We start from the raw sequence: 55,737 nt of genomic DNA on the forward strand, positions 1-55,737 counted from the left end.
CGCTCGGGCGGAGGAGGAAGGTCGTCTCGGACAGGTTCGTCCAGCGCGCGAACTCCGCCATCGCGGCGTCGCCCACGCCGTCGCCGTCGACGACGACCGCCACCGGGTTGCCCCGGAACGGCGCGGCGCCGAAGACGTCGACCTGAGCGAACCGCCGCGTGCTCACTGCTCGGTGATGTCGATCTCCTGCATGAGGTCGGCGTCGATCGCGACGCGGACCTTCTCGAGCAGGCCGTCGGGGGCGGGGGAGTCGATGGTGATCACCGAGAGCGCCTTGCCGCCCGCCTCGGTGCGCGCGATCTGCATGCCCGCGATGTTGACCGCGGCGTCGCCGAACTCGCGGCCGTAGACCGCGACGATCCCGGGGCGGTCGACGTAGCTCATGACGACGAGGTGCTTCGCGAGGGGGACCTCGACGTCGTAGCCGTTGATCGCGACGATCTTCTCGACCTGCTTGGTGCCGGTCAGCGTGCCCGAGACCGAGATCTGCGAGCCGTCCGAGAGCGCGCCGCGCAGCGTGATCACGTTGCGGTACTCGTCCGAGACCGGCTCGGTGATCAGGCGCACCTCGATACCGCGCTGCTCCGCGAGCACCGGCGCGTTGACGTAGGACACCGTCTCCGAGACCACGTTGGTGAACACGCCCTTGAGAGCCGCCAGCTTGAGGACCTTCACGTCGTAGCCGGCCAGCTCGCCGCGCACCTCGACGTCGATGGAGGTGACCGGCGAGTCCGCGAGGCCCGAGAAGACCTGGCCGAGCTTCTCGACCAGCGGGATGCCGGGGCGCACGTACTCGTCGATCACGCCGCCGGCGACGTTCACGGCGTCCGGCACGAGCTCGCCCGAGAGCGCGAGGCGCACCGAGCGGGCGACCGAGACGCCGGCCTTCTCCTGCGCCTCGTCGGTCGAGGCCCCGAGGTGCGGAGTGACGACCACGTTCTCGAGGGCGAGCAGCGGTGATCCGGTCGGCGGCTCCTTGACGAACACGTCGAGTCCGGCGCCGGCGATGGTCTTCGCGACGAGCGCGCGGTGCAGCGCGTCCTCGTCGATGAGGCCGCCGCGGGCCACGTTCACGATGAACGCCGACGGCTTCATCAGCGCCAGCTGATCGTCCGAGATCATGCCCGTCGTCTCGGGGGTCCTCGGCATGTGGATCGTGATGAAGTCGCTCTCGGCCAGCAGCTCCTCCAGGGAGAGGAGCGTGACGCCGAGCTGCTGGGCGCGGGCGCCGGTCACGTAGGGGTCGTAGGCGACGACGTTCACGCCGAAGGCCTGCAGGCGCGCGGTGATCAGCGCGCCGATGCGGCCGAGGCCAATGATGCCGACGGTCTTCTCGTAGAGCTCGACGCCCGTGTACTTCGAGCGCTTCCAGAGGCCCTGCGCGAGCGCGCTGTGGGCGGCGGGGATGTGGCGGGCGAGGCTCAGGATGTGGCCGACGGTGAGCTCGGCGGCCGAGATGATGTTCGAGGTCGGCGCGTTCACGACCATGACGCCCGCGGCGGTCGCGGCGGTGATGTCGACGTTGTCCAGGCCCACACCGGCGCGGGCGATCACCTGGAGCGAGGGGGCCGCGGCGATCGCCTCCGCGTCGACCTGCGTCGCGGAGCGCACCAGGATCGCGTGCGCCGTGGCGAGGGCCTCGAGCAGCGCCGGGCGGTCGGTGCCGTCCACGGAGCGGATCTCGAAGTCGGGACCGAGCGCGTCCACGGTGGCGGGCGAGAGTTCTTCGGCGATCAGGACGACCGGCTTTGTCACGAGAGGCGCTTCCTTCGGAGAGGGGACGGAGCGGGCACCGAGGCGGGGGCGTCGGCAGCCCCCCGTCACTGTAGCGGAGGGGTGCGCGCGCCCCGCGCCGTGTGACGCCGCCGGTCAGCTCAGCGAGACCAGGCTCTCGACGCCGAGGACGAGCTGCACGTCGAGCGAGAGCGCCGCCGAGAGGCAGAGGGCCGCCGCGAGCAGTCCGACGCGCGCCGGGAGTCCCCGGCGGCGCCCGAGCAGGACGGCGGCGACGAAGCAGGCGACCGGCAGCACCAGGCCGAGCAGGAGCACCGCCCAGCCCGTCGGATCCAGGTCGGTGCCGAGGGAGGCCGCGTAGCTGCGCAGGCCGATCAGGTTGCCGACCGCCTCCCAGACGTCCCAGGCGAAGAAGAGCGCGAACACCACGGCGACGAGGACGGAGGCGGCCAGGCGCCGGCCGGGCCGGTCGCGCCGGCCGGTCCCGCCGAGGGTGGCCCGGGTCGAGTCGGTCATCAGGCCCCCTTCAGGAACGGCAGCGGAGCGAGGAGGACGAGTCCGGCGACCAGCCAGAGCACGCGGATGCGCACCCGGGCGTCGCGGGTGGCGAGGAGCGCCACGGCGAACCACACCGGCGGCGCCAGGACCGCCAGCCAGAGCCCGAGCGAGTAGAGGGCGCCGCCGAGCGCATCGCCCGCGAAGCCGGCCGCGGCGACCGGCGACTGCCGCGTCGCCGTGATCGCCCAGGCGATGGCGTACAGGAGGTAGAGGCCGGCCGCGATGCCCGCGGCGATCAGCAGAGCGGACGAGGACGCGGCCTCGTCGTCGGGGTCCTCGTCCTCGGAGTCGTCGTCGTCCGAGCCGTCGTCCGCCGGGCCCGCCCCCGCGACCGCGCGGGGCGTCCGGCGCACGCGCGCCGTCCCCGCGGCGAGCGTCGGGTCCGCGCCCTCGCCCGCCCACTCCAGGGCCTCGTCGTCGGCGTCGTCCTCCGGGCCGGCGTCCGGCCCGCGGTCCACCGGCGGGGTCGCCGCGTCGTCGTCCTCCGGGGAGCGGCCCGGTCCACCATCGATCACCGCAACACCCTAGCCGCGCGCACCTCGCAGGAGGCTCGGAGCCCGCCGCCGCCTCCCCGACACCCGGCGGACACCCCGCGTCCTCCCCCGGGGGCGAGGCTGAGCGGATGGACGACCGCCGCCGCCGCTTCGTCGCCCTCGGCGACTCCTTCACGGAGGGGGTCGGCGACCCGCACCCGCGCCTGCCGAACGGGGTGCGCGGCTGGGCCGACCGCGTCGCCGAGCGCCTGGCGAAGGCCGAGCCGGGCTGGGAGTACGCGAACCTCGCCGTCCGCTCGAAGCGCCTCGCCCAGATCACCGAGGACCAGCTCGCGCCCGCCCTCGCGCTCCGCCCCACCCTGATCACGCTGTACGCCGGCGGCAACGACATCCTCGACCTCGGCACCGACACCGTCGATCTGATCACCCGCTACGAGGCGCTCGTCGACGCGCTCGCGACCACCGGCGCCTCCCTCGTGCTCTTCACCGGCGTCGACATCCCGGGACTGCCCGCCCCGCGGATGTTCCTGCGCCGCAACCACCTCTACAACAGCGCCGTCCGCCGGATCGCCCGCGAGCGGGGCGCGATCCTCGTCGACTACTGGGCGATGCGGGAGTTCCACTCCCCCGTGCTCTGGTCGCCCGACCGGATGCACCTCTCCAAGCGCGGCCACCGCGTCCTGGCCGGCCGCGTGCTCGACACGCTCGGCGTGCCGCACACGATCTCGACCGGGCCCTGGGACGCTCCCGAGCCGCTCCGCCTCCGCGCGCGGCTGCGCGAGCAGCGCCGCTGGGCGGCCGACTGGGTCCTCCCCCTCGTCGGCCGCAAGCTGCGCCGGGTCACGCTCGGCGACCACCTCTCGCCCCGGTGGCCGGACCCCGTCCTCGTCCCGCCGAAGGGCGGTCTCCGCCGTCTCGTCCGCGAGCTCGAGCGGTAGTCGCGCCCCGGACGCGGAGGAGCCCCGGCCCGGCGAGGCGATCCCGGTGGACGGGTCCCTCGTCGGGCCGGGGCTCCCCCGGTCGACGCGGTGCGACTAGCGCGCGACGCTGCCGTCGGTGTAGTCCTCGTCGGTCTGCTTCCAGGCGAAGAGCTTGCGCAGCTCGCGGCCGGTCTCCTCGATCGGGTGCTTCTCGCCCTTGGCGCGCAGCTCCTGGAACTCGGGTCCGCCCGCGTCCTGGTCGCCGATGAAGCGCTTCGCGAAGGCGCCGCTCTGGATGTCGCCGAGGACGGCCTTCATGTTCTCCTTCACGCGCGGGTCGATGACGCGCGGGCCGGAGACGTAGTCGCCGTACTCGGCGGTGTCGGAGACGCTCCAGCGCTGCTTGGCGATGCCGCCCTCCCACATGAGGTCGACGATGAGCTTGAGCTCGTGCAGCACCTCGAAGTAGGCGATCTCGGGCTGGTAGCCGGCCTCGACGAGGGTCTCGAAGCCGTACTGGACGAGCTGCGAGGTGCCGCCGCAGAGCACGGCCTGCTCGCCGAACAGGTCGGTCTCGGTCTCCTCGGTGAAGGTGGTCTTGATGACGCCGGCGCGGGTGCCGCCGATGGCCTTCGCGTAGGACTTCGCGGTCTCCCAGGCGGTGCCGGTCGCGTCGTTCTCGACGGCGATGATGTCCGGGATGCCGCGGCCGGCGACGAACTCGCGGCGCACGGTGTGGCCGGGGGCCTTCGGCGCGATGAGGATGACGTCGACGCCCGCGGGCGCCTCGATGTAGCCGAAGCGGATGTTGAAGCCGTGCGCGAAGGCGAGGGTCTTGCCCTCGGTCAGCGCGGAGGCGATCTGCTCGCTGTAGATCGCGCGCTGGTGCTGGTCCGGCGCGAGGATCATGATCAGGTCGGCCCAGGCCGCGGCGTCGGCGACGCTCTTGACCTCGAAGCCGTCGTCCTCGGCCTTGGCGGTCGACTTCGACCCCTCCTTCAGCGCGATGACGACCTGGACGCCGGAGTCGCGGAGGTTCTGCGCGTGCGCGTGGCCCTGCGAGCCGTAGCCGACGATCGCGACCTTCTTGGACTGGATGATGGAGAGGTCGGCGTCGGCGTCGTAGATGAGCTCGGTCACGTGGTGAGTCCTTTTCTGTAGTGGAGAGTTCGCGGTCAGTTCTTGAAGACGCGCTCGGTGATCGACTTGGAGCCGCGCCCGATGGCGAGCAGGCCCGACTGCGCGATCTCCTTGATGCCGTAGGGCTCGATCACCCGCAGGAACGCGTTGGTCTTGCCGGTGTCGCCGGTGACCTCGATCACCAGGGCGTCCGTTGCGACGTCGACCACGCGGGCGCGGAAGAGCGTGACGGCCTCGAGCACCTGCGAGCGCGTGACGTTGTCGACGCGGACCTTGACGAGCAGGTGCTCGCGCTGGACCGACTGGTCGGTGTCGAGCTCGACGATCTTGATCACGTTGACGAGCTTGTTGAGCTGCTTCGTGACCTGCTCGAGCGGCAGGTCCTCGACGTCCACGGCGACCGTGATGCGCGAGAGCCCGGCCAGCTCGGTCGGACCGACCGCCAGCGACTCGATGTTGAAGCCGCGGCGGGCGAACAGCCCGGCGACACGGGTGAGCAGTCCCGGCTTGTCCTCGACGAGCAGGGAGAGAACGTGGTGCGTCATGCGGGTCTACTCCTCGTCTTCCCAGGTCGGGCTGTGGTCTCGGGCGTACTGGACGTAGCTGTTGGAGACGCCCTGCGGGACCATCGGCCAGACCATGGAGTCGCGGCTGACGACGAAGTCGATCACCACGGGCCGGTCGTTGGTGGCGATGGCGAGGCGGATGGCGTCGTCGATCTCCTCCGGCTTCGTGACGCGGATGCCGAGCGCGCCGTAGGCGTCGGCGAGCTTCACGAAGTCGGGCACCCGGACGGTGTCGTGCCCCGTGTTGAGGTCGGTGTTGGAGTAGCGGCCCTCGTAGAACAGTGTCTGCCACTGGCGCACCATGCCGAGCGAGGAGTTGTTGATCACCGCGACCTTGATCGGGATGTCGTTGATCGTGCAGGTGGCGAGCTCCTGATTGGTCATCTGGAAGCAGCCGTCGCCGTCGATCGCCCACACGGTGCGCTCGGGCTCGCCGACCTTGGCGCCCATCGCCGCGGGCACGGAGTAGCCCATGGTGCCGGCGCCGCCGGAGTTCAGCCACGAGTTGGGGCGCTCGTACTTGATGAACTGCGCCGCCCACATCTGGTGCTGGCCGACGCCGGAGGCGAAGACGCCCTCGGGGCCGGTGATCTCGCCGATGCGCTTGATGACGTACTGCGGCGAGAGCAGGCCGTCGTTCGGCTCGGTGTAGCCGAGCGGGAACTCCGTCTGCAGGCCCTTGAGGTAGCTCCACCACTCGGAGGTGTCGGCGCGGCCGTCGGCGGAGGCCTTGGCGAACGCGTCGGTGAGGTCCGGGAGGACGTCCTTCAGGTCGCCCACGATCGGCACGTCGGCGGTGCGGATCTTGGAGATCTCGGCCGGGTCGATGTCGACGTGCACGACCTTGGCGTGAGGCGCGAAGAGCGCCGCCTTGCCGGTCACGCGGTCGTCGAAGCGCGAGCCCAGCGCGAGGATCAGGTCCGCCTCCTGCAGCGCGAGCACCGCCGGGACGGTGCCGTGCATCCCGGGCATGCCCAGGTGCTGCTCGTGCGAGTCCGGGAACGCTCCGCGAGCCATCAGCGTGGTCACCACGGGGGCGCCGCAGGCCTCGGCGAACGCCTTCAGCTCGGCGGCCGCGCGGGCGCGGATGATGCCGCCGCCCACGTAGAGCACCGGCTTCCGCGACTCGACCAGCAGCTGGGCCGCGGCCTGGATCTGCTTGCCGTGGGCCTTCGTGACCGGACGGTAGCCGGGCAGGTCGATCTTCGGCGGCCAGAGGAACGGCGCCTGGTCCTGCTGCGCGTCCTTCGTGATGTCGACCAGCACGGGGCCGGGGCGGCCGGTGGTGGCGATCAGCGCGGCGGAGGCGAGGGCCGAGGGGATGTCCTCGGGACGCGTCACGAGGATGGAGTGCTTCGTGATCGGCATCGTGATGCCGACGATGTCCGCCTCCTGGAACGCGTCGGTCCCCATGAGCGTCGAGAACACCTGGCCGGTGATCGCGAGCATCGGGACCGAGTCCATGTAGGCGTCCGCGATCGCGGTGACCAGGTTGGTCGCTCCGGGGCCCGAGGTCGCGATGCAGACGCCGAGCCTGCCGGTCGCCGAGGCGTAGCCCTCGGCGGCGTGGCCGGCGCCCTGCTCGTGGCGGACCAGGATGTGCCGGATCTTCGAGGAGTCCATCAGCGGGTCGTAGACCGGGAGGATCGCGCCGCCGGGCAGGCCGAAGACGTCCTCGATCCCGAGCATCTCGAGCGAGCGGACGACCGCCTGCGCTCCGGTGAGGATCTCGGCCGCGGGGGCGGCCCCGGGAGCGTGGGCGGGTCGGGGTGGCTGGGGCGTCGGTGCGGGCTGCACGGCGGACGGATCCGGAGTCATGCGGGTGTCGATTCCTTCAGGAGGTGGTGCGGCGGCGGGCAGAGCCGGAGGCGAGTGCCCGGGAACGCGAGTGCGCGGCCGGCCGGAGCGGGCCGGGTCACCCGGTGACGGCACCCTCGGCTGCCGAGCGGACGAGCTTGGCGTACTTGGCGAGGACACCGCGGGTGTAGCGCGGAGGGAGAGGGGCCCAGCCTTCTCGGCGGGCGGCGAGCTCGGACTCGTCGACGAGTAGGTCGATCGAGCGAGCGGCGATGTCGACCCGAATCGGGTCTCCGTCGCGAACGAATGCGATGGGACCTGCGTCCACCGATTCGGGAGCTATGTGGCCGATGCACAGGCCGGTTGTGCCGCCTGAGAATCGTCCGTCCGTCAACAGTAGTACATCTTTTCCGAGCCCGGCCCCCTTGATGGCGGCGGTGATGGCGAGCATCTCGCGCATGCCGGGACCGCCCTTGGGACCCTCGTAGCGGATGACCACCACGTCGCCCTTCTCGATCCGGCCCTCGGTCAGAGCGTCCATCGCGGCGCGCTCGCGCTCGAACACGCGGGCCGGACCCTCGAAGACGGAGGCGTCGAAGCCGGCGGTCTTGACGACCGCGCCCTCGGGGGCGAGCGAGCCCTTGAGGATGGTGAGCCCTCCGGTCGCGTGGATCGGGTTGTCGAGGGTGCGGATGACCTCGCCGTCCAGCGGTGCGATGTCCATCGCGGCGAGGTTCTCGGCGACCGTCCTCCCGGTGACCGTCAGGCAGTCGCCGTGGAGCAGCCCGGCGTCCAGGAGCGCCTTCATCACGGCCGGGACGCCGCCGTGGCGGTCGACGTCGTTCATGACGTACTTACCGAAGGGCTTGAGGTCGCCGATGTGCGGGATCGTGTCGCCGATGCGGTTGAAGTCGTCGATCGTGAGGTCGACCTCGGCCTCGTTGGCGATCGCGAGCAGGTGCAGGATGACGTTGGTCGACCCGCCGAAGGCCATCGCCACCGCGATCGCGTTCTCGAACGCCTTCTTGGTGAGGATGTCGCGGGCCGTGGTGCCGTTGCGCAGCAGCTCGACGACGGCCTCGCCGGACTTGCGGGCGAAGTAGTCGCGGCGGCGGTCGGCGGCGGCGGGCGAGGCGGAGCCGGGCAGGCTCATGCCGAGCGCCTCGGCCACGCTGGCCATGGTGTTGGCGGTGTACATGCCGCCGCAGGATCCCTCGCCCGGGGCGAAGGCGCACTCGATGCGCTTGGCGTCCTCCTCGGACATGATCCCGGCCTTGACGCCGCCGACGGCCTCGAAGGAGTCGATGATCGTGATGTCCTTCTCGGTGCCGTCCGAGAGCTTGACCCAGCCCGGGGCGATCGAGCCGGCGTAGACGAACACGGCGGCGAGGTCGAGGCGGGCCGCGGCCATCAGCATGCCGGGCAGCGACTTGTCGCAGCCGGCCAGCATGACGGTGCCGTCCAGGCGCTCGGCCATCATCACGGTCTCGACGGAGTCGGCGATGACCTCGCGGGAGACGAGCGAGAAGTGCATGCCCTCGTGGCCCATCGAGATGCCGTCCGAGACGGAGATGGTGCCGAACTGGAGCGGGTAGCCGCCGCCGGAGTGCACGCCCTCCTTCGCGGAGCGCGCGAGGCGCTCGAGCGAGAGGTTGCAGGGGGTGATCTCGTTCCACGAGGACGCGATGCCGATCTGGGGCTTCTCCCAGTCGTCATCGCCCATCCCGACCGCCCGCAGCATCCCGCGCGACGTCGTGGCCTCGATGCCGTCCGTGACGGTGCGCGAGCGGGGCTTCCAATCGATTTCCGGCATGCGATGAGGCTACCGCCTCGCGCGCGGTGCCCCTGCTCGCCGGGCGGACCCGGACCGGCCCGCGCACCCGTTCCTGCCCCGGCCTCCGGCAGCGGCACCGGATGCGGACGTCCTCGCGGATCTCCGACTCGTCGCGAACGGCCGCTCCCCGCGTCGGCGGACGGCCGTCCTCGGCGAGTCGGCGATCCGGGACCCGCTGGCGCTGACCGCCGGAAGGGGGCTGCTACTCCGCGCGCAGGTCGGCGAGCAGCCGGAGTGCGTGCGCGACCTGCTCGGGACCGCGGACCCGGTAGGAGGCCGCGGTAGTGCCCTCGCCGCTCTTGATGCCGACGTCGCCGGAGCCGAGGACCGCGAAGGCGTCCTCGTCCGTCACGTCGTCGCCCGCGTAGAGCACGGCGGTCGCGCCGGTGTAGCGGCGGAGGTGCTGCACGGCCTCGCCCTTGGTGGTCGAGCGGACCGAGAACTCCAGGACGTTCTTGCCCTCGCGGACGGTGACCCCCTGCACCTCGGCGCGCGCCTCGGAGAGGGCGACGACGTGGGCGACGCGGCTGTGGCGCTCGGTCGCGAGGCGGGTGTGCAGGGCGAAGCCGGCCGGCTTGTCCTCGATCCAGACGTTGTCGATCCCGCGGGCGATGCCCTTCAGGACGTCCTCGAGCACTCCCACCTTCTCGAGCTCGTCGTCGTCGAGCCGGACCGCGTCCTCCTCGGGGTCGAGGCGGATCTCGATGCCGTGGGAGCCGACCAGCAGCGCCTCGTCCGGCAGCTGCGAGACCTCCTCCAGGCTCCCGAGCGCCCGGCCGGAGACCAGCGCGACCCGGGTGCCGGGGAGGGCGAGGAGCCGCAGCACGGCCTCGCGCGCCTCGGGGAGCGCCCGCGCGCGGGCGGGGTCGTCGACCTCGGGCGCGAGTGTGCCGTCGAAGTCGAGGGCCACCAGGAGCCGGTCGGCCGCGGCGAGCTCCCGCAGCGCCGCCGCGAGCCGCTCGGGCACTCCTTCGCTCATCGCGCGCCGCCGTCGAGCTCGCGGTCGTCGGCGGCCTCCCGCTCGAGCTCGGCCGCCTGTCCGTGGGCCGCGTCGTCGCGGTGCTCGGCCTCCTGGCCGTGCGGCGCCTCCTGCCCGCGGGCGGCGGGCCGCACGTCGAGCTGCTGGCCGGCCGCGTGCTCCGCGAGAGCGGAGAGGAACGACTCGGACCAGCGCGCCACGTCGTTCTCGAGCACGCGGCGACGGAGCGCGCGCATGCGCCGGGTGCGCTCGACGCGCGGCATCCGCGCCGAGGCCTCCATCGCGTCCTTCAGCCCCGAGATGTCGTGCGGGTTCACCTGCACGGCCTGCTTGAGCTCGTCGGCCGCTCCGGCGAACTCGCTCAGCACGAGCACGCCGTCGTTGTCGAAGCGGGACGCGACGTACTCCTTCGCGACGAGGTTCATCCCGTCGCGCAGCGCCGTCACGAGCATGACGTCGGCGGCGAGGTAGAGCGCCACCATCTCCTCGCGCGGGTAGCCGTGGTGGAGGTAGCTGATCGCCGGGTGCCCGAGCGTGCTGTAGTCGCCGTTGATCCGGCCGACCTGCAGCTCGATGTCGTCGCGCAGCTGACGGTAGGTGTCCACGCGCTCGCGGCTCGGGCTCGCGACCTGCACCAGCACCGCGTCCTCGGAGGTGAGGCGGCCGTCCGCCAGGAGCTCGCCGAAGGCCTTCAGGCGGTGGCCGATCCCCTTGGTGTAGTCGAGCCGGTCGACACCGAGCATGATCGTCGCGGGGTTGCCCAGCTCGGCGCGGATCTCGGCGGCGCGGGCCTGGATCTCGGGGGTGCGCGCCATCGCCTCGAACGACGCGGAGTCGATCGAGATCGGGAAGTGCCGGGCGACGACCGGGCGCACGCTCGCCCCGCGCCGCGAGCGGTTGACGCGGCGGGTGCCGCCGACGGCCTCCTCCTCGACCGGGACCTCGACGACCGTGCTGCGGGTGTCGTAGCCGAGCAGGCGCCGGACCGCGCGGAGGAAGCTGCCCGCGTCTCCCTGGCGCTGGAAGCCGATCACGTCGGCGCCGAGCAGGCCCTCGACGATCTGCCGGCGCCACGGGAGCTGCGCGAAGATCCCGTAGGGCGGGAACGGGATGTGGTTGAAGAAGCCGATCGTGACGTCGGGCCGGAGCTCCCGCAGCATCTTGGGCACGAGCTGGAGCTGGTAGTCCTGCACCCAGACCACGCCGTCCTCCTCCGTCACGGCCGCGGCCGCCTCGGCGAAGCGCTGGTTGACCCGCACGTAGGCGTCCCACCAGTCGCGGTGGTAGGTCGGGGGCGCGATCACGTCGTGGTACAGCGGCCAGAGCGTGTCGTTCGAGAAACCCTCGTAGTAGTCCTCGAGCTCCTGCGCGCTGAGGGCGACGGGGACGATCTGCACGCCGTTGTCGACGAACGGGGCGACCTCCTCGTCGGCCACGCCGGGCCAGCCGACCCAGGCGCCCTCGTTCGCGCGCATCACCGGCTCGAGCGCGGTGACCAGCCCGCCGGGTGAGGTCTTCCAGGAGGCGGTGCCGTCCTCGGCCACGACGCGGTCCACGGGGAGGCGGTTCGAGACGACCACGAACGCGTTGCGCTCGGTCCCTCCCGAGGTCCCGGCGTCGGTCCTGTCAGCGGCGGAGGAGGCGGAGGCGGAGTGCGGAGGAATGGTGGTCCCTTTTCGTCGGTCGAGCCGTCGTCGTGCCCGTCGAGGCTATCAGCCGGCCCCGCACGGGGGACGGGGGGTCAGCCCTGCACGAGGGCGAGGGCGAGCGTCGCTCCGCCCACCGTCGGGACGACCGCGACGAGTCCGAGGAGCGCGTACTGGCGCCACGAGACGTGCACGCCCAGCGCGGTCAGCCTCTGGTGCCAGAGCAGGGTGGCGAGCGAGGCCCACGGGGTGATCAGCGGTCCGGCGTTCACGCCGATCAGCAGGGCGACCAGGCGGAGCGGATCCGCCGCGACGGGCTCGAGGGCGAGGTAGGCGGGCAGGTTGTCGACCAGGTTGGAGGCGACCGCGCCGGAGCCGGCGAGGCGCAGCAGGTCGAGCGTCCCGCTCCCCTCCCCCGCGACCACGGCGAGCGCCGCGCCCAGCCCGAGCTGGTGCGCCGCCTCCATCGCCACGAAGAGGCCCGCCGCGAAGACGACGAGCTGCCACGGCAGGAGGGCGGGCGTGAGCGCCGCGGGACGGCGCACCGCGAAGAGGACGATCAGCGCGACCGCGGCGACCGTCGCCGGGATCCATACCTCGAGGCCCGAGACGAGCGCCGGCAGGAGCAGCGCCACGACGGTCCCCGCGCCGATGAGCAGCACCCGGTCCTCCACCGGCGTCCGCTCTCGCGGGGTGTAGCGCCCGGCCAGCTCGCGCCGGTAGCGGATCGCGAGGATCAGCACGGGCACGACGGCCGCGACGAGCGCGGGCACCGCGGTCAGCGCGGCGAAGGCGAAGGGGCCCTCGACCCCCAGGCGCCGCTGCGCGAGCAGGTTGGTGAGGTTCGAGACGGGGAGGAGGAGGGAGGCGCAGTTCGCCAGCCAGACCGTGGCCATCGCGAACGGCAGGGGCGGGACGCGCACGTGCGCCGCGAGCAGGACCACGACCGGGGTCAGGAGCACGGCGGTCGTATCGAGCGAGAGGAACACCGTGCTGACGACGGCCATCGCCACCACCAGCAGCCAGAGCACCGCGGTCCGCCCGCGGCCCCACTCGGCGGAGCGCTCGGCGACCACGGTGAAGACGCCGGCCTCGGAGGCCAGCTCGGCGACCACGGTCACCGCGACCACGAAGCCGAGGATCGGCGCCGTCCGCTCGACCAGCTCGCCCAGCGCGTCCATCGGGAGGACCCCCGTGACGACGGCCACCGCCCCGACGACGAGCAGCACCGCCCCGATCACAGCCGTGCGCATGTCGTTCCCGTTCTCCTCGGCGTGCCCCGGCTCGAGGATTCGGGTCCCGGCGGCGGTCCACCGTAGCGGGACAACCCCTCGGTGCTGTCAAGCGTTCCTCTGAGAGCTTTCGCACCCGCTAGCGTCGGGGTGAACACGGGAGGCACACGAATGCGCAAGTTCATCCTCAACTCCAGCGTCATCAGCGCGATCGTCGGCGGCTGGTCGATCCTGCAGACCACGCGCAAGGGCCCGCGCGACTGGCGCCTGGCCCTCCAGTGGGTCAGCTGGGCCATCTCGGTCACCGTCGCCCTGGGCTCCGTGTCCTACGACTCGAAGGAGATCGTCAAGGAGGAGCGCGGCAAGAAGCGCGACCGCTAGGCCCTCCTGACGCGCCGCCTCCCCGCGGGGCGGCGTGTCAGCCGGTCTCCCGACCCGGTGGCGGCGACACTGTTCCCAGTCGCTGCCGGCACGGGAAACGGGGTTCGTCATGAGGTTTCGTCTGAGGCGTCGCAAGGCGGCCCCCGAGGTCGTCGAGGCGGCCCCCGTCCTCACGCAGGACGAGCTCTTCGCCGTCGTCCACGAGCGCCTCGCGGCCTTCGTCGGATCCGAGGGCGCCTGGGTCGTCACGCGCCGCAGCCACGACGACCGCGACCCGATCTTCCACGGGATGCTCGCGCGCTCCCTAGCCCACGAGCTCTCCGCCGCCATCCAGGAGGAGCAGCTCCGCGCCGGCGCCGAGCGGACGTCGTCCCCGGTCACCGAGGCGATCCCCGTGATGCGCGCCTCCACTCCCCCGGTGGAGCCGGCCGCCCTCACCTGGGAGCCGAAGCCGATCGCCGTCTGGGCGGAGCCGGCCCCCGCCGACGTCGCCGTCGACACCCCCGTCGCGACCCGCTCCTGACCCGAGCGGTCGGCCGGCGGGCTCGCCCTCCGGCCGACCCGACGAGCGACGTCGCCCTTCCCGCTGATCGAGGAGGCGGCGCAGCCGCCGTCCCGAGATCCCCCGCGGCCGCCCCCTCCCCCGGCCGCCCGTCAGAGCGTCGGCCAGCTCCCGGGGCCCTCGCTGCCCGCCGGGTACTCGTCGAGCGGCACCCGGTCCGCGTGCCACGCGTCGATCGCGGGCTGCACGATGCGCCAGCACTCCTCGGCTGCGTCCCCACGGACCGAGAGCGACGGGTCGTCGTCGAGGATCCCCGAGATGACCTCGCCGTACGCCAGCAGCTCGCCCGCGCCGAAGGTCGCCTCCAGCGAGGCGCGCTCGAGGGTGTACGGGTCGCCAGGCCCGTTGATGTTCAGCTCGAGCGACATCTGGTCGGGCGCGAGGAACAGCCGCAGCACGGACGGCGCCTCGGTGCCCACGAAGCCGCGGGGCAGGTGCGGCACCGGCTTGAAGCGGATGACCACTTCGCGCCGCCGCTCCCCGAGCGCCTTGCCGGAGCGGAGGGTGAACGGCACGCCTGCCCAGCGCCAGGTGTCGATCTCGACGACCAGCTCGGCCAGCGTCTCGGTCCGGCGGTCGGGGTCCACGCCCCTCTCGTCCGCGTAGGCGGGCAGCTGGCGTCCGTCGATCGTCCCCGCCGTGTAGCGGGCGCGGCGCGAGCTCGCGGAGGGGTCGTCGCCGTGCAGGCGGGTGGCGCGCAGGACGATCGACTTCGCGTCCCGGAGGTCGGCCGCGTCGAGCGAGGACGGCGGCTCCATCGCGATCACAGCGAGGACCTGCAGCAGGTGGCTCTGGATCATGTCGGTCAGCGCGCCCGCGCCGTCGTAGTAGCTCGCCCGCCCCTCGAGGGCCAGCTGCTCGTCGTAGACGATCTCGACGCTCTCGATGTGCTCGGCCGACCACAGCGGCTCGAGGATCCGGTTCGCGAAGCGCAGGCCGAGCACGTTCATCACGGTCGCGCGGCCGAGGAAGTGGTCGACGCGGTGGATGCGGTCCTCGGGGACCAGCGCGGCGAGGCGCTGGTTGAGGGCGTGCGCGCTCGCCTCGTCGGTCCCGAACGGCTTCTCCAGCGCCAGCACGGTGCCCTCCGGCAGGTCGTGGGCGGCGAGCGCCTCGCAGGCCTTCGCCGCGATCGCCGGCGGGAGGGCGAAGTAGACCGCCACCGGACCGTCGCAGCTCGCGAGCAGTGCGGCGAGCGCCTCCGGATCGGTGACGTCGACCTGCTGGTAGCGCGTGCCGGAGGTGAGCGCGTCCACGCCCTCGCCCTGCGCCTCGACGGTGGCGAAGGAGGCGGTCAGCACCTCGTGCCAGTGCTCCTGGGTCCAGTCCTCGCGTCCCGCGCCGACGAGGTGGACCCGCCGGTCGGTCTCGCGGGTCAGCAGCTGGCCGACGGCGGGGAGGAGGAGCCGCGAGGACAGGTCCCCCGTCGCTCCGAGGATGAGCAGGGTCGAGACGGTCTGTGCCATGCGGCTCACCCTACGGCGGCGCTGAAGAGCCCCGCTCCGCCTTGACTGGGAGGCCACAGCCGCACCTGAGAGGATCGCCGCATGGTCTCCCCGATCGAGGACTACGCCGTCCTCTCCGACTGCCGCACGGCCGCTCTCGTCTCCCGCGACGGAGGGATCGACTGGCTGTGCCTGCCGCGCTTCGACTCCGCCTCCGTCTTCGGCGCCCTCCTCGGCGGCGACGACCAGGGGCGCTGGTCGCTCCGGCCGGTGGACGGGGAGGCGACGAGCGAGCGCCACTACCTCGGCGACACGCTCGCGCTGGTCACCCGGTGGACAACGCCCACCGGCATCGTCGAGGTGGTCGACGTGATGCCGCTGCGCGACGAGCGCGCCGAGCTGGTGCGCCGGGTGCGCGGAGTGTCGGGGACCGTCCGGATGCGGCAGGAGCTGCGCATCCGCTTCGACTACGCCCGCACCATGCCGTGGGTGCGGCAGGAGGGGACGGACGAGGATCCGCTGCTCGTCGCCGTCGCCGGGCCCGACGCGGTCGTGGTGCGGGGAGTGCGGTTGAAGGCCGTCGACCACGCCCACGCGGCGGAGTTCGACGTCGACGCGGACGCGGTCGTCGACCTCTCGATGGCGTGGTTCCCCTCGCACCAGCGGGCGCCGAAGCGCCTCGACGTCGACCGCGCGCTGGAGCGCACGCTCTCCTGGTGGTCCGAGTGGGCGTCGGCGATCGACTACGACGGCCCGCACCGCGACGCCGTCGTCCGCTCGCTGCTGACCCTCCGCGCCCTCACCGACGACGAGACCGGCGGCATCGTCGCGGCGGCGACCACCTCGCTCCCGGAGCAGTTCGGCGGCGCCCGCAACTGGGACTACCGCTACGTCTGGCTCCGCGACGCCTCGCTCACCCTGCAGGCCCTGCTCGCGCACGGGTTCGAGCAGGAGGCGCAGAAGTGGCGGGCCTGGCTGCTCCGCGCGGTCGCGGGCGCGCCGGAGGACGTGCAGATCATGTACGGCCTCGCCGGCGAGCGCGACCTGCCCGAGCGGGAGATGCCGAGCCTGCCCGGCTACGACGGCGCCTCCCCCGTGCGGATCGGGAACGCCGCCGTCGACCAGTACCAGGCGGACGTGATCGGCGAGGTGATGGTCGCTCTGCACGAGGCCCGCGTGGCCGGAGTGGACGAGACGGAGTTCTCCTGGCCGCTCCAGCGCGCGCTCCTGGGCTTCGTCGAGACCAACTGGCAGCGGCCGGACAACGGCATCTGGGAGATCCGGGGCGAGCCGCGCCACTTCACGCACTCGCGGGTCATGATCTGGGCCGCGCTCGATCGGGGCGTCCGCGCCGTGCGCGAGAACGGCCTGCCCGGTCCGGTCGAGACCTGGGAGCGCCTCCGCGACGAGGTGCGCGCCGAGATCGAGGCCCAGGGCTTCGACGCCGAGCGCGGCCACTTCGTGCAGTCCTACGGCTCGCCCGAGGTCGACGCGTCGCTCCTCGTGCTGCCGATGGTCGGCTTCGTCCCCGCCGACGACCCGCGGATGCTGGGCACCGTCGCCGAGCTGGAGCGCGTGCTCCTGCAGGACGGCCTGCTGCACCGCTATCGGACCGAGTCCTCGGTCGACGGCCTCGCCGGCGGCGAGCACCCGTTCCTCGCCTGCTCCTTCTGGCTCGTCCGGCAGTACGCCGACTCCGGCCGGATCGACGACGCGCGGACCCTGATGGACCGGCTCGTCGGGCTCTGCAACGACGTGGGCCTCCTCTCGGAGGAGTACGACGTCGAGGGCCGCCGGCACGCGGGGAACACTCCCCAGGCCCTCTCCCACCTCGCCCTGGTGCAGGCGGCCGACGCGATCGCGGCAGCCCGATGAGGCGCCGCCGCGTCGTTGTCGCGAGCGTCGGCGGAGTCCTCGGAGTCGCGGTCCTCGGCTTCCTCACCTGGAGCTCGATCGTCAGCGGCCCCGACGAGGACGCCCTCGCCCGTGTGCGCGCCGATCCGGCGATCGCGGTCGAGCGCACGGACGACGCGCTCGTGATGACGCCGACCTCGACCGGCGAGCTGGCCGGCACGGGCCTGGTCTTCATCCCCGGAGCGAAGGTCGACGCCTCCTCCTACGAGGCGACCCTGGCTCCGCTGGTCGACGCCGGGGCGACCGTCGTGATCACGCGGCCGATCCTGCACCTGGCCTTCTTCGACCTCCGCTCCCTCGAGACCTTCACCAGCCAGGCCGAGGGCGTCGACCGCTGGCTCGTCGGCGGCCACTCCCTCGGCGGCGTGAAGGCCTGCCAGTGGGCCGAGGACCCGGCGGTGGCGGGCCTGGTGCTGCTCGGCAGCTACTGCGCGAACGACCTCTCGGGCTCCGAGCTCCCCGTCCTCAGCGTCAGCGGATCGGAGGACGGGCTCAGCACGCCGCAGAAGGTCGCCGACGCGAGCGTCCGGCTGCCCTCCTCCGCCGACCTCGTCGAGATCGACGGCGCCAACCACGCCGACTTCGGCTGGTACGGGCCGCAGGCGGGCGACGGCGAGGCGACCATCAGCCACGAGGAGGCGGACGCCCGCATCGCCGAGGCCCTCCTGGGCTTCAGCCGCGAGGTCGGCTGAGTCGCCCGCTCCCGCTTGACCTCGAGCGCACTCGAAGTCGTAGGTTGACGCCATGTCCACCGCCACCGCCGCCCCGGCCGAGCCGGAGGTGCTGTCGATCTCGCAGGTCGCCGCCGTCACCGGTCTCACCGTGCACACCCTGCGCTACTACGAGCGCGCCGGGCTCATGCTCGACCCGGTCGAGCGCGCCTCGTCGCAGCACCGCCGCTACCGGCCGGCCGACGTCGGCTGGGTCGACTTCCTCACCAAGCTCCGCTCGACCGGGATGCCGATCGCGCGGATCCGCGAGTACGCCCGGCTCCTCCGGATCGGGCCCGCTACGGAGCCGGAGCGCCTCGCGCTGCTCCGGACGCACCGCGAGGAGGTCGAGGCGCAGCTCGCCCGGACACACGCCAGCCTCGCCGCGATCGACATCAAGATCGCGGCGTACCAGGAGAGGACCACCCACTGATGAAGACGATCACCCTCGGATCCGACGTCGCTGCTCTCGAGGTCTCGCGCCTCGGTCTCGGCGCGATGGGCATGTCGGCGTTCTACACCGGCGCCGGCACCGACGACGCGGAGTCGATCCGCACCGTGCACCGCGCCCTCGATCTGGGCGTCACGTTCCTCGACACCGCCGAGATCTACGGCCCGTACACCAACGAGGAGCTGCTCGGCCGAGCGCTGGCAGGCCGCCGCGACGAGGTCGTGCTGGCGAGCAAGTTCGGCATGATCCGCCACCGCGGCGACGGGGGCCGCGGACTCGACGGCTCCCCGGAGAACCTGCGGCTCGCCGTCGAGGGCTCGCTCGCGCGCCTCGGCACCGACCGCATCGACCTCTACTACCAGCACCGCATGGACCCGGGCGTCCCGGTCGAGGAGACCGCCGGGGCCTTCGCGGAGCTGATCCAGGAGGGCAAGCTCTGCGGCTACGGCCTCTCGGAGGCGGCGCCCTCGACGATCCGGCGCGCTCACGCCGTGCACCCGGTCACCGCTGTGCAGTCCGAGTACTCGCTCTGGACCCGCGACCCCGAGGCGGAGGTGCTGCCGGTCCTCCGCGAGCTCGGCATCGGCTTCGTCCCGTACTCGCCGCTGGGCCGCGGCTTCCTCACGGGCAGCATCCGCTCGGTCGCCGAGCTGGGCAGCGACGACTTCCGCCGCGACAACCCCCGCTTCGCCGACGGAGCGCTGGAGGCGAACCTCCGCATCGTGGAGGCCGTCGACCGTGTGGCGGCAGAGGCGGACGCGACCGCCGCGCAGGTGGCGCTCGCCTGGCTGCTCGCCCAGGGCGAGGACATCGCTCCGATCCCGGGCACCAAGCGCGTCTCGCGCATCGAGGAGAACGCCGCCGCGGACGCCCTCGTGCTGACCGCGGAGCAGCTCGACGTCCTCGGCTCGCTCGAGGCCCCCGTCGGCGACCGCTACGCCGACATGAGCTCCGTGAACCGCTGACCGCCCTGCGGGACGCCGCTCGCCGCGCGCACCCCGGGTGCGGCCGTGCGAGCGGCGTCCTCGCAGGAGTCAGTCCCGCGGCGGCAGCTCCCGCTTCGGGGTGTCCCGCTCCGGGGTGTCCCGCAGGTCGATGAGACCTGTGAACATCGCCCCCCGCTCGTTCGAGCGCTCGTCGCCCGAGAACAGGTTGTCCGGGGCGGAGGACCCGTGCCGGCGCGGGGTCGCGGCGGGAACGGGCTCCCGCTCCATCTCGACGCGCTGACGCGGGAGGGCGACGGGGTCGTTCTCGTGCAGCCACGAGACGAGCCGCTCGCGCACGTAGCAGCGCAGGTCGAAGAGCGTCGGCGCGTCCTTCGCGGTGACGAGCACCCGGATCCGGACGAAGCCGCCCGTCGCGTCGGTCACCTGCAGCACGCTGGTGCGCCGGTCCCAGAGGTCGGTCTCCTCGAGCATGCGGTGCAGCTCCTCGCGCATCTGCTCGGGGCTGACCCGCCAGTCCAGGTCGAGCTCGACGGCGCCGAGCAGCTCGGACCCGGTGCGGGTCCAGTTCTGGAACGGCTGGGTCGTGAAGTAGTTCGTGGGCAGCACCAGGCGGCGGTCGTCCCAGAGGTGGACGACGACGTAGGTCAGCGTGATCTCCTCGATCCGCCCCCACTCGGTCTCGACGATCACCACGTCGTCCAGGCGGATGGCGTCGCTGAAGGCGAGCTGCATCCCGGCGAAGATGTTCGTGAGGCTCGACTGCGCGGCCAGGCCCGCCACGATCGAGAGCACGCCGGCCGAGGCCAGGAGGCTCGCACCGGCCGTGCGGGCCTCGGGGAAGGTCAGCAGCGAGGCGCCGATCGCGATGACCACGACGGCCGCCACGGCGACCCTCCGGATGATCGTCATCTGCGTGCGGAGGCGGCGTGCCCGGCGGTTGTCGGCCGTGTCGGTCCGGTAGCGCTCGGCGCCCAGGTCCTCGAGGAACACGAACAGGGATCCGATCACCCACGCCGCCGCGCCGATCGTGGCGATCTGGAACACCCGCTGCACGAGACCCGGCCAGGGGTCGCCCGACACGGTGGCGGCGAGCGCGGCCCAGACCGCGATGGTCATCAGCAGCACGCGGAACGGGATGCGCAGACGCCGGATCAGCAGGCGCGCCCAGGTCTTGCGCTTGCCGACCGAGCGCAGCACGAGGGCGACGACGGCGGTCGCGACCACGGCGATCACGACCGCGATCACCACGGCGAGCGCGATCGAGCCGATCACGGGGAGGACGTCTTCGGGCACATCGGTCCTTTCTGGAGGGGAAACGGAAGCGAACGGAGATCCTGCCACGCGAACGGGGGTCGGTCCGCATTCTGCGCCGGACACCGTGCGGATGCTCAGGCGCCTATTGGCGTCGGCGGACGGAGACGTCGACCTCGCCTGGAGCACCGTCGCCCGGACCTTCACGCGGACGGGCATCACCCTGAGCCTGACCGCCGCCGCAGACGACCAGGGCCGGTCCTCCGACGCGCTCGACGTCGGGATCGGCTCCACGAGCGCCGGCTTCCGCGGAGTCCTGCCGCTGCTCGACCCGTCGACCGCCGCACCCTCCAGCGAGTGAGCACGGGCCGGCGCTCCCCCCGCGGGCGCTCCGAGGAGGTCGGGAACGGACTCGGACCGGGAACGACGAAGCCCCGCACCTCACGAGGAGGTGCGGGGCTGGTGGTGCACCCCCTCGGACTTGAACCGAGAACCCACTGATTAAGAGTCAGTTGCTCTGCCGATTGAGCTAGAGGTGCGTTCCGGCCGGCTGATCGTGCGTGCCGAACCGAGGGATCACATTACCAGCGTCTCCCCCCGTCTCGTCAAATCGAGTGCGACGGAACGCCCGCGGCAGCGATCGGAGGCTCCGCGGGACCCACCGGTATCGTGGTCGCGTGACCCCGCAGAGCAGTGACCAGAGCTTCGACGACGACCTCCGACTCGCCCTCCGCCTGGCGGACGCGGCCGATGCGATCTCGCGGGAGCGGTTCGGCGCGCTCGACCTCGTCGTGGACACGAAGCTCGACCGCACCCCGGTCACCGACGCCGACCGCGCCGTCGAGGAGGCGATCCGCGCGCTGCTCGCCGCCGAGCGTCCGGACGACGCGATCCTCGGCGAGGAGTTCGGCACCTCGGGCGAGGCCTCGCGGCAGTGGATCCTCGACCCGATCGACGGCACCGCCCACTTCCTCCGCGGCGTCCCGATCTGGGCGACCCTGATCGCGCTCGCGGTCGACGGCGTCCCCGTCGTCGGAGTCGTCTCCGCTCCCGCTCTCGGCACGCGCTGGTGGGCGGCCGAGGGCTCCGGCGCCTGGGCCGTCGAGCTGGAGGCTGGGGCCGAGCCGCGACCGCTGCGCGTCTCGGGGATCGACACGCTCGCCTCGGCGACCTTCAGCTACAACAGCATCCAGCAGTGGAAGGGCGCGGGCCGTCTCCCGCAGCTGCTCGAGCTCGCCGGCGCCGTCTGGCGCGACCGGGCGTACGGGGACGCGTGGCCCTACATGCTCGTCGCCGAGGGTCTCCTCGACGGTGCGGGCGAGTTCGACGTGAAGCCCTACGACCTGGCGGCCCTGGTGCCGATCGTGCAGGAGGCGGGCGGCCGCTTCACCTCCGCCGACGGGGAGGACGGGCCGTGGCACGGCAGCGCCGTCGCCACCAACGGCCTGCTGCACGACGAGGTGCTCGCGATCGTGGCGCCGCGATGAGGAGCCGGACGGCCGCGCTCGCCTCGGCGGCGCTCCTCCTGCTCCTCTCGGGCTGCTCCTCCGTCGTCGGGCCGGACGGCCCGGAGGCCGTGCGTGACGAGGGCGGCACGGTGGCGACCGCCGGCGTCACCGACGTGTTCTCGCTGCGGCGCGGCGACTGCCTGGCCGACCCGGGCGACGACCGCATCGACGACGTGGACGTCGTCCCGTGCGCCGAGGAGCACGCACTGGAGGTCTTCCACACGTTCGCGCAGCCCGGAGACCGCTACACCAGCCGCAACACGCTGCTCGCCCAGGCCGAGGCGGGCTGCGAGCCGGAGTTCGGCGCCGTGATGGGGATCGCCTACGGCGACTCCGCCCTCGAGTACAGCTCGCTCGTCCCCTCCGAGGTCGGCTGGCGCCACGGGGACCGCACGATCGTCTGCGCGGTCCTCGATCCGGCCGACGACTCCACCACCGGCAGCCTCTTCGGCTCCGCTCGCTGACCACGGCTCCGATCGACCCCCGTTCGGCTCATTGACACGTGCTCCGTCGGAGCGCAGGGTGAAGGGACGACCGGCAGGCGCGAGGGGGCGCGGAGACCGGCGGCTCAGGAGTCGACATGCAGGACCGGCACGACCAGGAACCCCCCGAGCGCTCGCGCACGGCCGAGCAGCACCGGGGACCGGCGGACAGCCTGTTCCCGAGGCTCCACCGGCAGAGTTCCCTGCTCGCCGCGGCGGAGGCGGTCGCGCAGGTCGACGGGCCCGGCCCGGGCGACGTCTGGTCGCGGCTCCTGCACGACTACGCCCACGCCTCCGACCGCGTCGTCTCGGTGGACGGCGACGACGAGGCCGCCACGCTCGGCTGGCTGAAGCCGCGCGGTGTGGTCTCGCTGCTGGTCACCGAGCGGTGCGACGACGACGACGCCGCCGAGCACCTGGTGGCCGCGCTCGCCGCGATGAACGCCGTGACCCTCTCCGTGCACGAGGCGCGAGCAGTACGCCTCCGTCCTCTGCTGGAGGTGCTGCACCGGCTCCTGCCCGACGCGTTCGCCGAGCTGCCGGTGGACCGCAGCGCCCACTACCCGGCCGGCACCGCCGTCGCCGTGCTGGCGCCGGGCGTGCTCTACCGGGACTGGGCCCCGCCGCAGGCTCTCGCCGGCCCGGCGCACGACGACGACGACCGGCTGGCGATGCTCACCCTCTACGGGCGGATCAGACAGCTCGACGTGCGCCCGTCGTGAGGGCGGCGGAGCGGAGCTCCCAGTGTGCGACGACGACCGGTGGTGGAGATGGGGGGAATCGAACCCCCGTCCATCGCTGTGATTCTGCGCCTTCTACGGGTGTAGCCGATGAGAGCGTTCTGCTCGGCCCCGACCGTTACCATCGGCGCATCGGTCGACGGGCCCAGCCCGAGTGCAAGTCCCGCGTCGCCCTCAGGCGTAACGACGCAGCAAGTCCTCTCGATGACGCCAGGATCCGGGGCGAGGACGCACCCACGGGCTGACGGACTATCTACTCTGGCTTAGGCAGCGAGAGCGAAGTCGGTGCGCTTCTGTTCGGCACCTGTGTTTTCCAGGGATCGTTGACGAGATGACCCTGGATCCTCGACCCGCTTCTCGCAGTTTCGCAGGCAATGTCGAAACCGATCATCCCCGCGAGCACTCGACGGCCCGGAGGCCGCTGGAGTGGGTCGTTCGTCGCACACTGTGGAGTTACGAGTCCTAGTCTACCTCAGCTCCGCGGGCGGTCACCCGGCGGCGGCGCAGATCGAGCAGACCCAGCACGAGCGCGAGCGCGATCAGCCCGAGGGTGACGAAGTAGCCGTTGCGGAAGGCGTCGTGGTAGCGGTCCAGCCCCTCCGCCATCCCCTGCTCGCTCGCCAGCGTCGCGAAGAAGACGGCGGAGGCGCAGGCGGTGCCGACCGCGGTGCCCACGCGCTGGCCGAGCTGGCCCACGGAGCCCGCCACGCCGCCCTGCGCCGGCGGGATCTCGGCGAGGGTGAGCGTCTGGTTCGGCGACACGACGAAGCCGCCGCCGGCCCCGGCGACGAGCATCGCGGCACCCATGCCGTAGGCCGCGGTCTCGGCCGGGAGGAGCTCGGCGGCGAGCAGCACGAGCGTGAAGCCGATGACCACGAGCACGATGCCGAGCACCACCAGTGCGCGGCCGTAGCGCTGCACGAGCTTGCCGCCGTACCAGGCTGTCACCGCCGAGGTCAGCGCGAACGGGATGCTCACCATGCCGGCGAACACCGGCTCGAGGCCGAGCCCCTGCTGGAGGAAGAGCGTGGTGAGGAGGAAGGTCGCCGGGATCGCGGCGAAGTAGGAGGTCGCGACCAGGATGCCGTTGCGGTAGGAGCTGGTCCGGAAGATGCGGAAGTCGATGACGGGCGTCCGCCCCGACGCGGCGTAGTGCGCCTCCCAGCGCACGAAGACGGCGGCGGCGGCCGCGGCGAGGACCAGCCAGAACCAGCGGTAGGGCGAGTCCGAGGAGGAGCCCGTGGTCAGCAGGAACGGCAGCATGAACGCGAAGATCGCGACCGCCAGCAGGAGCAGGCCGACCGGGTCGAGGGACCGGTCTCCCTCGGGCCGCGAGCGCTTCTTCGGGATGAGCTTCCAGGCGAAGACCAGCGCGGCGACGCCCAGCGGGATGTTCATCCAGAACAGCAGGCGCCAGCCGTCCTGCTCGCCGCCGATCGCGATCAGGAGGCCGCCGAGGGTCGGGCCGAAGGCGGTCGACAGGCCGATGGTCGCGCCGAAGACCCCGAAGGCCCGGGCCCGCTCGGCGCCGGTGAACATCTGCTGCACCAGCCCGAGGACCTGGGGCATCTGGATGCCCGCGGCGACGCCCTGCAGGAAGCGCGCGACGACGAGCAGCTCGATCGACGGCGCGAGCGCGCAGAGCAGGCTCGTCACCGTGAACGCGGTCAGCCCGATGAGGAACAGCAGGCGGCGCGAGCGGATGTCGCCCAGCCGACCGGCCGGCACGAGCGCCAGTCCGAAGGCGAGCGCGTAGCCCGCGACGATCAGCTGCAGCTGGCTCGCGTCCGCTCCGAGCGAGCGCTCGATCGACGGCAGGCCGACGTTGACCTTCGAGAGGTCGAGGATCGTGATGGCCGCGACTCCGACGCTCACCGCGAAAGCGCGCCACCGCGTCTTCTCGTCGGCGGCGCTCAGGGCGGCGGGGGCGCTGTTCTCGGGGGAGGTCACGCGCCCCAGTCTCCCAAAGCACGGGGCGCGAAGAAGAGGCTTGCGCGGCACCCGTCGGACAGTGCCCGCCGGGGCCTACTCGCCGAGGCGGCGGCGGGTCGACATCGCACGGTCCGCCTCGCGGCGGTCCTGGCGCTCTCGGAGGACCTGGCGCTTGTCGTAGTCCTTCTTGCCCTTGGCCACGGCAAGCTCGACCTTGGCCTTGCCGTCGCTGAAGTACAGCGAGAGCGGGATCAGCGTGTACCCGCCCTCCTTCACCTTGTTGTGGATCTTGAGGATCTGCGCCTTGTGCAGCAGCAGCTTGCGCTTGCGGCGCGGCGGGTGGTTCGTCCAGGTGCCCTGCGCCCACTCGTTGATGTGGACGGCGTCGAGCCACGCCTCTCCCCCGTCGACGAAGGCGTAGCCGTCGACCAGCGAGGCGCGGCCGGCCCGGAGGGACTTCACCTCGGTGCCGGTGAGCACGAGGCCCGCCTCGTAGGTGTCCTCGATGAGGTAGTCGTGGCGCGCCTTGCGGTTGGTCGCGACGACCTTCTGTCCCTGTTCTCTGGGCACGGCTGCTCCTCGGGTCGCGAGCGGATGAAGGGGGCGGGCATCGTCGGGGCGATGCACCGGTGGGCCGCCCCGAACGGGACAGCCCACCAGTATACGTCCGGTCCGGGATCAGACCCGCAGGTACCGCGCGATCGCGACGTTCGCCGAGACGGCGGCCAGGACGATGCCGACCACGATCAGGATCGGCACGACGATCAGAGCGTCGTCGAGTCCCACGAAGGAGGTCAGCGGGATCCGGTACGCCAGGAACCCCTGCACGAAGACCTGCACGATGGCGACCACCGCGACTCCCGCGAGGATCGAGCCGACCAGCGCGGCGAAGACCCCCTCGAGGATGAACGGGGTCTGGATGAACCTGTTCGAGGCCCCCACGAGCCGCATGATGCCCAGCTCCCGTCTCCGCGAGAACGCCGAGAGGCGGATCGTGGTGGCGATGAGCAGCACGGCCGCGACGAGCATCAGGACGGCGATGCCGATCGCCGTGTAGCTCGCCGCGTTGAGGATCGAGAAGATCTGGTCGAGGTACTGCCGCTGGTCGGTGACGCTCTCGACTCCCGAGACGCTCGACAGGCTCTCCACGATGACGTCCGACTGGGTCGGGTCCTTCAGGTTGATCCAGAAGGTCTGGTTGAGCAGGTCGGGAGTGACGTACTCGGCGACCGGGTTGCCCGCGAACTGCTCCTGGAAGTTCGCGTAGGCCTGGTCGTGGTCCTCGAAGTAGGAGCGGTCGATGTACGGCGCGAGCGTGGCGCCCTCGAGCTGGCCCTGCACCGCGTCGATCTGCTCGGCGGTGGCGTCGGAGCCGCTGCAGTTCGAGCCGCCGGAGGTGGCGGTGCACATGTACACCGCGACCTGCGCCTTGTCGTACCAGAAGTTCTTCATCTGGCCGATCTGCATCTGGAGCAGGATCGCCGTGCCGACGAAGGTGAGGGAGATGAAGGTCACCAGGATCACCGAGACGACCATGGAGACGTTGCGCCGGAGGCCGCTGGCGACCTCCGACCAGATCAGTGCGAATCTCACTTGACGGGTCCTACGTTCTGCTGGTCGTCGCCGGTCTCGTCGCCCTCGCCCGCGTGGGCGCGGAGGCCGAGGCGCGCGGCGAGCGACTCCTCGGGCAGGGCGCCGGTGTCGGCGGGGAGGAAGATCGGACCGGTCTGGCTCTGCAGCTCGACGACGCGCGGGGCGGCGGCGGGCTCGGCGGCCGGCTCCGGCTCGCGCTCCGGCTCGACGGCGGCGGAGCGGCGGCCCTCGGGGACGCGGGGCTGGGCGGCGGTCTGCGAGAGGCGGGCCGGCTCGGGCGGCGGGGCCGGGGCCTCCTGGCGCAGGTCGATCTCGGGGACCTCGGCGGGCGCGAGCTCGCTGTCGATGATCGCCGGGGGCGCGGGCTGCTCGGCGACCGCGTGGTCGTCGGCCGCCACGACCACGACGCCGTCGTGGACGACGGTGATGCTCTCGGTCTGGCCGTAGCCGCCCTGGCTCTCGTCGCGGACGATGCTGCCGGCCGAGAGCTCGATGACGCGGCGCTTCATCTGGTCGACGATGCCGGCCTCGTGGGTCGCCATGATCACGGTCGTGCCGCCCGCGTTGATCCGCTCGAGCAGCGCCATGATGCCGGCGCTCGTGGTCGGGTCGAGGTTGCCCGTGGGCTCGTCGGCCAGCAGGACGGCCGGCTTGTTGACGACGGCGCGGGCGATCGCCACGCGCTGCTGCTCGCCGCCGGAGAGCTCGTGGGGCAGGCGCGACGCCTTGCCCGCGAGGCCCACCATCTTGAGCGTGTCCGGGACGGCCTCCTGGATGTAGCCCTTCGACTTGCCGATCACCTGGAGGCTGAACGCGACGTTGTCGAAGACCGACTTGTTCGGCAGCAGCCGGAAGTCCTGGAACACGACGCCCATGTTGCGGCGGAAGTACGGGACCTTGCGGCTCGAGATCTTGCCGAGGTTCTGCCCGAGCACGTGGATCGACCCGGAGGAGGGGCGCTCCTCCTTGAGGATCAGGCGGAGGCAGCTCGACTTGCCGGAGCCGGAGGCGCCGACGAGGAAGACGAACTCGCCCCGGAGGATCTCGAGATCGATGGCGTTGAGGGCGGGTCTCGTGCCGCCCCGATACTGCTTGGAGACGTTGTCGAAGCGAATCATGTCGGTACGAGGGTAAGCGACGATCCCGAAGAGTCCGCCGAGGGGGCGCGCGGCGCGTCGGTGGGGACGCGCCCGAGCCGCGCTAGGAGGACTTCCGCCAGCGGATCCCGGCGGCGATGAAGCCGTCCAGATCGCCGTCGAACACGTGCGAGGGGTTGCCGACCTCGTGGTCGGTGCGCAGGTCCTTCACCATCTGGTACGGAGCGAGGACGTAGCTGCGCATCTGGTCGCCCCAGCTCGCGGTGATGGTGCCGGCGAGCTCCTTCTTGGTGGCCGCCTCCTGCTCCTTCTGCAGCAGCAGGAGCCGCGACTGGAGCACGCGCATCGCCGCGGCGCGGTTCTGGATCTGGCTCTTCTCGTTCTGCATCGACACGACGGTGCCGGTGGGCAGGTGGGTGAGGCGCACCGCGGAGTCGGTGGTGTTCACCGACTGGCCGCCGGGGCCGGAGGAGCGGAAGACGTCCACGCGGATGTCGTTGTCGGGGATCTCGATCGCCCCGGCCTCCTCCATCAGCGGGATGACCTCGACCGCGGCGAAGGAGGTCTGGCGCTTGCCCGCGGCGCCGAAGGGGCTCATCCGCACGAGGCGGTGGGTGCCGGCCTCGACCGAGAGCGTGCCGAAGGCGTAGGGGGCGTCGATCTGGAAGGTGGCCGACTTGATGCCCGCCTCCTCCGCGTAGCTGGCGTCCATGACGGTCGCCGCGTACTTGTGCTTCTCGGCCCAGCGGAGGTACATGCGCATGAGCATCTCGGCGAAGTCGGAGGCGTCGACGCCGCCCGCTCCCGCGCGGATGGTGACCACGGCGGGGCGGTCGTCGTACTCGCCGTCGAGCAGGGTCTGCACCTCGAGCTCGCCCATGACCTTCTGGAGGGAGGAGAGCTCGGCGATCGCCTCCTGCTCGGACTCGGCGTCCTCGGCCTCGTTCGCCATCTCGACGAGCACCTCGAGGTCGTCCAGGCGCCGGTCGATCGCGGTGATCCGCGCGAGCTCGGACTGGCGGTGGCTGAGGGCGCTGGTCACCTTCTGCGCGTTGGCCGTGTCGTCCCACAGGTCGGGGGCGCCGGCCTGCTCGCTGAGCTCGGCGATCTTCGAGCGGAGACCGTCCACGTCGATGACGGCGCGGATGTCGGCGAAGGTGGAGCGGAGAGCAGTGATCTGCTCGGTGAAGTCGTTGTCCAGCATGGTGCGTCCAGACTACCGGGGGGCGGGGGCCGCCCTCCGGCCCGGGCGTACCCTGGGGACGGTGACCAGCACCGCTCCGCGCCCCTTCCCCGTCGGGCCGCTGCTGCTGTCGACCTTCCTCCCCACCCTCCTCTTCTCCATCGGCGAGGGGGCGATCATCCCCCTCCTGCCGGCCGCGGCCGGCGACCTCGGCGCGACGCTGGCCCTGGCGGGCCTCGTGGCGGGGATGATCATGATCGGCGAGCTGGCGGGCGACATCCCCAGCGGCTGGATCGTCTCCCGGATCGGCGAGCGCGGCGCGATGCTCGGAGCCTCGGCCGCGTCGATCCTCGGGCTCGTGGTGTGCCTGCTCTCGACGTCATGGGTCGGGCTGACGATCGGCGTCTTCGTGATCGGCCTCGCGACCGCGGTCTTCGCGCTGGCGCGGCACGCGTTCATGACGTCGTTCGTCCCGATCACGCACCGCGCCCGCGCGCTCAGCGCCCTCGCCGGGGCGTTCCGCGCCGGCTGGCTGATCGGCCCGTTCCTGGCGGCCGGGGTGGTGCACCTCACCGGCTCCGTCGAGTCCGTCTTCTGGGTGCACATCGTCTGCTGCGTGGCGGCGGTCGTGGTCCTGCTGCTCGTGCCCGACCCCGCGACGGTGCTGCGGCGGGCGCAGGCCGCGGCCGACCGCGCCGCTCCGGAGGACGTGGTCGCCGCGGAGGCGTCGGCGACCGTCCCGGAGTCGCCGCAGTCGCTGCTCGGGACGCTGCGCGAGCACCGCGGGGTCCTCGCTCGGATGGGGACCGGCGCCGCCGTGATCGGGGCGCTGCGGGCGAGCCGGACGCTGATCCTCCCCCTCTGGGCGGTGAGCATCGGGCTCGCCGAGACCGACACCGCGATCATCATCGGCATCGCCGGCGCGCTCGACTTCGCCCTCTTCTACGCCGGCGGCCAGCTGATGGACCGCTTCGGCCGGGGCGCCACCGCGATCCCCTCGATGATCGGCCTCGGGCTCGGCCACCTCGCCCTCGCCGCCTCGGTGCTCGCCCTCGATCCGGTGCCCTGGTTCGTCGCCGTGGCCTGCGTGCTCGCGGCCGCGAACGGCATCGGCTCCGGGATCCTGATGACCATCGGCGCCGATCTCGCGCCCCCCGCCGATCCGGCCCCGTTCCTCGGCGCGTTCCGCTTCACCGGCGACGCGGGCAACGCCGCCGCCCCGATCGTCGTGTCGGCGCTCACCGCCCTCGTCTCCCTCCCCTTCGCCGCCGTCGTGATGGGGGTGCTCGGTCTGGGCGGAGCGGGGGCGCTCGCCCGCTGGATCCCGCGGTACCTCCCCCGGGCGGCCTCCCGCGGCTGAGGCGCGGAGCCCTCCTCCTACACTGGAGCCCGCACGCGGGAGTGGTGGAATGGCAGACACGCAGGATTTAGGTTCCTGTGCCGAGAGGCGTGAGGGTTCGAGTCCCTCCTTCCGCACGGGATCGGCCGGTACGCTGAGCGCGCTCGCGTGACCGCCGACCGGCCACCGGCCCCCGTCGACTGGAGATCCGTTGAATCACGCCGCCCTCGTCCCCTGGCTCGATCCGGAGACGATCCTGACCTCGTTCGGCCCCTGGGGTGTGCTCGTGGTCTGCCTCATCGTGTTCGCCGAGACCGGACTGCTGATCGGCTTCCTCTTCCCGGGCGACACGCTGCTGATCATCACGGGCCTGCTGGCGCACGAGAACGCGTCGAACGGCGGCCTCGGCGTCCCGATCTGGCTCATCTGCCTGGCTGTCGGGTTCTCGGCCTTCGTCGGCGGCGAGGTCGGCTACCTGATCGGGCACAAGGCCGGCCCGCGCATCTTCGAGCGCAAGGAGTCCGGCTTCTTCAGCATCGAGAACGTGAAGCGGACCAACGCGTTCTTCGAGCGCTTCGGCGGCCTCGCCGTGATCCTCGCCCGCTTCGTGCCGATCGTCCGCACCTTCGCGCCGATCGCGGCCGGCGTGGCTCACATGAACTACCGCAAGTACAGCCTCTACAACCTCATCGGCGCCCTGATCTGGGGCAGCGGGGTCACCCTGATCGGGTGGCTGCTCGCCTTCATCCCGCCGGTCGCCGACTTCGTCTCGCACTACATCGACGTGATCCTGATCGGCGCGGTCGTGCTCGCGCTGGTGCCGACGCTGTTCCACTTCTTCCAGCAGCAGCGCAAGGCGAAGCTCGCCGCCGACCCCGAGACCGACTCGACCGAGTCGGCCGCCTACGTGCTCGACGCCGACACCCTGGACGACAAGCAGCCGAAGTCCTGACCTCCGCCTCCGGGGGACGCCACTCCGGCACGCGGCACGCCGACAGGCGTGCACCGGAGTGGCAGTTCGCGGTTGAGCCCGCCGGGGTCAGAGCCGGGCGGACAGGGCGGCGAGCTCGGCGCGCAGCGCGGTGAAGGCGCGGGCGCGGTGGCTCCGGGCGTTCTTCTGCTCGGGAGCGAGCTCGGCCGCCGTGAGCGCCCCGGCCTCGGGGACGAACACCGGGTCGTAGCCGTGGCCGTTCGCACCGCGCGGCGCCGTCGCGATCGCGCCGTCCCAGCGGCCCTCGACCACCGTCTCCTGCCCGCCGGGGAGCACGGAGTCCGGCACCACGAGGGCGATGGTGCAGCTGAAGTGCGCACCGCGGTGCTCCGCCTTCACGTCGTGCAGCTGCGCCAGGAGGAGCTCGAGGTTGGCCGTCGCGTCGTGCGCGCGTCCCGACCAGCGGGCCGAGAAGATGCCCGGCGCGCCGCCGAGGACGTCGACGCAGATCCCGGAGTCGTCCGCGAGCGCCACGAGGCCGGTGTGCGCCGCCGCCGCGCGCGCCTTGATCAGCGCGTTCTCGGCGAAGCTCACGCCGTCCTCGACCGGCTCGGGTCCGTCGTAGGCGCGGACGCCGACTCCGGGGAGCGCGCCGGCCAGCATGGCGCGGAACTCCTCCGCCTTGCCCGCGTTGTGCGTGGCGAGGACGAGGTCCAGGCTCACGCTCCGGGCTCCGCGGCGAGCGCTTCGGCCTGGATGCGGGCGAGGTCGGAGGCACCGGCGACCGCGAGGTCGAGCAGGGCGTCGAGCTCACGGCGGTCGAACGGGGCCCCCTCGGCGGTGCCCTGCACCTCGACGAACAGGCCTCGTCCGGTGACGACGACGTTCATGTCGGTCTCGGCGCGCACGTCCTCGACGTAGGCCAGGTCGAGCATCGGCACGCCGTCGATGATGCCGACGGACACCGCCGAGAGGCTGTCGATCAGCGGCTGCGCCTTCTGCCCCACGTACTTCTTGCCGCGCGCCCACTCGATCGCGTCGGCCATCGCCACGTAGGCGCCGGTGATCGCCGCGGTGCGGGTGCCGCCGTCGGCCTGGAGGACGTCGCAGTCGATGACGAGGGTGTTCTCGCCGAGCGCCTTCGTGTCGACCACCGCGCGCAGGCTCCGGCCGATCAGCCGCGAGATCTCGTGCGTGCGCCCGCCGACCTTCCCCTTGACCGACTCGCGGTCCATGCGGGAGTTGGTGGATCGGGGCAGCATCGCGTACTCGGCGGTGACCCAGCCCTTGCCCTTGCCCTGCAGCCAGCGCGGCACGCCGTTCGTGAAGGAGGCGGTGCAGAGCACCCTGGTGTTCCCGAACGAGACGAGCGCGGAGCCCTCCGCCTGGGTGCTCCAGCCGCGCTCGATCGTCACGGTGCGCAGCTCGTCGGGCGCCCGCCCGTCCTTGCGCGCGGCCTTCGATGCGGTGCTGTCGGTCACTCGGGTCTCCCTCGATCGTGCGGGAGCGCGGCCCGGTCGAGCTCGCGCAGGTTGATGGTGCCGGTCTCGACGAGGTCGACGCTCGAGACCTCCGGACCGAGGAAGCGGCGGGCGAGGCGGACGAAGTCGCTCGAGCCCGTCTCCTCCCACCGGTAGGTCGGAGGCGCGGCGGAGGTGCGCTGCAGGCCGTGCGCCACGAGGGTGCGGTAGACGTCGAGCGCGGTCTCCTCGGCGCTCGAGACGAGGCGGACGTCCGGCCCCATCACGTACGCGATGGCACCGCGCAGCAGCGGGTAGTGGGTGCAGCCGAGGACGAGCGTGTCGACCCCCGCGGCCTTGAGCGGCGCGAGGTACTCCTCCGCCACCGCGAGCAGCTCGTCGCTCCAGGTGACTCCCGCCTCGACGAACTCGACGAAGCGCGGGCAGGCAGCGGTGAACAGCTGCAGGTCGGGCGCGGCGACGAAGGCGTCGTCGTAGGCGCGGGAGCGGATCGTCCCGACCGTGCCGATCACGCCGACGCGGCGGTTGCGGGTGTCGCGGACAGCGCTGCGGACGGCGGGCTGGATGACCTCGATCACCGGGATGCCGCGGCCGAGCGTGTAGCGCTCGCGGGCGTCGCGCATCATCGCGGCCGAGGCGGTGTTGCAGGCGATGACGAGCAGCTTGGCGCCCTGGTCGACCAGCGTGTCGAGGGTGTCGAGGGCGTAGGCGCGGACGTCGGCGAGCGGCTTGGGGCCGTAGGGCGAGTGCGCGGTGTCGCCGAGGTAGACGATCGACTCGTTCTGCAGCTGGTCGATCACGGAGCGGGCGACGGTGAGCCCGCCGACTCCGGAGTCGAAGATGCCCAGCGGTGCGTCCGTCACGGAGGAACAGCCTACCCGCGCCCTGCGGCCCGGTCCCGGCCGCACGCCGTTCCCGGACCCGGCGGCGTGCGCAAGCCCCGGCATCCGCGCCTGGGCGCGCGGGGGCGGCCGTGGAACACTGAGCGGATGGACTCCACGGCCTTCCTCACCGACCGGTACGAGCTCACGATGGTCGAGGGCGCCCTCGGCAGCGGCACCGCCGACCGCCGCTGCATGTTCGAGGTGTTCGCCCGGAGCCTCCCGCCGGGACGCCGCTACGGCGTGCTCGCGGGCACCGGCCGGCTCCTCGAGCTGATCTCGCGCTTCCGCTTCGGCGACGACGAGCTGTCCTGGCTCCGCGACAACCGCGTGGTCGACTCCCGCACGCTGGACTGGCTCGCCGACTACCGCTTCCGCGGCGACGTCTGGGGCTACCGCGAGGGCGAGGTCTACCTCCCGGGCTCCCCCGTGCTCATCGTCGAGGCGCCCTTCGCCGACGGCGTGCTCCTGGAGACCCTGGTGCTCAGCGTCCTCAACCACGACAGCGCCGTGGCGAGCGCCGCCGCGCGGATGGTCTCGGCCGCCGACGGGCGACCGCTCGCCGAGATGGGCTCGCGCCGCGCCGGTGAGCGGTCCGCCGTCGCGGCGGCTCGCGCCGCCTACATCGCCGGATTCGGCGCCTCCTCGAACCTCGAGGCGGGCCGAAGCTTCGGCGTGCCCACGATGGGTACCTCCGCGCACTCCTTCACGCTCCTCCACGACTCGGAGGAGGAGGCCTTCCGCGCGCAGGTCGCCGCACTCGGCCCCGGCACGACCCTCCTCGTGGACACCTACGACGTGACGGCCGCCGTCGACCTGGCGGTCCGCGTCGCGGGCACCGGCCTCGGCGCCGTGCGCATCGACTCCGGCGACCTCCCCCAGCAGGTGGCCGCCGTCCGGCAGCAGCTGGACGCGCTCGGCGCGACCGGCACGCGCATCACCGTCACGAACGACCTCGACGAGTACGGGATCGCCGCGCTCGCGGCCTCACCGGTCGACTCCTACGGCGTCGGCACCTCGGTGGCGACGGGCTCGGGCCACCCGACGGCGGGCATGGTCTACAAGCTGGTCGCGCACGAGGACGACGCGGGCGAGTGGGTCGCGGTGGCGAAGAAGTCGGTCTCGAAGGCGTCGATCGGCGGACGGAAGGCCGCCGGCCGTCTGCTCTCCGACGACGGGATCGCCGAGGCCGAGGTCGTGCACGTGGGTGCCGGCCCCGAGGGCGCCGTCGGCGAGGGCGAGCGGGCGCTGCTCGTCCCCCTGATCGAGGACGGGACGATCCGTCCCGAGCACCTCGGCATCGAGGGAGTGGCGGCAGCCCGCGAGCACCACGCCAACGCGGTCCTCGAGCTGCCGATCGACGCGCTCCGGCTCGGCCGCGGCGAGCCCGTCATCCCGACCCGCTACGAGTGAGCGGGGCGGGAGCTCACTTCATCTTCGCGTAGATCTCCTTGCAGGCCGGGCACACCGGGAACTTCTCCGGGTCGCGGCCCGGGAGCCACTTCTTGCCGCAGAGCGCGCGGACCGGCTTGCCGGTGATGGCGCTCTCGAGGATCTTGTCCTTCGGCACGTAGTGGGAGAAGCGCTCGTGGTCGCCCGGCTCGATGGACTCCTGGTTGAGGAGCTCCTCGAGCTCGCGGTCGAGCGTGGCGGTTCCTCCGCCTCCCTCGAGGGGGTCGGTGCTGCTGTTCTGGACGCGCGGAATCATGCCGACGATCCTACGCGAGGAGCCCGGGCCCGCGGCCGTGCGCTCCGGATCGGGCGGCGCTAGTAGCGGCTGGTGAACGCGACCAGCTCGGTCGCGCGGCGCTCGAACAGCCGGCCGCCGAGGAGCACGCCGAGGGCGAAGACGACCACTGCGCTGCCGAAGCCGACGAGCACGGCGTCGCCCGCCGCCTCCGGGTCGACGAACAGGGCCCGGACGCCGAGCACCACGGCCGGAGCCGAGAGGAGCAGCCCCAGGCCGAACGCGAGGGACTGCGGACCGGCGCCACTGGCTCCGGGGGCCTGGGGCTGCGTGAACGCGCTGTCGCCCGGGCGCGGAGCCGGATAGGCGAGCCTCGCCGAGACGGCGCTGGCGACGCCAGCGGGGACGAGCAGGAGGCAGGTGTTCACCGCGAGCACGACGGGCAGCGCATCGGGGAGCCCCGAGGTCGCGCTGCTGATCAGCGAGCCGAGCACGACGACCGGCACGCCGAGCAGGAGGGTCGGGAAGGCGCGGCCGAGCCGGTCCGACCAGCCGCGGACGCCCGCGGCCACGTGGAGCCAGAACGCCGAGCCGTCGTAGGCGACGTCGTTGTGCAGGAACCAGCCGAGGAACAGCGCGATCAGCGGGACCGGGAGCAGCGAGAGCAGCGGGAAGGGGACGCCGACGACCGCGAGCAGCAGCAGGGCTGCGACCGGCAGCACCGGCACGGCGACGAGCGACGCCTGGTAGCGCGGATCCCGGAGCCAGTAGGTGATGCTGCGCGCCGCGATCGCGCCGGTCCGGGTCGAGCCGAGGACGTCGAACCAGCCCAGCCGGAGGCCGCGCGGCGGCCGGTGCGTGCGCTCGGGGCGCTCCGTCAGCAGGCGGACGACGAGCCACCAGAGCGCGCCCGCCGCGACGAGCGTCGCCAGGGCCAGCAGGAGCGGGCCGAGCGCGTCGCCGGTCCGGGCGGCCGGCGCGATCATCCACGCCGCGCCGAACGGAGTGGCCCCCATCGCCGCGCCCCAGCGCTCGAGCACCGGGGTGTCCCCCGTGTCGACCAGCGCGGCGGCGCCGAGGGCTGCGGGACCGCCCAGCATCAGCACCAGGCCGAGGACGGCCAGCAGCTCGCGGGCGGTCCGGGAGGGGACGAGGGCGGCGGAGGCGGCGAGGCCGATCCGCGCGAACAGCGAGGCCGTCGCCACCGCGAGGAGCGGGCCGACCACGGCGAAGGCGCCTGCGCCCGGGACGAGCGGCGCGCTCGCGAGCCCGACCACCAGCAGGGCGAGCGTGGGGACCGAGACGAGGCCGGCCAGGGCGAGCGCCCCGGCGAGGCGGAGCGGCGGAAGGCCGAAGAGGCGGAACGCGCGCGGATCCATCGGGTCGAGCGGGCCGAGCAGGAAGGGCAGCACCAGGAAGCCGACGGAGACGAGGCCGCCGGCGGTCACGAGAGCGCCCGCCGCCGCGTCCGAGGAGCGCAGAGCGCCGATCGCCCCGATCAGCAGGGCCGTCACCGCGACGACCACGAGCACGCCCAGGACGGCGCCGGCCGAGCGCGCGGGCCCGGAGCGGAACGCGCCCAGGAGGACGTCGATCCTCAGCCGGAGAAGTCGTGCAGCCACTGCAGCCCCTCGGCGATCTGCTTGCCGCCCGCGAGCTCGAGGAAGCGCTCCTCCAGCGTCGCGGTGCCGGCGACCTCCGCGACCGTCCCGGAGGCGAGCACGCGCCCGCCGACGATCACGGCCACGTCGTCGCAGACGCGCTCGATGAAGTCGAGCCCGTGGCTGGAGAGGACGACGGTGCCGCCGCCCTCGACGAAGCGGCGCAGCACGGTGATCACGGCGGCCGAGGAGACCGGGTCCACCGACTCGAACGGCTCGTCGAGGACCAGCACGCGCGGGGCGTGGATCATCGCCGCCGCGAGGGCGACCTTCTTCGCCATCCCCGCGGAGTAGTCCGAGATCAGGCGCTCCAGCGCGTCGGAGAGCCCGAGCGCCTCGGCCAGCTCGACCGTGCGCTGCTTCGCCGTGGCGAGGTCGATGCCGCGCAGCGCGGCGGAGTAGGCGAGGAACTGGGCGCCGGTGAGCCGGTCGAACAGCCGGAGGCGGTCGGGCAGGACCCCGATCAGCGGCTTCGCGGCCGACGGGTCCTTCCAGACGTCGACGCCGTGCACGAGGACGCGGCCGGTGTCGGGTCGCAGGAGGCCCGTCATCATCGAGAGCGTGGTGGTCTTGCCCGCGCCGTTCGGGCCGATGATCCCGTAGAAGGTCCCCGCGCGGACGGCCAGGTCGATGCGGTCGACCGCCACCGTCCTCCCGAAGGTCCGGGTCAGCTGGTGCAGCTCGAAGACGACGGGCGAGGCGCCGTCCGGATCCGCGGCACCCTCAGCGGGCTCGGCGTTCGTCACGGACGTCATCCGGCTACGGTACCAACTCGCCCGCGGGCCCCCGGCGCCCGCGCCGACACCCGGCGACACGGCGAGAGGTCAACCACCCTGGCCCCGGGGGGCGTGAACTGTACACTAGGTCTCTACCCGAGGAGTCGACCAGATCGAGACGCAGCGGTTAATTCGAGGAGAACACACGATGATGCACACAGGTTCGACGAGCAGCAGCCCCGCCACCGTCGTCATCCTCGCCGCAGGGATGGGCAGCCGGCTCGGCCGCTCCCTCCCCAAGCCGCTCACGCCGCTCAGCGACGGGCGGACGATCATGCAGCAGCAGTTCGACAACATCCACCACGCCTTCGGCACGAAGGTCCCGGTGAGCATCGTCGTCGGCTACAAGCTCGAGCACATCATCGAGGCCTTCCCCTCGGCGACGTTCGTCTACAACGAGCAGTACGACCAGACCAACACCTCCAAGAGCCTCCTCCGCGCGCTGCAGGCGAGCGGGCAGGGTGGCGTGCTCTGGATGAACGGCGACGTCGTCTTCGACCCGCGCATCCTCGACCGCGCGGCCGCGCTGATCGCGAAGGACGTCTCCTTCGTCACCGTCAACACCTCGAAGGTGTCGGACGAGGAGGTCAAGTACACGACGAGCGCCGAGGGCTTCATCCAGGAGCTCTCCAAGACGGTGCGCGGCGGCCTCGGCGAGGCGGTCGGAATCAACTACGTGTCCGCCTCCGACAAGGCCGCGCTGGTGCGCCAGCTCGGCCGGGTCGACGCCCAGGACTACTTCGAGCGTGGCATAGAGTTGGCGATCGAGCAGGACCGCCTGCTCGTCGAGCCGATGGACATCTCCGACCTCTACGCCGTCGAGGTGGACTTCGCCGAGGACCTCGAGCGCGCGAACCTCTTCGTCTGACGCTCCCGGCTCCTCCCCCGGCTCGAGCGGAGCCGACGGGAGGAGTCGCGCAGTGAGCACGGCCGACACCCTCGCGACCGAGACGGCCCTGCGCCACCGGCGCTCCCGGGCCTGGCGCTACCGCCACTCCCTCTGGCTGCTCACCAGGCGCGACCTCACCGTCCGGTACGCCACGAGTTCGCTCGGCTACGTCTGGTCGGTGCTCGACCCGCTCGTCATGTCGGGCATCTACTTCTTCGTCTTCACCGTCGTCTTCCGGCGGACCGTCGGCGAGGACCCGTACATCGTCTTCCTGCTCGCGGGCCTGCTGCCCTGGATGTGGTTCAACCAGGCGACCTCCGACGCGACCCGCGCGTTCCTCCGCGAGGCGAAGCTGGTGCGGTCGACGTCGATCCCGCGGACCATCTGGGTCGGGCGGATCGTGCTCTCGAAGGGCATCGAGTTCGTGGCGAGCCTGCCGGTGCTGGCGCTCTTCGCCGTGATCGCCGGCGCGCACCTGACCTGGGCGGCGCTGCTGTTCCCCGTGGCGATCCTGCTGCAGGCGGTGCTCACGCTCGGCGTGGGTCTGCTGGTGGCCCCGCTCGTGGTGTTCTTCCGAGATCTGGAGCGGGCCGTGAAGCTCGTGCTCCGGTTCCTCTTCTACGCGTCGCCGATCATCTACTCCACGGCCAACCTGCCGGAGCAGATCCGGCCGCTCGCGGCGCTCAACCCGCTCAGCGGGATCTTCGCCCTCTACCGCTCCGCGTTCTTCGAGAGCGAGCTCGACGTCCCGCTCATCCTCGCCTCCGCGGGCATCTCGGTGCTCGTGCTGGCGCTGGGCCTCGTCGTCTTCCGCCGCTCCGAGCGCGCGGTGCTGAAGGAGCTGTGATGGCCGACGCCCCGGTGGTCATCGAGTGCCGCGGCCTCGGGATCCGCTTCCGCCGCAACCGGCGGGGCCGCCGCTCCTTCAAGGACCTCTTCGCCGGCCGCTCCCGCCGCTCGCGGCCCGGCGAGTTCTGGGCGCTGCGCGGGCTCGACGTGCAGGTGCGGGCGGGCGAGGCGATCGGTGTCGTCGGCCGGAACGGTCAGGGGAAGTCGACGCTGCTCAAGCTCGTCGCCGGCGTGGTGCTGCCGGACGAGGGCGCGGTGGAGGTGCGCGGGGGCGTCGCTCCGCTCATCGAGATCACCGGCGGCTTCGTGGCCGACCTGAGCGTCCGCGAGAACGTCTACCTGACCGCGGGTCTCCACGGGATGTCCAAGCGCGAGGTCGACGCGCGCTTCGACTCGATCATCGAGTTCGCCGAGATCGGCGACTTCCTCGACACCCCCTACAAGCACCTCTCGAGCGGGATGAAGGTGCGCATCGCCTTCTCCGTCGTGTCGCGGCTCGAGGAGCCGATCATCCTGGTGGACGAGGTGCTCGCGGTCGGCGACAGGGCGTTCCGCGAGAAGTGCTACGCGCGGATCGAGGAGCTGCTCGCCTCCGGCCGCACCCTCTTCTTCGTCTCGCACAACGAGCGCGACCTCCGCCGCTTCTGCACGCGCGGCCTCTACCTGGACAAGGGCCGCCTGGTGCTGGACGCGCCGATCGAGGAGGTGCTCGCGCGTTACGCTGAGGACTACGCGCCGACACCGCGGAGCAGCACGGCGCCGGCCGAGGGCCCGCCCGTCCAGGGCACCGTCTCCGACGACTGACCCCTCCCGCACGCGGCGCCCGAGGACGCAGGAGTGCACGACATGGCCCAGAAGGACCGCAAGCGCGAGCGCGCCGTGGAGAGGGCCGGCGAGGTGGAGCAGGCCGACGGCTCCGAGAACGCTCAGCTGGCGAAACTGCTCGACCGGCTCCTCGCGGTGCAGCGCCCGGCCGTGCTGGCGAACATCCGCCTGCTGCGGCGCCGGCGTCCCGGGGCGACTCCGGAGCAGATCATCACGTCGCTCGAGCGGCAGTACCTCTCGAGCGTGGCCGCGGGAGGCGCGGCGATCGGGGCGACCGCCGTCGTCCCCGGCATCGGCACGGCCGCCTCGGTGGCTCTCTCCGGCGCGGGAGCCGCAGGGTTCCTGGAGGCGAGCGCGCTCTTCGCGCAGTCGGTGACGGAGGTGCACGGGATCCCGCTCGAGGACCCGGACCGCGCGCGGGCCCTCGTGCTCACGCTGATGATGGGCTCCTCCGGCAGCGAGATGGTGCGCCAGGTGGCCGGGCAGGCCGTCGGCGGGGGCAGCGGCCTCAACCAGTACTGGGGCTCCGTGGTCACGAAGGGCCTGCCGTCCTTCCTCGTGGGCGAGCTGGCGGACCGCGCGAAGAAGTCCTTCGCCAAGCACTTCCTCGCCCAACAGGGCGCGGGCCTGGTCGGCCGGGCGATGCCGTTCGGGATCGGAGCGGCACTGGGCGGCGTCGGCAACGCGATGCTCGGCCGCAAGGTGATCCAGAGCGCGCGCGACGCGTTCGGGCCGGCACCGCAGGCGTTCGGCAACACCCTCGTGCTCGAGCCGACCCGTGCCGAGCGGAAGGCGCTGGCCGCCGCGCCGGCCGAGCCGCTGGCGCTGTTCGTCCGCGACTACGGCGGAACGGGCGAGCGGACGGCGCTCCTCCTTCACGGCCTCGGCTCCGACTCCCGGATCTGGTACGCCCTGGTCCCGACGCTGCACGAGCACGGCTACCGCGTGGTGGCCCCCGATCTCGCCGGTCACGGCGGCTCGCCGGCGTCGCCCGTGTACTCGCCGGAGCACTGGGCGTCGGACGTCCGCGCCTCGGTGCTGCAGACCCCCGATCTCGTCATCGGCCACGGCCTCGGCGCCGTCGTCGCCACCCGGCTCGCCCCCGAGTACGGCGCCGCCCGGCTCGTCCTGCTCGACCCCGCGTTCTCGGACGCCCGAGGACTGACGAGCGCGCTCCACCGCGGCGGCTCGGTCGCGCACGTCGAGAAGGGCGACGCAGACTCCCTCCGCCACCGCCACCCGATCTGGACGGACGAGCAGATCGAGCTCGACGTGTCGGCCCACGCGCTCTGGGAGCAGGACTCCGCCGGCGGGCTGACGGCACGGGGTGCGGCCGAGGCCCCCGAGACGTTCCCCGTGCCGACGCTCGCCGTGATGCCGGAGGACCCGCTGGGCCACGGCTCGCTGGGCGGCGTCCTCGCCGGCCGCGGCGTCGAGGTGCGGACCGTGCCGGGGGGCGGGGCCTCGATCCTCCGCGAGGACCGCGCGGCGCTGATCGCGGCGCTGGAGGACCGGATCTAGCTCAGGATCTGCTCCAGCTCAGGGCCTGCTCCGCGCGCGATGGTCCGGAGCCGTCGGGGGCGTTCGGTCAGCGTTCCCGAGGCCGGCGCCCGGGCCCGACGAGCGGCATCCCGAGCACGGTGCGGAGGAGTCCGCCGCCGTCGCGGTCCTCGGCGATCACGCGGAGGCCGGTCTTCTCGGCGACGCGCCTCGAGGCGGCGTTGTCCGGGTGCACGAGCGCCACGAGTCGTCCCGCGAGGCGGTGGGCGAGCGCGAGGTCGCGGCAGGCCGCAGCCGCCTCAGTGGCGTAGCCGCGGCCGTGCAGACCGGCCCGCACGTGGTAGCCGACCTCGAGCTCGATCCCGCCGTCGACGCGCTGCCAGGTCAACCCGCAGTCGCCGACGAACTCGCCGTCGAGGGTCTCGACGATCCACAGCCCGAAGCCGTGCTCGCGGTAGTTGCGCCGGTTCCGCTCGATCCAGGCGGCTGCCTGCTCGCGGTCCTTCGGCGCGGGGTAGTACCGCATCACGACCGGGTCGCCGAGCAGATCCGCCATGTCGGGGAGGTCCTCGGCGGTCATCTCGCGGAAGCGCAGCCGGGCGGTGGCGGCGGGGATCATCGGGTCGGGCTGCTCGGCCTGCGACTGCGGAGACGGCGACCGGGACCGTCGTCGAGCGCTCGATCCATCCGGCCGCCGCCCCCGGCCCTACTTCTCCGCTTTGGCGGCGGCCTTCGCGGCCTGCTTGGTGGCGCGGACCTTCGTCAGCGACTCCGGAGAGACGATGTCGGCGACCGAGCGGAAGGCGCCCTCCTCTCCGTAGGCGCCCGCGGCCGAGCGCCAGCCCTCCCCCGGGAATCCGCGCTGCTTGCCGAGCAGGGCGAGGAAGATCCGCGCCTTCTGCTCGCCGAAGCCGGGCAGCGCCTTCAGACGCGCGAGGACCGTGCGGCCGTCGGGCTCGTCCCGCGTCCAGACGGCCGCGGCGTCGCCGTCCCAGTCGTCGACCAGAGCGCGGCAGAGGACCTGCACGCGCCCCGCCATGCTCGCCGGGTAGCGGTGGATCGCGGGCGGAGTCCGGCAGAGCTCCGAGAACGCGTCCTCGTCGAAGCCCGCGATCGACGCGGCGTCGAACGAGGCGCCCTCCGCCTCGAGGCGCTCCTCGATCTTGCGGGGCCCGGAGAAGGCCGTCTCCATCGCGACCTGCTGGTCGAGGAGCATCCCGATCAGCAGCGCCAGCGGGTCGCAGCTGAGCAGCGCGTCGGCGTCGGGATCGTCGGTGATGTGCAGGGCGGAGTCGCGGGTCATCCTCCAGGGATACCACGGACGGCCCCGGCGGCGAGCGCGCGGACGGTCCGGTCGACGAGGTCCAGCGCCGCAGCGAGCTCGAGGTCGCCGACATGGCCGTAGCCGAGGACCAGCGCCTCGGTCGCGGCCCGTCCCGACAGGGCGTACTCGTGCAGAGTGGCGACGAGCAGTCCCTCCCGGAGCAGCGCGGCCGCGACGGCGTGCGCGTCCAGAGGCGCGGGCAGGGAGAGGAGGACGTGCAGACCCCCGTCGAGTCCGCTCGCGCGCCCCCACGGCACCGACTCCCCGAATGCGTGGACCAGCTCACGGCGGTGGGCGTAGCGCCGTCTCGAGCGCGTGAGATGCCTCCGGAACGCCCCGCTCGCCATGAACTGCGCGAGCGCCGCCTGCGTCGGACCCGAGGCGGAGGCGTCCTTCTCGTCGTCGAGGCCCGCCAGCGCCGCGCGCAGCCAGGACGCCCGCGGAACGGCCAGGTAGGCGATGCGGAGCCACGGCGAGACGGTCTTCGAGAACGACCCGACATGGGCGACTCCGCCGCCGGAGTCGAGCGAGGCGAGCGCGGGCAGCGGGGCGCCGACGTAGCGGAACTCGCTGTCGTAGTCGTCCTCCACCACGAGCAGGGGGCCGGCCGACGCGCGGCGCACCAGCTCCAGGCGCTCGGCGAGGGCGAGCCTGCCGCCGGTCGGGTACTGGTGCGACGGAGTCACGACGACCACGTCCGCGCCGGAGCTCGCGAGAGCGTCGAGGTCGATGCCGTCGCCGCGCACCGGGACGCCGACGACCTCGTGCCCGTCGGCGCGCAGGCGGCGCCGGACGGCCGGGTAGCCGGGGTCCTCGACGGCGACGCGCACCTCGCGTCCGAGCGAGGCCGAGGCGGCGCGGGCCAGGAGCGCGACGGCGCCCGCGGTGCCGCTGGTCACCACCACGTCCGACGCCTGCACGTCGACGCCGCGGGACCGGCGCAGCTGCTCGGCGATCTGCTCCCGCAGGGCCGGGTCCCCGGAACCCCGAGGAGGCGCCGAGGGCGGCGAGGCGAGCGCCAGGCGCCAGGCGGCCCGCCACTCCGGGGTGTCGAGGGCGCGGGTGTCCGGCCGGCCCGGCCTCAGGTCCGCCGCGGCGGGCGGGACGACGGTCTCCCGGGACTCCGGCCGCGGCTCCTGCGGCGCCGGCGCCAGCAGTCCGTCGGAGGCGACCGTCACCGCTGCGCGCGGGTGGGCGACGAGGTAGCCCTCCCCCACCAGCTGATCCACCGCGGCGACGACGGAGCCCCGCGAGACGCCGAGCCGCTCGGCGAGCACGCGGCTCGACGGGATCGGATCGCCCGCCCGGTAGCGCCCGTCCAGCACCGCCTGGCGCAGCGCCTCGGCGAGCCCGGCGCGGACCGAGCCGCGCGGCGACGGCCCGAGGAGGAGCGGGATCTCCAGATCGCCCGACGCCATCGACCGCTCCGCTCTGGACCACTCCGATCGCGGCCCAGTGGCATCCTGGCAGATCCAGTCGGCGCGGGACGATTCCGACATGGACAGCCTCCCCGTCACCGACCGCACCCGCGTCTCCCGTCTCCGCGACCGCCAGCGCACCGATCCCGCCGAGCTGCACGCCCTGCTCGACGAGGCGCTCGTCGCCCACGTCGCCGTCGTGCGGGACGGCGCCGCGATCGTGCTGCCGATCCTCTTCGCCCGCGACGGCGACTCCCTCCTGCTGCACGGGTCGAGCGGCGGAGGACTGCTGCGGGAGGCGGCGCGGCACTCGCTCCTCACCGCTTCCGTCACGCTGGTCGACGGACTGGTCGTCGCCCGCTCCACCTTCGACAGCTCGATGAACTACCGCTCGGCGATGGTGATCGGCCGGGCCGAGGTGCTGGAGGGCGAGGAGAAGGCGCGGGCCCTCGATCTGCTGGTGGCACGCCTCCTGCCGGGGCGCGACGAGGAGGTGCGAGCGAGCACCGCCCGCGAGATCGCGGCCACGCTGGTGCTGCGCCTCCCCCTGGCCGAGGCGAGCCTGAAGGTGCGCGCGCACGGAGCGGGCGACGAGCCGGAGGCCGGGGTCTGGGCGGGCGTCGTGCCCCTGGTCACCCGCACGCTCGCGCCGGTGCCGGCGGAGGAGGGCGTCGCGGTCCCGGAGTCGGTCCGCCGCTTCAGCGCCGCGGTCGACGGCGCGGTGCCGCCCTGGCGCTGAGCGGACCGGCCGTCGCGGTGCGGTCCGCTACCTGGCGTCCTGACGGGGGAAGACGACCTTCTGCACGACGATGATCACCGATGCCGCGACCGGGATCGCGACCAGGGCGCCGAGCACGCCCGCGATGGTGCCGCCCGCGACCGCCGCGATCACGACGACCGCACCGGGGACCGAGACGGCCTTGTTCATGATGCGGGGGCTGAGGAGGTACGCCTCGACCTGCATGTAGACGAGGTAGTAGATCGCGGCGACCAGCGCGGTCAGCGGCGAGGCCAGGAGGCAGGCGAGCGAGATGATCACGGCACCCGAGAGAGTGCCGACCAGCGGGATCAGGGAGCCGAGGAACGCGACGCAGGCCAGCAGCGCCGGCACCGGGGCGCCGATCGAGAGCAGCAGGATGAACGTGAGCACGCCGTTCACGCCGGCGAGCGAGACCTGGCCGACCACGTAGCGGCCCACGGCGCCGGTGATCTCGTCGCCGACGTCGTGCGCCTTCGCGCGGTGCGAGGCGGGGGCGAAGCGATAGGCGACGGCCTTCATCGAGCGCAGCGACGCGAGGAAGTACAGCGTCAGGATCAGCACGATGACGGCGCCGGTCACGCCGCTGGCGATCCCGGTCCCGACCGCGATCAGTCCGCCGCCGAGCGAGAGCAGGTTGTTGGGGTTGCCGATGAAGCTCTGGACGCTCTCGATCAGCTCGTCGATGTCGATCACGCCGCGCAGCTGCTGCTCGAGGTCGAGCACCCACTGCTGCGAGGCGATGTCGGTGACGATCTGCGGGGCGCTCGTGACGAAAATCGTCAGCTGCTCGACCAGGATCGGGATGATGTAGACCAGCAGGCCGGCGAAGATCAGCACCACCGCGGCGAATACCGCTGTGATCGCGAGCGGCCTCGGCAGGCGCTTGCTCTCGAGCCAGGAGACCAGCGGATCGAGGCCGAGCGCGAAGAACAGCGCCACGAAGATGTAGGTCAGCACCGTGCCCAGCTGCACGACGAGGCCGCCCAGGACGAGCGCCACCAGCACGCCGAGCGCGCCGAACAGGCCGATGCGGAAGGAGCGGATCGTGAAGACCGGCTTCTCCGGGTCGGCGGAGACCACGATGTCCGGCTCGACCGCGGGCTGGGCGGGTGCCGACCGGCGCCGGCGGGAGCGGGCGAAGGCGCGCGGGGTCATCATGGGACGAGCGTAGCGGGGCGCCGGGAGGCCGCCCGGCGACCGGCCCACCCTTGACGCGGCCGTTCGAGCGGTGCTCCCGCCCGCTCAGCCCTCCGGATCGTGGTCGTCGACCGCGCCGTCGCCCCGGTGCAGAGCGGCGTGCCGCTCCCACTCGGTGAGCAGGTGCTCGATCGCCTCGTGGAAGCGCCGCGTGGCCGCTCCGGGCGACGTGTCGCCGAAGTAGCGGTGCACCCAGCGCTCCAGCCGCTCGACCGACTCCGGATCGTGCTCGGCGCTGTCGATCCGCGCGATGATCGCGGAGGCGTCCTCGGCGTGCAGCCACTCCGCGTCGCCGAGGTAGCCGCTCTCGTCGACCTCGGCCTCGGCGCTGACGGGCCGGGTGACCAGCAGCGGGCGCCCCGTGGCCAGCCGGTCGTAGACCATCGCCGACACGTCGAGGATCGCGAGGTCGGCGGCGGCGAGCTGCCAGCCGAGCTCGGCACCGGTGTCGTGCACGTGACCGGCGCGCGGATCGGCCGCGTTGGCGGCGGCGATCATCGCGACGATCGCCCGGTCGGCCGCGGCGTAGTCGGAGTCGACCGCGCCGCTGCGGGGATGCGGGCGGTAGACGAGCCGGAACCGCGGGTCGGCCAGGAGCCCGCGCACGAGGGCCGTGCCGTGGCTCCGGATCGAGCCGTAGCCCGCGGCGGGGCGGTCGCCCTCCCAGGTCGGCGCGTAGAGCACCACTCGGCGCTCGTCGGGCGTGAACGGCACGGCGCCGGCGAAGTGGTCCGCCTGAGGACGGCCGATGGCGAGGGCGCGCCTGTCGAAGTCGTAGTCCCAGAGCACGCGGCGCAGCCGGGCCAGGGCGGCGTCCCCGGCGATCATGCTGTAGTCGTACGCCTTGAACTGGTTCGTCGTCATGTACATCTTGTCGCTCTCGCCGTGATTGACGAAGACGTGCCAGCGGCGCCCGTAGCGCATCATCTGGAAGTTGCGGGCGTTCTGGTTGACGTAGAGCACGATCCGCAGCGGCTGGCTCGCGATGGTGCTCTCGAGGTCGGCGACGGAGCGGACGTAGGCGACGGGGACCGGGCTCTCGCGCAGCAGCACCTCCGCGGCGCCGGCGTTGCGGCTGAGGAGCACGACCGGATGCGTCTCCGCCAGCTCGGCCAGCGGCCGGTACCACTGCCGCAGCTGGTACAGGTTGATGTCGCCGTCGGCGAAGTAGACGCCGATCTCGAACCGGCCCTCGGGCAGCGGCCCGCGCTCCGCGAGCAGCCGGGTCACCGCGTGGCGGGCCCGGCGGGCCGCGAGAAGCTCGCCGCCCACCTTGCGCGCGAGTCGCGCGTCGGTGCGGAGGCGGGCGAGGAGGGCGCGGGGAGCGGGAGTCATCCGCCCCAGGGTACCGGCGACGGCCCCCGCGCCGGGGGCCTCGCGCGGTCCGATCAGGCCGGGGTCACCCTCAGCCAGACGAACTGCAGCGGCGCGAGACGGAAGCCCTCGCGCAGGTCGACCGCGATCTCGGTGACCAGGTCGACCGCCTCCGCGGCGAACCCGCCGAACCGCTCGGCCGCGACCTCCTGGACCTCGTCCGACACGTTCGCGAGCACGAGCACCGACTCCCCGTCGCCGGGGCGCTGGTAGCCGAGCACGTGGTCGTTGACCGGGTCGAAGACGCTCAGCTCGGTGCCCGCGAACATCGGCACGGCCTTGCGCACGGCGATGAGGTGCAGCAGCCCGCCGAAGACCTCGCTCGCGGCCGTCCCCGGGACCTCGCGCTCGTCGTAGCGCTCCGCGGGGCGGCGGGGCCGGTTCACCCAGCGCGAGTCGCCGGCCGTCGTCGGGTCGTCGAGGTAGCCGTGGTCGTTGAGCTGGCCGACCTCGTCGCCGAGGTAGAGCAGCGGCAGCCCGCCGGTGCTCAGGGCGATCGAGTGCGCGAGCAGCACGCGGTCGATCCCGTAGGCGTCGCCCGCCTCCACTCCGGCGAGGGACGCGGTGGTGCCCGAGACGCGGCGGTCGCCGGTGCGCGGGTTCTCCTGGAACGGCACTCCGCGGGCGAAGGTGCCGTCGAACCGGTCCGTGTAGAAGTCGTTGAGGAAGCGGCGGTGGCCGGCCGCGTCGATCCCGAGCTCGGCGGCGTCCTCGTCGGCGAAGGTCCAGCCGATGTCGTCGTGCCCGCGCACGTAGTTGACCCAGGCCGTGCCCTCGGGGAGGGCGTGCCGGCGCTCGAGGGCCTGCGAGAGGAGACGGACGTCGCGGGTGGCGAGCGCCTCCCAGGTGAGCGCCATCTGCAGCGGGTTGTACGAGAGCTGGCACTCCTCGACGTCGATGTACTCGATCACCTCGTCGGGGTGCACGATCGCCTCGGACTTGAACAGCAGCGCCGGAGCGGCCAGGCGGCAGACCTCGTTGAACGCGCGCAGCAGCAGGTGCGCCTGCGGCTGCGACTCGCAGGTGGTGCCGAGCTCCTTCCAGATGAACGCGACCGCGTCCATCCGCAGGGCGTCGACGCCCTGATTGGCGAGGAAGAGCATCTCTCCCGCCATCGCCCGGAACACCTCGGGGTTGGAGTAGTTGAGGTCCCACTGGTAGCGGTGGAACGTGGCCCAGACCCAGCGCCCGTCCTCCAGCTGAACGAAGGAGCCGGGATGGTCGTCCGGGAAGATCTCGCGCGTCGTGCGCTCGAAGGCGTCGGGCTGCTCCCGGTCCGGGTAGATCCAGTAGTAGTCCTCGAAGCGCGGCTCGCCGGCCAGCGCGCGCTGCGCCCACTCGTGCTCGTTCGAGGTGTGGTTGAAGACGAAGTCGACCACGAGTGCGATGCCCTGCTCGCGCAGCTCGGAGGCCAGCCCGCGGAGCTGCTCCATGTCGCCGAGGTCCGGTCGCACGCGCCGGTAGCTCGAGACCGCGTAGCCCCCGTCCGACTCGCCCTCGGGCGCATCGAAGAGCGGCATCAGGTGCAGGTAGTTCAGGCCGATCTCGCGGAGGTACGGGATCTCGGCGCGCAGCCCCTCGAGGTCGCCCGCGTAGCGGTCGACGTAGCAGACCCCGCCCAGAGCCTTGTTCGAGAGGAACCAGGTCGGGTGCTGCTCGCGGGCGCGGTCGAGCGCGCGGAGCTCCTCGGGCCGCTCCTCCCAGGAGGCGGCGGCGAGCTCGACGATCGCGACCAGCTGGTCCTCGAGGTCCTCGCGGCCGGCGTACACCGTGGCGAGCAGATCGACCAGGCGCGGGAGGTGCTCGTCGAGGCGGCCGGAGAACTCGTCGTCGACGGCGCCGAGGCGCTCGCGAACCGCCAAGAGGAGGTCCGGTCCGGCAGGGGTCGTCTCCGCCTCGGCGCGCTCGGGCGGGGAGAGCTGGGTCGAATCGAACACCGTCGTCCTTTCGGGGGCCCCGGCGGGGGCGGATTCCCCGATGCTAGACGATCGGCGGACGCCCGGCGAACGCCATCCGGAGCACCGTGCGGGCCGAGAGGACGCGCCGGCCGCCCGGATCCGAGCGCCATCCCTCCCGCCAGCCGGCGAACCAGGCGCGCAGGGCGGCCGGGTCGCGACGCCAGCGGAGGCACTGGATCGCGGTCCAGGACCCCACGTAGACGAGCGCCAGAGGTGCGGCGAGGTTGCGGCGGGCGATCCAGACGCGGTTGCGCGCGTTCAGCCGGTAGTAGTCGGCGTGACGGGTCGGCTGGATGACCGGGTGCTGGGCGACGAGCTCTCCCGCGTACCAGGCGGTGCGGCCCGTGTCCCAGACCCGCCAGGCCAGCTCGATGCCCTCGTGGGCGTAGAAGAACGGAGCCGCCCAGCCGCCCGTCCGGGCGAACACGTCGCGCCGCAGCACGACCGCTCCCTCCCAGACCGAGAAGACGGGGCCGGAGCGGCGGGGGTCGCCCTTGAGGATCCGCGGGATCCAGCGCCGCGGGCTCGGCGTGCCGTCCGTGCTGTCGACGCGGGGCTGCACCAGGCCGATGCGGCGGTTCGAGGCGAGCAGCGCGACCGCGTCGACGAGGAAGCGGGGGGACGGGATCCGGGCGTCGTCGTCGAGGAAGAAGAGGTACTCCCCCGCGACGGCGTCGACTCCGGCGTTCCGGCCCGCCGGGATGCCGAGGTTCTCGGGGAGCGCCAGGGCGCGCACTCCCTCGGGCAGGCCGTCCGGCTCCCAGCCGTTGCCGACGCAGACGACGTCCAGCTCGACGCCCTCCTGCGCGAGGACGCCGGCCAGCCCCGCGGCGAGGTCGTCGGGCCGGGTCCCCTGCGTCAGGACGACGACGCCGACCCGCGGCTCAGGAGCGGACACGCTTGGACGCCATGATCGCGACGAAGTGGCCGACCAGGGCGAGGAGGGCGAGCGGCAGCAGCGCCCCGACGAGGACCCGGTCGGCCGTGCCCGCTCCGACGACGAGGCCCACGAGGGCGGTCGCGAAGGCCAGCATCGTCAGCTCGACGGAGTGGTAGAGGCGGTGGAAGGGCAGGAAGCGGGCCGCGCGGCGAAGCCCCGCCAGCCCGGACGAGGACGGCACCGCCTCGCCCTTCGTGTCGGCCAGCTTCGTGAGACCGGCGTTCGCGCGTGCCACGTGCACCATGTCGTTGAGCGCCTTGTTGAGGACGATCACCAGGGCCAGGGCGAAGCCGATCGTGGTCCAGAGGAAGTCCGCCGGCGCCTCGAACGGGACGCCCGCCGCCCGCAGCCCGAGCGCGATCGGGATCAGCGCCTCGGTCGTGTAGTGCCCGACCTTGTCGAGGAACACGCCCGCCGGCGAGGACGTGCGGCGCCAGCGCGCGACCTCGCCGTCGCAGCAGTCCACCAGCATCTGCAGCTGGCCGAGGAGCAGCGCCAGCGCCGCTCCGGCGATCCCCGGGATCAGGAGGGCTGCCGCCGCGCTCCAGCCGACCAGGATCATCAGCCCGGTGACGCCGTTCGCCGAGATCGAGGTCTTCAGCAGCAGCCAGGTCAGGTAGGGCGAGAAGCGGCGCAGGTAGAGCGACGCCGTCCAGTGCTCGGCGTTGCGGCGGCCGCGCACCTCCGGGGGCTGCGCGACGGCGCGCAGCTCGGCGATGGAGCGGGGTCTCGTCGTCGTGGTCATGCGCCCCTCGGCGAGTCGGACCGCGGCTGGTGGCGGTGGGCGGAGATGTTGCTGGTCAGCCCGGCGAAGCCGAGCACGAAGCCGGTCCCCCAGGCCACGTGGACCGCCGGGATGACCACGGCGAACCACAGCATCGCACGCGCGCCGTCCAGCCGCGCGACCACGAGAGTGGCCGCCGCCACCAGGAGGAGGTAGGCGGCGGGCACCGCGAACCCGAGCAGGAGCCAGGGCGCGGCTCCGGCGAGCGCCTGGACGACTCCCGCCAGCCCGACGAGCAGCCCGATCGCGAGCATCGCGACGAGCACGGGCGGAGCGAAGTAGCGCAGCGACCGCGAGGCCGGGAACATCCGGGTGAGCTCGCCCCGCCACATCCCGGTCGAGAGGAACTGCCGGAGCAGCGCGCGCATCGAGGGCCGCGGCCGGTAGGTGACGGTGAGGCGCGGAGTGAACCAGACGACCTCGCCGCGCTCGCGCAGCCGCCGGTTCAGCTCCCAGTCCTGCCCGCGCTTGAAGCGCTCGTCGAACAGGCCGGCGCGCTCGAGGGCGGAGCGGCGGAAGACGCCGAGGTACACCGTGTCGGCCGGGCCCTCCTCGCCTCCCACGTGGTGGGGCGTGCCGCCCAGCCCGATGCGGGAGCCGTAGGCCCGGGCGACCGCGCGCTGGAACGGGGTGAGGCCCTCCGCCGCCATCACTCCGCCGACGTTCGCCGCTCCGGAGCGCTGCAGCGCCTCGACCGCCGTGCGCGCGTACTCGGGCGGCAGGACGGAGTGCGCGTCGACCCGGACGACGACCGGGTGGCGCGAGGCGCAGATCGCGGCGTTGAGGCCCGCAGGAGTGGAGCCGACCTCGTTCGGCACGACGCGGATCCGCGGGTCGGCCGCGCTCAGCTCGGCGACGAGCTGCTCCGTGCCGTCGATGCTCGGGGCGACGGCGAGGACGACGTCGAAGGGGCCGGTGTAGTCCTGGTGCAGCAGCGAGTCGACCGCGGCGCGCACGTGGGCGACCTCGTTGAGGACGGGCATGACGTAGGAGACGCCGGGCAGGTCGGAGAGGTCGTCTTCCGGGATCTCGTGCTGCATGGTTCCAGTTCGTGCGGGAGGAGCGCGGGCGCAGGGATCCACCACCCTACCAGCGGGGAGCGCCGCGCCCCGGGCCGGGCCCGGACGCGGAAAAGCCCCCCGGGGACGGATCCTCGAGGGGCTGAGCGCGGTGGCGGAGGGTCAGCCGGCGGCCATCTGGCCGAGCGTCGCCTTCGCCTGGTAGCTCTGGCCGTTGCGGACGTAGGTCAGCTCGACCGCGGCGTTCGCGGCCTGCGCGCGGACCTGCGCGGTGAGGTCGGACGCGCTCGTGATCGGAGTGCTGTCGATCGCGGTGATGATGTCGCCCTTGGCGAGACCGGCCGCCTGCGCGGCACCGCCTCCGGAGACCTCCTCGATGCGGGCGCCGAGGACGTCCGCGGTCGAGTCGGAGACGCTCGCGCCGAGCAGGCCGTGCGAAGCGGAGCCGTTCGCGATGATCTCCTTCGCGATGCGCTCGGCGATCCCGCTGGGGATCGCGAATCCGACTCCGATGTTGCCGGACTGGCCGCTCGAGGAGGACTGGCCGGCGCTCGCGATCGCGACGTTCACGCCGATCAGCTCGCCGTCGCTGTCGAGCAGCGCGCCGCCGGAGTTGCCCGGGTTGATCGCCGCGTCGGTCTGGATGACGGGCAGCGAGATGGTGCTCTTCGCCTGGGTCGGCGCCTGCTGGCCCGGGATGTCGAAGTTGAACGGGCTCTCGGTGCCGCCGCTCGAGCTGTCGCCCGAGTCGTCCGGAGCCGCCGAGGAGGCGACCTGGATGCTGCGGTTGAGCGCGCTGACGATGCCGTCGGTCACGGTGCCGGAGAGGCCGAGCGGGGCGCCGATGGCGACCGCCGTGTCGCCGACGTTGATCTTGGTGGAGTCCGCGAACGTCATCGGGCTGAGGTCGGTCGCGCCGGTCAGCTTGATGACGGCGAGGTCGAGGGTCGGGTCGGTGCCGACGACGGTCGCGTCGAAGATCCGGCCGTCGCTGGTCGTGACCGAGACGGTGCCGTTCGCGATCTCGCCGTCGAGGGTGACCACGTGGGTGTTGGTCAGGACGTAGCCGTCCTTCGAGAGCACGATGCCGGAGCCGGTGCCGGCGGACGAGCTGCCGCTCACCGCGATGGTGACGACGCTCGGAGTGGCCTTGGCGGCGACCGCGGTGGCGGTCGTCGCGTCCTCGGCGTTGTTGACCGTGATCGTCTGCGAGCCGCCGGCGGAGACCACGCGGGTCCCGCCGCCGTTGGAGGCGGACCAGAGGCCGAACACGCCGGCTCCCGCGACTCCGCCCACGACCGCGCCGATGGCGAGCGCCGCGACGACGCCCACTCCGGCTCGGCGCTTCGTGGCGGTGGGGGCGGGGGTGTACTCGGCGCCCGGGCCGAAGGGGCTCGAGGAGGGCGGCTCCTCGGAGCCGTGCAGGGTGTTCGCGGCGGGCGGCGCGTACTGCCCGTAGCGGGCGGGCTGGGAGACGGGCTGCGCCTCGTTGCCGGCCGTCGCGTTCGGCGTGTACGGCGGCTGGATGGCCGAGGAGGAGGGGTAGGGGACGGTCGGGTTCTCGCTCTCGCGGTGCGCTCCGCCCCGGTGGATCGGCTCGGTGGGCCCGGTGGTCGAGGACGACGCTCCGGAGCTCTCGCCGGGGGTGCGCTCGGTCGCCTCTCGGGCGCCGGACTCCGTCGGCGTGGTGGGTTCCTCCGGCTGACGAGGACCCTCGTGACTCTCGGTCATGGGTGCTGCTCCTTCCAAGCGGGGATAGCTTGGCGATCGTACCTGGGGGTTTCTTATGACGGGCCTGCGAGCGGGAAATGAAACCGGCCGGACTGCTCGAGCGGGCACACTGGGCACGTGAGCATTCCCGGATCCTGGTCGCGCGCCGCGGCGGGCGCCGGCCTCCTCGGCCCCGGCGGCGAGGTCGCCGCCACCGTCTTCAGCGAGATGAGCGCGCTCGCCCTGCGCACCGGAGCGGTGAACCTCGGCCAGGGCTTCCCGGACGAGGACGGCCCGCGCGAGATCCTCGACGCCGCGCGCGACGCCATCGCGTCCGGGCTCAACCAGTACCCGCCGGGTCCCGGCTTCCCCGTCCTGCGCGAGGCGATCGCCGCGCACCGGCTGCGCTTCTCCGGGATCGCCCTCGACCCCGACGGCGAGGTCCTCGTCACCACGGGCGCCACCGAGGCCCTGGCCGCGGCTCTGCTGGCCCTGCTCGAGCCGGGCGACGAGGTCGTCACCTTCACTCCCCACTACGACGCCTACGGAGCCCTGATCGCCCTCGCCGGAGGGGTGCATCGCACCGTGCTCCTGCGCGGCCCCTCCTTCGCGGTCGACCACGACGAGCTGACGGACGCGGTGAGCGACCGCACGCGCGTCATCCTGGTGAACGACCCGCACAACCCGACCGGTGCCGTCCTCCCGGCCGAGACCCGCGAGCTGATCGTGCGGCTCGCCGAGCGGCACGACGCCGTGATCCTGACGGACGAGGTCTACGAGCACCTGCGCTTCGACACCCCGCACGTCCCGCTGGCCTCCCTTCCCGGAGCCTTCGAGCGGACGCTGTCCGTCTCCTCGGCGGGCAAGACCTTCAGCACCACGGGCTGGAAGATCGGCTGGGTGACGGGCCCGCGCGAGCTGATCACGGCCGTCCTCGCCGTGAAGCAGTTCCTCACCTACGTCAGCGGCTCGCCGTTCCAGGGGGCCGTCGCCCTCGGGCTCGGGCTCCCGGACGCCTTCTTCACCGGCGCGGCGCAGACTCTTGCGGCCAAGAAGGACCTGCTGTCGGCGGGCCTGGCTGCTGCGGGCTTCGGCGTCGCGCCCTCCTCGGGCGGCTACTTCGTCGTCGCGGACGCGGCACCGCTCGGCTACGACGACGGGGTCGCGCTCTGCCGGGCGCTCCCGGATCTCGCGGGAGTGGTGGCGGTGCCCGTGTCGGCGTTCTGCCGCCCCGAGGACGCCGCTCCCTACCGCTCGCTCGTCCGCTTCGCCTTCTGCAAGCGGTTCGAGGTGCTGGAGACCGCGGTCGCGGGCCTCGCCCGCATGGCGCGCTGAGGA

Annotated in this window: 53 protein-coding genes, 2 tRNA genes, 1 other RNA gene and 1 pseudogene (1 of these 57 running past the window's edge); 21 read left to right on the forward strand and 36 right to left on the reverse strand. The window is 72.7% G+C overall.

The genetic code is table 11. From position 1 onward, the window contains the following. The 4 genes and pseudogenes from C5C69_RS17370 to C5C69_RS02535 all read right to left on the reverse strand — a co-directional run. A pseudogene (locus C5C69_RS17370) lies at positions 1-166 on the reverse strand (PhzF family phenazine biosynthesis isomerase) (its annotated part extends 119 nt beyond the left edge of the window); the annotation flags it as partial. Further along, positions 163-1,755 carry a phosphoglycerate dehydrogenase gene (gene serA, locus C5C69_RS02525; protein ID WP_104233219.1) on the reverse strand — a complete coding sequence of 531 codons (1,593 nt, stop codon included), beginning with the start codon at positions 1,753-1,755 and terminating at the stop codon, positions 163-165. The gene serA and the pseudogene C5C69_RS17370, both read right to left, overlap by 4 nt. 114 nt (positions 1,756-1,869) lie before the next feature. Beyond that, positions 1,870-2,250 carry a hypothetical protein gene (locus C5C69_RS02530; protein WP_104223536.1) on the reverse strand — a complete coding sequence of 127 codons (381 nt, stop codon included), beginning with the start codon at positions 2,248-2,250 and terminating at the stop codon, positions 1,870-1,872. Next, positions 2,250-2,807, reverse strand: coding sequence for a hypothetical protein (locus C5C69_RS02535; protein WP_104257253.1), 558 nt, complete (start codon positions 2,805-2,807; stop codon positions 2,250-2,252). Before C5C69_RS02535 ends, C5C69_RS02530 begins: the two co-directional genes overlap by 1 nt. A gap of 107 nt (positions 2,808-2,914) precedes the next feature. On the opposite strand from C5C69_RS02535, the gene C5C69_RS02540 reads away from it, so the two are divergent. Then, on the forward strand, positions 2,915-3,724 hold the full coding sequence (locus C5C69_RS02540; RefSeq protein WP_104223538.1) for an SGNH/GDSL hydrolase family protein: 810 nt from the start codon (positions 2,915-2,917) through the stop codon (positions 3,722-3,724). Positions 3,725-3,820: 96 nt separating this feature from the next. On the opposite strand, the gene ilvC is transcribed toward C5C69_RS02540, so the two are convergent. The 7 genes from ilvC to C5C69_RS02575 form a co-directional block, all read right to left on the reverse strand. After that, positions 3,821-4,846: a ketol-acid reductoisomerase gene (gene ilvC / locus C5C69_RS02545; protein WP_104223539.1), complete on the reverse strand. Its 1,026-nt coding sequence runs from the start codon at positions 4,844-4,846 to the stop codon at positions 3,821-3,823. Between the two features lie 35 nt (positions 4,847-4,881). Further along, entirely contained in the window at positions 4,882-5,391 is a 510-nt protein-coding gene (gene ilvN / locus C5C69_RS02550; RefSeq protein WP_104223540.1) for an acetolactate synthase small subunit, read from the reverse strand. Positions 5,392-5,397: 6 nt separating this feature from the next. Then, positions 5,398-7,230, reverse strand: coding sequence for an acetolactate synthase large subunit (locus C5C69_RS02555; RefSeq protein WP_104257254.1), 1,833 nt, complete (start codon positions 7,228-7,230; stop codon positions 5,398-5,400). Between the two features lie 97 nt (positions 7,231-7,327). After that, on the reverse strand, positions 7,328-9,022 hold the full coding sequence (gene ilvD, locus C5C69_RS02560; protein WP_104250142.1) for a dihydroxy-acid dehydratase: 1,695 nt from the start codon (positions 9,020-9,022) through the stop codon (positions 7,328-7,330). Positions 9,023-9,245: 223 nt separating this feature from the next. After that, positions 9,246-10,022: a trehalose-phosphatase gene (gene otsB / locus C5C69_RS02565; protein ID WP_104226245.1), complete on the reverse strand. Its 777-nt coding sequence runs from the start codon at positions 10,020-10,022 to the stop codon at positions 9,246-9,248. Then, positions 10,019-11,602, reverse strand: coding sequence for a trehalose-6-phosphate synthase (locus tag C5C69_RS02570; RefSeq protein WP_104250140.1), 1,584 nt, complete (start codon positions 11,600-11,602; stop codon positions 10,019-10,021). Before C5C69_RS02570 ends, otsB begins: the two co-directional genes overlap by 4 nt. 161 nt (positions 11,603-11,763) lie before the next feature. Beyond that, positions 11,764-12,921, reverse strand: a complete 1,158-nt coding sequence (locus tag C5C69_RS02575) for an SLC13 family permease (protein WP_104257255.1) — start codon at positions 12,919-12,921, stop codon at positions 11,764-11,766. A gap of 150 nt (positions 12,922-13,071) precedes the next feature. Here C5C69_RS02575 and C5C69_RS02580 point away from each other — a divergent pair, with 150 nt between their 5' ends. Together C5C69_RS02580 and C5C69_RS02585 are read left to right on the forward strand one after the other, a co-directional pair. Then, positions 13,072-13,281: a hypothetical protein gene (locus C5C69_RS02580; protein ID WP_104223546.1), complete on the forward strand. Its 210-nt coding sequence runs from the start codon at positions 13,072-13,074 to the stop codon at positions 13,279-13,281. A gap of 109 nt (positions 13,282-13,390) precedes the next feature. Next, positions 13,391-13,804 carry a hypothetical protein gene (locus C5C69_RS02585; protein ID WP_104233213.1) on the forward strand — a complete coding sequence of 138 codons (414 nt, stop codon included), beginning with the start codon at positions 13,391-13,393 and terminating at the stop codon, positions 13,802-13,804. Between the two features lie 131 nt (positions 13,805-13,935). Here the strand turns inward: C5C69_RS02585 and C5C69_RS02590 are convergent, their stop codons facing one another. Further along, positions 13,936-15,309 (reverse strand): glucose-6-phosphate dehydrogenase, encoded by a 1,374-nt coding sequence (locus C5C69_RS02590; RefSeq protein ID WP_181127010.1) that lies wholly within the window; start codon positions 15,307-15,309, stop codon positions 13,936-13,938. Positions 15,310-15,390: 81 nt separating this feature from the next. Between C5C69_RS02590 and C5C69_RS02595 the strand changes: the two genes are divergently transcribed. Genes C5C69_RS02595 through C5C69_RS02610 form a run of 4 tightly spaced genes read left to right on the forward strand, consistent with a single transcriptional unit; the run spans position 15,391 to position 19,328 of the window. Next, complete coding sequence (locus tag C5C69_RS02595) at positions 15,391-17,163, forward strand: glycoside hydrolase family 15 protein (RefSeq protein WP_104257257.1); 1,773 nt, start codon at positions 15,391-15,393, stop codon at positions 17,161-17,163. Then, positions 17,160-17,894 carry an alpha/beta hydrolase gene (locus C5C69_RS02600; protein ID WP_104257258.1) on the forward strand — a complete coding sequence of 245 codons (735 nt, stop codon included), beginning with the start codon at positions 17,160-17,162 and terminating at the stop codon, positions 17,892-17,894. The genes C5C69_RS02595 and C5C69_RS02600 overlap by 4 nt, the downstream gene beginning before the upstream one ends. A 52-nt stretch (positions 17,895-17,946) precedes the next feature. After that, entirely contained in the window at positions 17,947-18,345 is a 399-nt protein-coding gene (locus C5C69_RS02605) for a MerR family transcriptional regulator (RefSeq protein WP_104257259.1), read from the forward strand. Then, complete coding sequence (locus C5C69_RS02610) at positions 18,345-19,328, forward strand: aldo/keto reductase (protein ID WP_104257260.1); 984 nt, start codon at positions 18,345-18,347, stop codon at positions 19,326-19,328. Before C5C69_RS02605 ends, C5C69_RS02610 begins: the two co-directional genes overlap by 1 nt. A gap of 69 nt (positions 19,329-19,397) precedes the next feature. Here C5C69_RS02610 and C5C69_RS02615 read toward each other — a convergent pair whose 3' ends face one another. After that, a complete protein-coding gene (locus C5C69_RS02615; RefSeq protein ID WP_258067484.1) occupies positions 19,398-20,603 on the reverse strand; it encodes a mechanosensitive ion channel family protein in 1,206 nt (401 codons plus the stop codon). Between the two features lie 91 nt (positions 20,604-20,694). Between C5C69_RS02615 and C5C69_RS16855 the strand changes: the two genes are divergently transcribed. Then, entirely contained in the window at positions 20,695-20,922 is a 228-nt protein-coding gene (locus C5C69_RS16855; RefSeq protein WP_181127015.1) for a hypothetical protein, read from the forward strand. A 102-nt stretch (positions 20,923-21,024) separates the two neighbouring features. Here the strand turns inward: C5C69_RS16855 and C5C69_RS02620 are convergent. After that, a tRNA-Lys gene (locus tag C5C69_RS02620) sits at positions 21,025-21,100 on the reverse strand. 138 nt (positions 21,101-21,238) lie between these two features. Between C5C69_RS02620 and C5C69_RS02625 the strand changes: the two genes are divergently transcribed. The 3 genes from C5C69_RS02625 to C5C69_RS02635 all read left to right on the forward strand — a co-directional run bounded on the left by C5C69_RS02625 (position 21,239) and on the right by C5C69_RS02635 (position 23,273). Beyond that, positions 21,239-22,048 carry an inositol monophosphatase family protein gene (locus C5C69_RS02625; protein ID WP_104233205.1) on the forward strand — a complete coding sequence of 270 codons (810 nt, stop codon included), beginning with the start codon at positions 21,239-21,241 and terminating at the stop codon, positions 22,046-22,048. Next, positions 22,045-22,533: a septum formation family protein gene (locus tag C5C69_RS02630; protein WP_104257261.1), complete on the forward strand. Its 489-nt coding sequence runs from the start codon at positions 22,045-22,047 to the stop codon at positions 22,531-22,533. Before C5C69_RS02625 ends, C5C69_RS02630 begins: the two co-directional genes overlap by 4 nt. Before the next feature lie 116 nt (positions 22,534-22,649). After that, positions 22,650-23,273, forward strand: a complete 624-nt coding sequence (locus tag C5C69_RS02635; protein ID WP_104257262.1) for a hypothetical protein — start codon at positions 22,650-22,652, stop codon at positions 23,271-23,273. A 40-nt stretch (positions 23,274-23,313) separates the two neighbouring features. Here C5C69_RS02635 and ssrA read toward each other — a convergent pair. From ssrA to prfB, 6 genes are all read right to left on the reverse strand, one after another. Beyond that, positions 23,314-23,686, reverse strand: a transfer-messenger RNA (tmRNA) gene (gene ssrA / locus C5C69_RS02640). 67 nt (positions 23,687-23,753) lie between these two features. Next, the gene (locus C5C69_RS02645) at positions 23,754-25,241 is read right to left on the reverse strand and encodes an MFS transporter (RefSeq protein WP_104223557.1); all 1,488 of its coding nucleotides are present in this window, start codon (positions 25,239-25,241) and stop codon (positions 23,754-23,756) included. Positions 25,242-25,316: 75 nt separating this feature from the next. Beyond that, entirely contained in the window at positions 25,317-25,793 is a 477-nt protein-coding gene (gene smpB, locus C5C69_RS02650; protein ID WP_104223558.1) for an SsrA-binding protein SmpB, read from the reverse strand. A 108-nt stretch (positions 25,794-25,901) separates the two neighbouring features. Next, on the reverse strand, positions 25,902-26,816 hold the full coding sequence (gene ftsX, locus C5C69_RS02655) for a permease-like cell division protein FtsX (RefSeq protein WP_104223559.1): 915 nt from the start codon (positions 26,814-26,816) through the stop codon (positions 25,902-25,904). Continuing rightward, on the reverse strand, positions 26,813-27,934 hold the full coding sequence (ftsE, locus tag C5C69_RS02660; RefSeq protein ID WP_104233202.1) for a cell division ATP-binding protein FtsE: 1,122 nt from the start codon (positions 27,932-27,934) through the stop codon (positions 26,813-26,815). Before ftsE ends, ftsX begins: the two co-directional genes overlap by 4 nt. An 82-nt stretch (positions 27,935-28,016) precedes the next feature. Next, positions 28,017-29,117: a peptide chain release factor 2 gene (gene prfB, locus C5C69_RS02665; RefSeq protein ID WP_104226967.1), complete on the reverse strand. Its 1,101-nt coding sequence runs from the start codon at positions 29,115-29,117 to the stop codon at positions 28,017-28,019. Between the two features lie 61 nt (positions 29,118-29,178). Between prfB and C5C69_RS02670 the strand changes: the two genes are divergently transcribed. The 3 genes from C5C69_RS02670 to C5C69_RS02680 all read left to right on the forward strand — a co-directional run bounded on the left by C5C69_RS02670 (position 29,179) and on the right by C5C69_RS02680 (position 31,387). Continuing rightward, positions 29,179-30,456 (forward strand): MFS transporter, encoded by a 1,278-nt coding sequence (locus C5C69_RS02670; protein ID WP_244230655.1) that lies wholly within the window; start codon positions 29,179-29,181, stop codon positions 30,454-30,456. Positions 30,457-30,491: 35 nt separating this feature from the next. Further along, positions 30,492-30,572, forward strand: a tRNA-Leu gene (locus tag C5C69_RS02675). Positions 30,573-30,646: 74 nt separating this feature from the next. Further along, entirely contained in the window at positions 30,647-31,387 is a 741-nt protein-coding gene (locus C5C69_RS02680; protein ID WP_104257264.1) for a DedA family protein, read from the forward strand. An 87-nt stretch (positions 31,388-31,474) separates the two neighbouring features. Here C5C69_RS02680 and rdgB read toward each other — a convergent pair whose 3' ends face one another. From rdgB to murI, 3 genes are read right to left on the reverse strand one after another with little or no spacing between them, the layout of a single operon-like run. After that, positions 31,475-32,089: an RdgB/HAM1 family non-canonical purine NTP pyrophosphatase gene (gene rdgB / locus C5C69_RS02685; protein WP_104257265.1), complete on the reverse strand. Its 615-nt coding sequence runs from the start codon at positions 32,087-32,089 to the stop codon at positions 31,475-31,477. Next, a complete protein-coding gene (rph, locus tag C5C69_RS02690; protein ID WP_104233199.1) occupies positions 32,086-32,847 on the reverse strand; it encodes a ribonuclease PH in 762 nt (253 codons plus the stop codon). The genes rdgB and rph overlap by 4 nt, the downstream gene beginning before the upstream one ends. Further along, positions 32,844-33,710 (reverse strand): glutamate racemase, encoded by an 867-nt coding sequence (gene murI / locus C5C69_RS02695; RefSeq protein WP_104223566.1) that lies wholly within the window; start codon positions 33,708-33,710, stop codon positions 32,844-32,846. The genes rph and murI overlap by 4 nt, the downstream gene beginning before the upstream one ends. A gap of 126 nt (positions 33,711-33,836) precedes the next feature. Between murI and C5C69_RS02700 the strand changes: the two genes are divergently transcribed. After that, positions 33,837-35,141 carry a nicotinate phosphoribosyltransferase gene (locus tag C5C69_RS02700; protein WP_104257266.1) on the forward strand — a complete coding sequence of 435 codons (1,305 nt, stop codon included), beginning with the start codon at positions 33,837-33,839 and terminating at the stop codon, positions 35,139-35,141. Positions 35,142-35,154: 13 nt separating this feature from the next. Here the strand turns inward: C5C69_RS02700 and C5C69_RS02705 are convergent, their stop codons facing one another. Genes C5C69_RS02705 through C5C69_RS02715 form a run of 3 tightly spaced genes read right to left on the reverse strand, consistent with a single transcriptional unit; the run spans position 35,155 to position 37,831 of the window. Further along, on the reverse strand, positions 35,155-35,436 hold the full coding sequence (locus tag C5C69_RS02705) for a DUF3039 domain-containing protein (protein ID WP_104223568.1): 282 nt from the start codon (positions 35,434-35,436) through the stop codon (positions 35,155-35,157). 59 nt (positions 35,437-35,495) lie between these two features. Then, positions 35,496-37,037, reverse strand: a complete 1,542-nt coding sequence (locus tag C5C69_RS02710; RefSeq protein WP_104233196.1) for an ABC transporter permease — start codon at positions 37,035-37,037, stop codon at positions 35,496-35,498. Further along, positions 37,013-37,831 (reverse strand): ABC transporter ATP-binding protein, encoded by an 819-nt coding sequence (locus C5C69_RS02715; RefSeq protein WP_104223570.1) that lies wholly within the window; start codon positions 37,829-37,831, stop codon positions 37,013-37,015. The genes C5C69_RS02710 and C5C69_RS02715 overlap by 25 nt, the downstream gene beginning before the upstream one ends. Before the next feature lie 169 nt (positions 37,832-38,000). Here C5C69_RS02715 and C5C69_RS02720 point away from each other — a divergent pair, with 169 nt between their 5' ends. The 4 genes from C5C69_RS02720 to C5C69_RS02735 are packed head-to-tail and all read left to right on the forward strand — an operon-like array spanning position 38,001 to position 41,936. After that, positions 38,001-38,720 (forward strand): phosphocholine cytidylyltransferase family protein, encoded by a 720-nt coding sequence (locus C5C69_RS02720; protein ID WP_258062260.1) that lies wholly within the window; start codon positions 38,001-38,003, stop codon positions 38,718-38,720. A 52-nt stretch (positions 38,721-38,772) separates the two neighbouring features. Beyond that, the gene (locus C5C69_RS02725) at positions 38,773-39,588 is read left to right on the forward strand and encodes an ABC transporter permease (RefSeq protein ID WP_374953566.1); all 816 of its coding nucleotides are present in this window, start codon (positions 38,773-38,775) and stop codon (positions 39,586-39,588) included. Beyond that, positions 39,588-40,394 carry an ABC transporter ATP-binding protein gene (locus C5C69_RS02730; RefSeq protein ID WP_104223571.1) on the forward strand — a complete coding sequence of 269 codons (807 nt, stop codon included), beginning with the start codon at positions 39,588-39,590 and terminating at the stop codon, positions 40,392-40,394. Before C5C69_RS02725 ends, C5C69_RS02730 begins: the two co-directional genes overlap by 1 nt. Before the next feature lie 42 nt (positions 40,395-40,436). Next, positions 40,437-41,936, forward strand: coding sequence for an alpha/beta fold hydrolase (locus tag C5C69_RS02735; protein WP_104233194.1), 1,500 nt, complete (start codon positions 40,437-40,439; stop codon positions 41,934-41,936). A 67-nt stretch (positions 41,937-42,003) separates the two neighbouring features. Here the strand turns inward: C5C69_RS02735 and C5C69_RS02740 are convergent, their stop codons facing one another. The 3 genes from C5C69_RS02740 to C5C69_RS02750 all read right to left on the reverse strand — a co-directional run bounded on the left by C5C69_RS02740 (position 42,004) and on the right by C5C69_RS02750 (position 44,657). After that, positions 42,004-42,534 carry a GNAT family N-acetyltransferase gene (locus tag C5C69_RS02740; protein ID WP_104233193.1) on the reverse strand — a complete coding sequence of 177 codons (531 nt, stop codon included), beginning with the start codon at positions 42,532-42,534 and terminating at the stop codon, positions 42,004-42,006. Between the two features lie 87 nt (positions 42,535-42,621). Continuing rightward, positions 42,622-43,218 (reverse strand): HhH-GPD-type base excision DNA repair protein, encoded by a 597-nt coding sequence (locus C5C69_RS02745; protein ID WP_104257267.1) that lies wholly within the window; start codon positions 43,216-43,218, stop codon positions 42,622-42,624. After that, complete coding sequence (locus tag C5C69_RS02750; protein ID WP_181127012.1) at positions 43,215-44,657, reverse strand: PLP-dependent aminotransferase family protein; 1,443 nt, start codon at positions 44,655-44,657, stop codon at positions 43,215-43,217. The genes C5C69_RS02745 and C5C69_RS02750 overlap by 4 nt, the downstream gene beginning before the upstream one ends. Positions 44,658-44,736: 79 nt before the next feature. On the opposite strand from C5C69_RS02750, the gene C5C69_RS02755 reads away from it, so the two are divergent. Next, entirely contained in the window at positions 44,737-45,396 is a 660-nt protein-coding gene (locus C5C69_RS02755; protein ID WP_104233190.1) for a pyridoxamine 5'-phosphate oxidase family protein, read from the forward strand. A 27-nt stretch (positions 45,397-45,423) separates the two neighbouring features. Here the strand turns inward: C5C69_RS02755 and C5C69_RS02760 are convergent, their stop codons facing one another. From C5C69_RS02760 to C5C69_RS02790, 7 genes are all read right to left on the reverse strand, one after another. Further along, on the reverse strand, positions 45,424-46,575 hold the full coding sequence (locus tag C5C69_RS02760) for an AI-2E family transporter (RefSeq protein ID WP_258067485.1): 1,152 nt from the start codon (positions 46,573-46,575) through the stop codon (positions 45,424-45,426). Positions 46,576-46,659: 84 nt separating this feature from the next. Then, positions 46,660-47,949, reverse strand: coding sequence for a hypothetical protein (locus tag C5C69_RS02765; protein WP_258059840.1), 1,290 nt, complete (start codon positions 47,947-47,949; stop codon positions 46,660-46,662). A gap of 53 nt (positions 47,950-48,002) precedes the next feature. Then, a complete protein-coding gene (locus C5C69_RS02770; RefSeq protein WP_104257288.1) occupies positions 48,003-49,850 on the reverse strand; it encodes an amylosucrase in 1,848 nt (615 codons plus the stop codon). Between the two features lie 118 nt (positions 49,851-49,968). After that, on the reverse strand, positions 49,969-50,844 hold the full coding sequence (locus C5C69_RS02775) for a glycosyltransferase family 2 protein (protein WP_104257269.1): 876 nt from the start codon (positions 50,842-50,844) through the stop codon (positions 49,969-49,971). Then, the gene (locus C5C69_RS02780) at positions 50,831-51,631 is read right to left on the reverse strand and encodes a CDP-alcohol phosphatidyltransferase family protein (RefSeq protein ID WP_104223579.1); all 801 of its coding nucleotides are present in this window, start codon (positions 51,629-51,631) and stop codon (positions 50,831-50,833) included. The genes C5C69_RS02775 and C5C69_RS02780 overlap by 14 nt, the downstream gene beginning before the upstream one ends. After that, positions 51,628-52,710: a glycosyltransferase family 2 protein gene (locus C5C69_RS02785; protein WP_181127013.1), complete on the reverse strand. Its 1,083-nt coding sequence runs from the start codon at positions 52,708-52,710 to the stop codon at positions 51,628-51,630. Before C5C69_RS02785 ends, C5C69_RS02780 begins: the two co-directional genes overlap by 4 nt. A 141-nt stretch (positions 52,711-52,851) precedes the next feature. Continuing rightward, positions 52,852-54,420: a S1C family serine protease gene (locus C5C69_RS02790; RefSeq protein ID WP_104257270.1), complete on the reverse strand. Its 1,569-nt coding sequence runs from the start codon at positions 54,418-54,420 to the stop codon at positions 52,852-52,854. Between the two features lie 117 nt (positions 54,421-54,537). Between C5C69_RS02790 and C5C69_RS02795 the strand changes: the two genes are divergently transcribed. Continuing rightward, positions 54,538-55,734 (forward strand): aminotransferase class I/II-fold pyridoxal phosphate-dependent enzyme, encoded by a 1,197-nt coding sequence (locus C5C69_RS02795; RefSeq protein ID WP_104257271.1) that lies wholly within the window; start codon positions 54,538-54,540, stop codon positions 55,732-55,734. Positions 55,735-55,737: the final 3 nt, after the last annotated feature.

Origin of the sequence: Rathayibacter sp. AY1C7, from assembly GCF_002931865.1 — a bacterium.
In the GTDB taxonomy this organism is placed as follows: domain Bacteria; phylum Actinomycetota; class Actinomycetes; order Actinomycetales; family Microbacteriaceae; genus Rathayibacter.

Bases quoted from the DNA above. Each gene is read 5' to 3' on its own strand.
- ftsE (WP_104233202.1), bottom strand. From the start codon at position 27,934: ATGATTCGCTTCGACAACGTCTCCAAGCAGTATCGGGGCGGCACGAGA.
- C5C69_RS02785 (WP_181127013.1), bottom strand. From the start codon at position 52,710: ATGCAGCACGAGATCCCGGAAGACGACCTCTCCGACCTGCCCGGCGTC.
- C5C69_RS02780 (WP_104223579.1), bottom strand. From the start codon at position 51,631: ATGACCACGACGACGAGACCCCGCTCCATCGCCGAGCTGCGCGCCGTC.
- ilvD (WP_104250142.1), bottom strand. From the start codon at position 9,022: ATGCCGGAAATCGATTGGAAGCCCCGCTCGCGCACCGTCACGGACGGC.
- C5C69_RS02555 (WP_104257254.1), bottom strand. From the start codon at position 7,230: ATGACTCCGGATCCGTCCGCCGTGCAGCCCGCACCGACGCCCCAGCCA.
- C5C69_RS02720 (WP_258062260.1), top strand. From the start codon at position 38,001: ATGATGCACACAGGTTCGACGAGCAGCAGCCCCGCCACCGTCGTCATC.
- C5C69_RS02610 (WP_104257260.1), top strand. From the start codon at position 18,345: ATGAAGACGATCACCCTCGGATCCGACGTCGCTGCTCTCGAGGTCTCG.
- C5C69_RS16855 (WP_181127015.1), top strand. From the start codon at position 20,695: ATGCTCAGGCGCCTATTGGCGTCGGCGGACGGAGACGTCGACCTCGCC.
- C5C69_RS02700 (WP_104257266.1), top strand. From the start codon at position 33,837: ATGGACTCCACGGCCTTCCTCACCGACCGGTACGAGCTCACGATGGTC.
- C5C69_RS02715 (WP_104223570.1), bottom strand. From the start codon at position 37,831: ATGACGTCCGTGACGAACGCCGAGCCCGCTGAGGGTGCCGCGGATCCG.
- C5C69_RS02630 (WP_104257261.1), top strand. From the start codon at position 22,045: ATGAGGAGCCGGACGGCCGCGCTCGCCTCGGCGGCGCTCCTCCTGCTC.
- C5C69_RS02740 (WP_104233193.1), bottom strand. From the start codon at position 42,534: ATGATCCCCGCCGCCACCGCCCGGCTGCGCTTCCGCGAGATGACCGCC.
- C5C69_RS02735 (WP_104233194.1), top strand. From the start codon at position 40,437: ATGGCCCAGAAGGACCGCAAGCGCGAGCGCGCCGTGGAGAGGGCCGGC.
- C5C69_RS02595 (WP_104257257.1), top strand. From the start codon at position 15,391: ATGGTCTCCCCGATCGAGGACTACGCCGTCCTCTCCGACTGCCGCACG.
- C5C69_RS02540 (WP_104223538.1), top strand. From the start codon at position 2,915: ATGGACGACCGCCGCCGCCGCTTCGTCGCCCTCGGCGACTCCTTCACG.
- C5C69_RS02605 (WP_104257259.1), top strand. From the start codon at position 17,947: ATGTCCACCGCCACCGCCGCCCCGGCCGAGCCGGAGGTGCTGTCGATC.
- C5C69_RS02575 (WP_104257255.1), bottom strand. From the start codon at position 12,921: ATGCGCACGGCTGTGATCGGGGCGGTGCTGCTCGTCGTCGGGGCGGTG.
- C5C69_RS02730 (WP_104223571.1), top strand. From the start codon at position 39,588: ATGGCCGACGCCCCGGTGGTCATCGAGTGCCGCGGCCTCGGGATCCGC.
- C5C69_RS02705 (WP_104223568.1), bottom strand. From the start codon at position 35,436: ATGATTCCGCGCGTCCAGAACAGCAGCACCGACCCCCTCGAGGGAGGC.
- C5C69_RS02750 (WP_181127012.1), bottom strand. From the start codon at position 44,657: ATGGCGTCGGGCGATCTGGAGATCCCGCTCCTCCTCGGGCCGTCGCCG.
- C5C69_RS02790 (WP_104257270.1), bottom strand. From the start codon at position 54,420: ATGACCGAGAGTCACGAGGGTCCTCGTCAGCCGGAGGAACCCACCACG.
- C5C69_RS02765 (WP_258059840.1), bottom strand. From the start codon at position 47,949: ATGACTCCCGCTCCCCGCGCCCTCCTCGCCCGCCTCCGCACCGACGCG.
- C5C69_RS02585 (WP_104233213.1), top strand. From the start codon at position 13,391: ATGAGGTTTCGTCTGAGGCGTCGCAAGGCGGCCCCCGAGGTCGTCGAG.
- C5C69_RS02600 (WP_104257258.1), top strand. From the start codon at position 17,160: ATGAGGCGCCGCCGCGTCGTTGTCGCGAGCGTCGGCGGAGTCCTCGGA.
- C5C69_RS02635 (WP_104257262.1), top strand. From the start codon at position 22,650: ATGCAGGACCGGCACGACCAGGAACCCCCCGAGCGCTCGCGCACGGCC.
- ilvN (WP_104223540.1), bottom strand. From the start codon at position 5,391: ATGACGCACCACGTTCTCTCCCTGCTCGTCGAGGACAAGCCGGGACTG.
- C5C69_RS02590 (WP_181127010.1), bottom strand. From the start codon at position 15,309: ATGGCACAGACCGTCTCGACCCTGCTCATCCTCGGAGCGACGGGGGAC.
- C5C69_RS02580 (WP_104223546.1), top strand. From the start codon at position 13,072: ATGCGCAAGTTCATCCTCAACTCCAGCGTCATCAGCGCGATCGTCGGC.
- C5C69_RS02760 (WP_258067485.1), bottom strand. From the start codon at position 46,575: ATGATGACCCCGCGCGCCTTCGCCCGCTCCCGCCGGCGCCGGTCGGCA.
- C5C69_RS02530 (WP_104223536.1), bottom strand. From the start codon at position 2,250: ATGACCGACTCGACCCGGGCCACCCTCGGCGGGACCGGCCGGCGCGAC.
- C5C69_RS02755 (WP_104233190.1), top strand. From the start codon at position 44,737: ATGGACAGCCTCCCCGTCACCGACCGCACCCGCGTCTCCCGTCTCCGC.
- otsB (WP_104226245.1), bottom strand. From the start codon at position 10,022: ATGAGCGAAGGAGTGCCCGAGCGGCTCGCGGCGGCGCTGCGGGAGCTC.
- C5C69_RS02745 (WP_104257267.1), bottom strand. From the start codon at position 43,218: ATGACCCGCGACTCCGCCCTGCACATCACCGACGATCCCGACGCCGAC.
- prfB (WP_104226967.1), bottom strand. From the start codon at position 29,117: ATGCTGGACAACGACTTCACCGAGCAGATCACTGCTCTCCGCTCCACC.